Raw genomic sequence first — 44,906 nt, 5'->3', positions numbered from 1 at the left:
AGCTGAAAAACGTGAAGGGCATCGGTGATGCGGTGCTGAACAAGTTAAAGGCGGAGGCGACGGTTTCTTCTGCCGCGCCTAAGGCCGCACAGCCTGCCGTGAAAAAATAAGCCTGACGGACGTTTGTGCCGTATATGCCGCCCAGAGGCTGAACCGTTTGCCGGTTCGGGTTGATGGGCGGCTTTGTATGGGCAGTGGCAATGAAGACTTGGAGCAATGGGGGCTTTTATTGGGCAATAACTGAAAATACCGAATCCCTGTGCTTGGGTTTCAGCTGTGGAGTACCGAGGGTTATTTTGCAAAGGTATCAGGCCGTCTGAAAACTTGAAAGAATCTGAAAACTTGAAAGAAGCAGCCGTCTGTTAAATATGCGATAATGCGGAAGATTTCATGGGTGTGGTAGGAACATGGTTGTGATTGTCCGACGGGGATGATGTCGGGTAATGATGGAATCGGTTTGCTTGAAACGCCCGCCTATTGCGGGCTTTTTTATGGGAAGGAATGGTCATGCCTAATCCGCTTTATCGGCAACATATTATTTCAATTTCAGATTTGACGACAGAGCAGCTCGAATTGCTGCTTCAGACGGCCTTGAAGTTGAAAAAGCAGCCTCGTGAAGATTTGCTTGAAGGCAAATTGATTGGTTCGTGCTTTTTTGAACCGTCCACCCGTACTCGTTTGTCTTTTGAAACGGCGGTACAGCGTTTGGGTGGGAAAGTTATCGGTTTTTCCGATGGTGCAAATACCAGCGCGAAAAAGGGTGAAACGCTCGCAGATACTGCGAGGATTATTTCCAGCTATACGGATGCGATTATTCAGCGACACCCGAAAGACGGTGCGGCCCGTGTGGTGGCCGAGTTTTCGAGCGTACCTGTGATTAATGCCGGCGATGGTACCAACCAACATCCGAGCCAGACTCTTTTGGATTTGGTAACGATTTATGAAACACAAGGTAGTTTGAGCAATTTGAAGATTGCGATGGCCGGCGATTTGAAATATGGCCGTACGGTACATTCATTATGTCAGGCGCTGAAGCGTTGGGGTTGTGAGTTTGCATTTGTTTCCCCTCCCAGCTTGGCAATGCCGGACTATATCACTGAAGAGCTGGAAGAGGCCGGTTGCCCTTATCAAATTTTGTCCGGCTTGGAAGAAGCGGTCGAATGGGCGGATATTTTGTACATGACCCGCGTTCAGCGCGAACGTTTTGATGAGCAGGAATTTGCCAAAATCCAGGGTAAATTCAATCTTGATGCGTCAATGCTGGCAAATGCCAAACCCAATTTGCGCGTCTTGCATCCTTTACCGAGGGTAGATGAAATTCATCCGAATGTGGATAAAACACCTCATGCCTATTATTTTGAACAGGCAACCAACGGTGTGTATGCACGGATGGCAATTTTGTCTTTGGTATTGAACGAAGAAGTTTAAGGAGCGAAAGATGGAAAACTCAAAACTCAGCGTTGAAGCGATCGAACAAGGTACGGTGATTGACCATATTCCTGCCGGTAAAGGCTTGGCCATTTTAAGACAATTTAAGCTGCTGCATTATGGCAGCGCGGTTACGGTCGGTTTTAATTTGCCCAGCAAAACGCAGGGCAGCAAAGATATTATCAAAATCAGCGGTGTGTGGTTGGATGCCAATGCAGCCAACCGTTTGGCTTTATTTGCCCCTGAAGCAGTGGTAAACAAAATCGATCGGTTTAAGGTGGTTGAGAAACAGCATTTGTCATTGCCGGACGAGATTTCGGAAGTGTTCCGCTGCCCGAATACTAATTGTGCCAGTCATGGCGAGCCGGTCATCAGTCGCTTTTATGTCCGTTCACATAATGGTCAGACGCGTTTGAAATGCCATTATTGCGAAAAAACCTTCTCGCGTGATTCGGTTGCCGAAGCCTGATAAAAATCTCAGGCCGTCTGAAAATACGGCTATACGGTTTGAGTTGTCTGCTTGATACATTAGTTTCATAAAAAGCAAGATATTAAGCAAATTGCGTTAAAATTACGTTAAAATAATGCCTTCCGGGTTGATGACATTATTCGCCCGAAAGGCATTATTTTTTAATAACATGATACGAAATGTAGGAAAACTCATGCACTCATCCATACAAAGCCGGTTTGCCCCAATTTTATACGTTTTGATTTTCTTTGCCGGATTTTTAGCCGCACAAGTTTGGTTTAATCAGCAAGCCTATTTGACCAACCTTCCCCTTTTGGTCACTGCCATTTCTGCCGTTGCATTGGTTTGGTTGATTTGGGCTGTTGTCTCTGCGCAATCCAAAGCAAAAAGCAAAATGTTGCACCGTGAGCAGCTGATTCAAAAAGAGAGCATTCATCCTGTTTTGCATGCGACATTGCAACGTTCTGATGGACAAACGGATTTATTGGTTTTGGTTGTCCGCAATAGCGGTAAGGGCTTGGCGAAGAATGTGCATTTTGAAGTAGAGCCTTTGCCTGATCACTTGCCGAGCAAGCTGGTTGCCGATGCAGTTATGCAGTTGGAAATGTTTTCCGGCGGTGTAGATATGCTGGCATCGGGCGAATTGTATGGTAGCGTGTTTGCAAGTATGTTGGCGCTGGCTGCCGAATTGCCAGATCAGACATTTGGTGGCGTGTTGAAACTGAAGGCCACTTATGAAAATGCCTTTGGCGATCAATGCACTTCTGAAAGTGTCTTGGATTTGGGCATACTGAATTTCAATTTGTTAGAAATTAAATCCAGTGGCGAGCAAAAGCCCCGCAAGAAATTGTTGTATTGATATTCAAAATATGCAGGCCGTCTGAAACCGAAATACTTGGTTTCAGACGGCCTGTTGTTATTTTTCAAATGATTTTTGAAGAAAAAGAGGCGTATCGGGTATAATAATCAAAGAATTCGAAACGGATTGTCAGGATCGGCAAGCCGTCTCATCATTGTCGTATTTCAAAACCTTACTGATATTTTTTCAATAATCTGTTGCTATGTATCGGAACTTTTTCTGATGTTGGCACTGGCGAAATATTCCTTCAGCCATTTACTCTCAGGAAGCTGCTTATGTTAGTGTGTAATCCTTATGAAGTTGTGATCCATGGTACGACCAGCAAAGGCAAGATTTTCCGACCAAGCGACTGGGCGGAGCGCCTGTGCGGTATTTTGTCTTCCTTTACTAAAGACAACCGCCTTTCCTATTCGAATTGGGTGCGCCCTATTTTGGTGGATAATGTCCGTTGTGTAGCGGTCGATAAAAAGTTGGAAGAAGACAATCCGCAAATGTTCCGTTTCTTGATGGACTTTGCGGCGGATAATGATTTACGCGTGATTGACTGCAAAGCCTTGCTTAAAGAGCAAGAGAGCAAACAGCAGGGCGAAGTGCCGGTCGAGCGCGTTTTGTTGGCGCAGGCGATTGAAGAAAAACATGCCGCCGAGCGTGCGGAAACGGCCAATGCGCAGCCTGAGCCTCAAGCTGCCGCGCTAGTGGTCGGCGTATTGCGTGAAATTCCGCCGGAAGAAACTGCAACCGCTTTTGCGGCACTGAGTATTTTGCGTTCTTCTTTGACCGATATTCACCGTTTCGTCGAACAAATCAACGAGCATCAACGCAAAACCGGCTACCGTCTGCTGGGTATTTTTGAAGAAGGCAAACAAAATGCCGTAGCCGTATGCGGTTTCCATACTGCACATAACTTGGCCAGTGGTTACCATATCCATATTGATGATCTCGTAACCATGCCGCAATGCCGCCAAAAAGGTTATGCTTCACGCTTGTTGGAAGAAGTACGTAAAATCGGTGCGGAAACGGGTGCGACCAAAATCCATCTGAATGTCCATGTGAACCATGACCGAGCAGATGCTCATCGTCTCTACTTCAAAAACGGATTTGAAATTTGTGCGTACCATTTCCGTTGCGATCCGAAATAATTTTTGTGGAAAGAAGGAATCCAATGCTGAAGATTTTAACTGTGGTTGTTTTGACACTGAGCTTGGCGGCCTGCGCATCAGGCAGCGGAGGCAGCTCGCAAATGTTGAGATTAAGGCCGGTGTAGAAACCAGCCATCAACGTTGAGATATATAATGACAAGGCCGTCTGAAATAGGTTTTCCTGTTTCAGACGGCCTTTTTGCAGCTTGATTAGAGGGTCGTGGAGGTGTCGTCAGCGGCAACAGTCCGATGCAGGCGATACCAATTGTACAGGCGCAAGATGCACAAGAAAGCGATGATGGGCATGCAGGCTGCGGTAACCAGATAACGCGGGTTGCTGAAGTTTAAAACATTGCGACCGGAAAGCAGCGACAAAGCGGCATGCAACCATTCCCACAAAGACGAAATGCTGAATGCCAAAACAGCCAACAGGCCGAGGGTTCGGAAAATGCCGATGGGCAGAATTTGTTGGCGCAATACGGCGCGGTTGAGTTGGAACAAGACAATCAAGCCGAAGCCGATAATGCAGACCATGCCGCCGTTGGCGACGATTTGCAGGCTGTTGAAGGCAATGTCGGGCGTAACGGAAATGGTACCGGACTGGTTGGCGGCGGTTTGTTGCAAATTTAAGCCTTGCATGACATTGAGTACGAAACCGTAAATCAGGTCAGCCAAAACGATGCCGATGGGTAGCGGAGTCAAAAAACGTTTCATGGATCAGTTGAGTATTCTATTAGTATGAGGGAGGCCGTCTGAAAATTAAAAATGACGACGTGAGAGTGTATTGTATCCGATAGAAAAGTAGGTTAATGCAAAAATAAATTTAGTTTAAGTCAGAGAATGATGTAATTTTACGCCAACATTATTGCATTAAGAGTACAATCTTCTTCATTATCAAACGTGAAATCAACAGGAAAGGACGTTTACATGAGCCAATTGCAACGTGATTTAACCCGTATCAGCCACAATACCAAAATTGTCGCCACATTGGGTCCGGGCAGCAACAATGTACAATTGTTGGAAGACATGATCCGTGTCGGCGGCCTTAATGTCGTCCGTTTCAATTTCAGCCACGGTACTCCGGAGTTTCATGAAGAAAATGCCCGTATCGTACGCGAAGCCGCGAAACGTGCGGGTCAGGAAATCGCCATTCTTGCCGACTTGCAAGGGCCTAAAATCCGCGTGGGCAAAATTGCAGGCGGCAGCATCGAGCTGAATAAGGGTGAAACCTTGATTTTGGATGCCACACTTGAAGGCGAAGGCACACGTGAAGCGGTGGGTTTGGACTACCGTGATTTGCCGAATGACGTCGCTGCCGGCGATGTTTTGTGGCTGGACGACGGCCTGTTGACGTTGACCGTTGAAGCGGTTGAAGGAGGTAAGATTATTACAAGGGTAGAAAACAGCCATGTGCTGAAAAGTAACAAAGGTATCAATAAACGCGGCGGCGGCCTGTCTGCCGGTGCATTGACCGAGAAAGACTTCCGCGACCTGAAAACCGCGATTGCTATTGGTTGTGACTACCTCGCCATCAGCTTTGTAAAATCCGCCGAAGATTTGCACATTGCACGCGCCAAAGTCGAAGAAGAAATGAAAGGCAGTACAGCCGTACGCCCCGGGTTGGTTTCCAAAATTGAGCGCGTAGAAGCCATTGAAAATCTGGACGAAATCATCCTTGCCAGCGACGGTATTATGGTTGCCCGCGGCGACTTGGCAGTGGAAGTCGGCCATGCCGCCGTACCTGCCCTACAAAAACGCATGATCCGCCGCGCCCGTGAGTTGCGCCGCTTCAGTATTACGGCAACTCAAATGATGGAATCGATGATTACCAACCCCGTACCGACCCGCGCGGAAGTCAGCGACGTGGCCAACGCGGTATTGGACGGTACCGATGCGGTGATGTGTTCCGCCGAAACCGCCGTCGGCGCGTATCCGTTTGAAACCGTCAGCCAAATGGCGATTATTTGTGCGGCTGCGGAAAAAGAACAAGATTCGCTCAACGGCGTTGCCGAACAGGTCGAGTATCCCGAAGCCGTCAGCACCAACTTGGCGATTGCCGGCGGTGCGGTCAGCGTGGCGCGAGCAGTTCACGCCAAAGCCATCGTTGCCCTGACTGAAAGCGGTTCGACCGCCTTCGAAGTCAGCCGCCACAACATCACCCTGCCGATTTTTGCCCTGACGCCGAGTGTTTCAGCGCAACGCCGCATGGCGATGTACCGCGGTGTACGTCCGTTGATTTTGGCAACCAGTACCGATCACGATACCGCGCTGAACGAAGTGGAAGCCATGCTGGTAGAACACAAAATCCTCCAAAGCGGCGACCAATACATCATCACCAGCGGTTCGCAAATGCGCGAATCCGGTTCGACCAATACGCTGGAAGTGTTGCAGGTTAAATAATTGCAGTGATCCGATGATTGGAAAAGCAGGCTGTTTTAGCCTGCTTTTTTTGTGTAAAAAAAGAAAAGATTAGGCAAAAATAATGATGTAGTATAGAATTGAGTGCCTATACTAAATCAATAAAGGACGTTTCAGACGGCCTTTTTCTTTGTCCGCTACTTTCACGGTAAACCAAAATGATTCATTTCAATCTGAAAAAAACAGCATTTATTTTAAGCGCAGCACTGTTATCTACCGCCGTCCAAGCCTCCGGCTACCACTTCGGCACACAATCCGTTAACGCACAAGGCACGGCCAACGCCGCCGCCGCCGAAGCTGCCGATGCCTCAACCATTTTCTACAACCCGGCTGGTTTGAGCAAAATCGACAGCAGCCAAATTTCCGTCAACGCCAATATCGTTTTCCCAAGCATTCATTATGAGGCAGAATCTGCGAAACACTTCCGAACGGGTGCCGATGTCAGCGGCTCGACCAGCGGCAAAATTACCGAAACCACCGTTGCTCCGCACGTTTATGGCGCGTACAAAGCCAGCGACGATGTAACTTTGGGTTTGGGCGTGTACGTTCCTTTCGGATCGGCAACCGAATACGAAAAAGATTCCGTCTTGCGCCACAACATCAACAAACTGGGTTTGACCACCATCGCCATCGAGCCGGTAGTCGCGTGGAAACTGAATGAGCAGCACGCTGTTGGTGCCGGTTTGATTGCCCAATATTCCAAAGCCGAATTGCGTAAATACTCCGACTGGGATGCTTCCGGCGCCATCAGTCAGTTGGCCAGCGGCTTGGCTTCCCGTCAAGCAGGCCGTCCCGTTGCTGTCGATGCGACCGGCAAAGCTGACGGTCATGCCGATGTAAAAGGCCACGATTGGGGCTTCGGCTATCAACTGGCGTGGATGTGGGACATCAACGAGCGCGCACGCGTGGGTGTGAACTATCGTTCCAAAGTATCGCATACGCTGAAAGGCACTGCCGATTGGGAAGCTGACGGCGCATATGCAAAACGCGCTTGGGATTTGGGTGCAATGGCAGCACGCGGTTATGTGCCGAACGAAAAAGCCAGCGTAAAAATCGTCACGCCTGAGTCTTTGTCTGTTCACGGTATGTACCGCGCCACCGACAAAACCAACCTGTTCGGCGATGTGACTTGGACGCGCCACAGCCGCTTCAACAAAGCCGAGCTGGTGTTTGAAAACACCAAAAAAGTTGTCAACGGCCAATCTGACCGTACCGTCATCACGCCTAACTGGCGCAACACTTATAAAGTTGCATTCGGCGGCTCTTACCAAGTTACCGAACCATTGCAACTGCGTGCCGGTATCGCTTTCGACAAATCACCGGTTAAAAGCGCCGAAGACCGCATGAACAGCCTGCCTGACGGCAACCGTATCTGGTTCTCCGTCGGTGCCAAATATCAACTGGGTAAAAACCATGTTATCGATGCGGCGTATAGCCATATCCACATCAATGACACGGTTTACCGCACCGGCAAAGCCAGCGGCAACGACGTAGACAGCCGCGGTGCATCCTCTGCCCGCTTCAAAAATAAAGCGGACATCTTGGGCTTGCAATACACTTACAAATTCAAATAATCGGATTTGAGTTGTGGATAAAAAGGCCGTCTGAAGATTTCAGACGGCCTTTTTGTTGGCAGGAACAGATGGAGCAATCAACAGGTAAAAATAGTGTGTTGGGCTTTTCATATTTCTGCTTGGAATGGCAGAGCGGAAAAACGATAGAAAAGGGAATAGCCGATAAATAGCTGAAGACATGAGATATTGTTTGCGCTTTAAACAACGTGTTATAGATTTTATTTATTCTGATGGGCAGCAATCAAAAGGCCGTCTGAAAAACATGTTTTCAGACGGCCTTTATTTATCGAATCGCTGCTAAAAAAGCTCAATCAGCTGCGGACTTCCAGTTCGATTTCTCTTTCCTGTTCGTCTTCAGCCGGTTTGTCCATGGTTTTTTCATCGGCTATATTGTCCAAATCGCGGCCGGGTTCGGAGGCGGTATCGCCGATGGAAACGCTGTTCAGGCTTTCCAAAATAATGGCTGAGGCCAGATGGTCGGATGTGCGGTACACCATTGCCAAACCGATTTCTTCCGCCGGAATGGAAACCAATTCAACCGTATCTTTGTCTTTCGGCTTGCGAATCAGGTTGTTGGATAGATTGACACGGACTTGGCGGCCGCGTTTGTAGAGGCTGACCACAGTGCCTTTGTCCAAGCCGTCGAGTTCGCCTTTATCCAAAGTAATGGTTTGGAACTGGCCGGCTTCGCCCACGCCGTCGAAGATGGAAACGACTTTGGCCTGAATCGGACGGGCAGGGGCGTGTGGCATCACATTGAAGCTGTCGAGGCCTTCGGGCAGTTTCAGCAGATAGTTGTCTTTGCGGATTTCGGAAACGGCTTCTTCGATAACCAAAGGTTGCGCGGACTGGGTGCGCAGCTTCATGGCTTTGTTGACTTGGGTGTAATACTCGTTGCTTTTGAGTTTTTCGTCAGAAGCGCGGGTACGGTGTTCCAATGCGGAGTCGGTATAAGGCAGCGTGTTGGCGATGCCGCTGAACACGACTTCTTGGCCGAGGAATTTGCCGGTTTCCGGATCGGTAATGTTTTTATTGACGCGGTAGGTCAGGTAGCGGCCGGGTTCGGTCAGGCCGTATGCGTACACGCGGTTGCCTTGGGTGTAGAGGACGCGGTTGTCGGGGCCGGCAATCAGGCGCGGCGCGTTGGCGGTTTCTTCCGGAGCGATAATCTGCGGATGTTTCATGAACATGCGGTAGAGGTTGACGTTGACGGTCGGAATACCGTAGCCGGAAGTTTCGCGTACGCGCGGATGCAGTTTGATCACGGGAATGCCGTCTGAACGGGTTTGAGCGTGTTCAAAACCCAGTCGCGGCTGGCCGTTGACGTAGCGTAAAACCAACACCTGACCCGGATAGATTAGGTGCGGATTGCGGATGGCGTTGCGGTTGGCGCCCCAAAGGCGGTTCCATTGCCATGGGCTGTACAGATATTTACCGGAAATACTCCACAAGGTATCGCCGTTTTTAACGACGTAGCGTTGCGGCGCATTGGGGCGGATTTTTAAAGAAGCTGCCTGAGTGTGGGCAGAAATAGCCATGCCTGCTATGCAAAGCAGGGTTATAATACGTTGTTGCATAACCGTTCCCCTTGAAATCGATTCGGTTTGTCTTCAGATGATAAACAGAGAAGGCTGGAGTTTGCGAAACTGCCGCCCATTCATCAATACGATAACGAACGGCCTCCGTCGCGCTATCTTAACATTTTTCGGCGTTATTTTAGCATTAAATGTTGCTGTCATGACAGGAGATTGTGGCGGCGGAAACCGAATCTGTATGAAAATCACACATCAGTTTTATAAAACGAGAATATTATGGCTTTACTGAACATCCTCCAATACCCTGACGAGCGTTTGCACACGGTCGCCAAACCTGTTGAAAAAATCGACGAGCGCATCCAGACATTGGTTGCCGATATGTTTGAAACCATGTACGAAGCACGCGGTATCGGCTTGGCGGCCACTCAGGTCGACGTACACGAGCGCATTGTCGTGATGGATTTGACCGAAGACCGCAGCGAGCCGCGCGTGTTCATCAATCCCGTCATTGTCGAAAAAGACGGCGAGACGACTTACGAAGAAGGCTGTCTTTCCGTGCCGGGCATTTACGATACCGTGACCCGTGCCGAGCGCGTCAAAGTCGAGGCTTTGAACGAAAAAGGCGAGAAATTCACGCTGGAAGCAGACGGCCTGCTGGCAATCTGCGTGCAGCACGAATTGGACCACCTGATGGGCATCGTGTTTGTCGAACACTTGTCGCAGCTGAAACAAGGCCGAATCAAAACCAAACTGAAAAAACGTCAGAAACACACCATCTGACCTGCGCATCGCTTAAAGGCCGTCTGAAAAGACAAAACAGAAGGCAGACTTCGGTTTTCAATCTTTCAGACGGCCTTTTCAGCTGAAACAGTTTGCCCAACGCGCCCATTCAAACCATTTCCACAAGGACACAACATGAAAGTCATCTTTGCCGGTACGCCCGATTTTGCCGCCGCCGCCTTGAAAGCCATCGCCGCCGCAGGTTTTGAAATTCCGCTGGTGTTGACCCAGCCCGACCGCCCCAAAGGCCGCGGCATGCAGTTGACCGCATCGCCGGTCAAACAGGCTGCCTTGGAATTGGGTTTGACTGTGGCGCAGCCGGAAAAGTTGCGCAATAACGCCGAAGCCCTGCAAATGCTCAAAGATACGGGCGCGGATGTGATGGTGGTGGCCGCGTATGGTTTGATTTTGCCGCAGGATGTGTTGGATACGCCCAAACACGGCTGCCTCAATATCCACGCATCGCTGTTGCCCCGTTGGCGCGGCGCAGCACCGATTCAACGTGCGATTGAAGCCGGCGACGCCGAAACCGGCGTGTGCATCATGCAGATGGACATCGGCTTGGACACTGGCGATGTAGTCAGCGAACACCGCTACGCCATTCAACCTACGGATACCGCAAACGAAGTGCATGACGCGCTGATGGGTTTGGGTGCGAAAGCGATTGTTGCCGACTTGCAGCGTCTGCAGGCTGAAGGCCGTCTGAACTCGGTTAAGCAGCCTGAAGAAGGTGTTACCTACGCCCAAAAATTAAGCAAAGAAGAAGCGCGTATCGATTGGAATCAAAGCGCGCACATTATCGAACGCAAAATCCGCGCCTTTAACCCCGTACCTGCCGCATGGGTCGAGTATCAAGGCAAACCGATGAAAATCTGGCGAGCCGAAGTCGTGGCCAAACAGGGTAAGGCAGGCGAAGTATTGTCTTGCACTTCAGACGGCCTGCTGGTGGCGTGCGGTGAACACGCGCTGAACATTATTGAATTGCAGCCTTCCGGCAGCAAACGCATGAGCATACAGGCATTTGCGGCAGGCCGGACGATTGAAGTCGGAACGGTTTTGTAACAGGCTGGAAATCAACGTAGAGGAAAGAAAACAATGGCTGTTTTTGAAGTGGTCGAGGGCGATATTACCCGATTGGCAGTCGATGCGATTGTCAATGCCGCCAATTCATCGCTGTTGGGCGGTGGCGGCGTAGACGGTGCGATACACCGCGCCGCGGGCAAAGAGCTGCTGGACGAGTGCCGTACTTTGGGCGGTTGCCGCACAGGCGAAGCCAAAATAACCAAAGGCTATCGTTTGCCTGCGCGTTATGTCATCCATACGGTCGGGCCGGTATGGTTTGGCGGACAACAAAATGAAGAGGCAAAATTGGCACAATCCTACGCCAATTCCTTGCTGCTTGCCCAGAAACACAATCTCCACAGCATCGCCTTTCCGTGCATCAGCACTGGTGTGTACCGCTTCCCGGCCGAAGCCGCCGCGCGTATCGCTTTGGAGAGTTTGAAACAAACCCTGCCGCAATGTCCGGCAGTGGAAAAAATCATCTTTTGCTGTTTTTCCAAAACAGATGCCGAATATTATCGGGCATTGCTGGCAGCCGAACAGGCCGTCTGAAATCCTCCGAACACTTGAAATCAAATATGAATCAGAAAGCAAAAATATGAGTATGTCCCTCGCCCAAAAACTGGCCGCCGACAGCGTTGCCGCGGTTGCCGAAGGGCGCAATCTTCAGGATGTCTTGGCTGAAATCCGCGCAGCGCATCCGCAGCTGACGGCGCAGGAAAACGGCACGTTGCAGGATATTGCCTACGGTTGCCAACGTTATTTGGGCAGTTTGAAGCACATGCTTGGTCAGATGCTGAAGAAGCCGATTGACAATCCGCAGCTTGAAAGCCTGCTTTTGGCGGCGATGTACCAACTGCATTACACGCGCAATGCGCCTCATGCCGTGGTCAATGAGGCGGTGGAAAGTATTGCCAAAATCGGCCGCGGCCAGTTTCGCTCGTTTGCCAATGCGATTTTGCGCCGCTTTTTGCGTGAACGCGACAAACTCGCGGCTTCCTGCAAAAAAGACGATGTGGCGAAACACAACCTGCCGGTGTGGTGGGTGGCTTACTTGAGAAACCATTATCCAAAACATTGGCACAACATCACCACTGCGCTGCAATCGCATCCGCCGATGACTTTGCGCGTCAACCGCCGACACGGCAATGCCGAAAGCTATTTGGAAAAACTGGCTGCGGAAGGTATTCCGGCCAGGGCGTTGGACGAATACGCCGTGATGTTGGAAGAAGCCGTGCCGGTAAGCCGCCTGCCCGGTTTTTCAGACGGCCTGGTGTCGGTGCAGGATTTTGGTGCGCAACGTGCTGCCTATTTGTTGAACCCGAAAGACGGCGAACGTATTCTCGATGCCTGCGCGGCGCCGGGCGGTAAGACGGGCCATATCTTGGAACTGGCAGATTGTCATGTTACCGCTTTGGATATAGACGAAGGCCGTCTGAACAGGGTAAAGAGCAATCTTGACCGTTTAGGCTTTCAAACGGCCTCTTTGGCTTGTGCCGATGCGCAGGACTTGACAGCGTGGTATGATGGTAAGACCTTTGACGCTGTCTTGGCCGATGTGCCGTGTACCGCTTCGGGTGTGGCGCGCCGCAATCCCGACGTCAAATGGCTGCGCCGACCGACCGATGCCGTCAAAACCGCACGCCAACAGGAAGCATTATTAGACGCGCTGTGGCAGACCCTGACGAAAAACGGCAGGATGTTGCTGGCTACCTGCTCGGTCTTTGTCGAAGAAAACGACGGTCAGTTGCAAAAATTTCTTAACCGCCATGCCGATGCCGAGTTGATCGAGTCGCATGTGCTCTTACCGAACAAACATCAAGATGGCTTTTATTACGCGCTTATTAAAAAGCAGTAAAACGCTGATTGTACCGCTCTTGCTCGCCGTGTCGCTGAATGCGGCGGGCGAGGGCATCAGTGCGACCCGTGCCGAGGCAAAGCTGACTCATGCCGGACAGCTTTCCGTCAGCAGCCGTTTCCGCACCGACCTGCCCGACCAGCTTAAAGAAGCACTCAAACAGGGCGTCCCCCTACATTTCAATTTGAGTTGGCAGCTGTCAGCGCCGTCCATGTCGTCTTATAAATTCAAGTTCGACCAGCTGCTCAACAACGACAGCACGATTCAATATAAATTGTCCTTCCATCCGCTGACCAACCGCTATCGCGTTACCGTCGGTACGTTTTCTACCGAGTACGACACGCTTGAGACAGCTTTGCGCGCAGTGGGCGCGGTCGCGAATTGGAAGGTTTTGTCCAAGGGCGCGCTGAGTGATGTGGCCGCCAAAGACACGAAGGCTGAAATCCGCCTGCTGCTGACAACCGCCAAGCTGCCCAAACCGTTCCAAATCAATGCCCTGACGTCTAAAAACTGGCATTTGGATTCGGGTTGGAAATCCTTGTCGGTCGTGCAGGAGTAAACCATGCGCCGCTTTCTTCTGATTGCCGCCGTATTCGCCGTAGTTTTGTTGTACGGTCTGACTGTTGCAACGGGCAGCAGCAACGTGTTGTCCGATTATTTCTGGTGGATTGTCGCCTTGTGCGGCTTGCTGTTGCTGGTGTTGGCAGCGGTGTTGGTGCGCTATGTCGTGCTTTTGATGCGCGACAACAGCAAAAGCGTGTTCGGTTCGCAGATTGCGCGTCGGCTGTCGGGGATGTTTACCTTGGTTGCCGTATTGCCGGGCGTGTTTTTGTTCGGTATTTCCGCCCAGTTTATTAATGGTACGATTAATTCTTGGTTTGGCAACGATACCCATGAGGCTCTAGAGCGCAGCTTAAACTTGAGCAAATCCGCGCTGAACTTGGCGGTGGACAACGCTGTCAGCAACGCCACGCCGGTGCAAATCGACTTAATCAGCGCCGCTTCGCTGGACGGCAATTTGGGGCAAACGCTGACCCAATCCGCACTTACTGCCGACTTTGCCCAGCTGGCGCTTTATAACGCGACCACCCATAAAGCCGAGAAAAGCATCAATCCCTTGAAACTAAATCAACCCGAGCTTAACAAAGAAGGATGGGAGCAGCTGGAGCAGACCGGCTCGGTACGCAGCTTGGAAAACATCGGCGGCGTGCTGTATGCTCAAGGTTGGATGCTGATCGGTACGCATAAAAATCAGGATTATGCGTTGTTTTTCCGTCAGCCGATTCCGAAAGATGTTGCCCAAGATGCGACGCTGATTGAAGCGGCCCGCGCCAAATACGCCGAGCTGAGTTATACCAAAAAAGGCCTGCAAACCTTTTTCCTGTCCACGCTGTTGGTCGCGACATTGTTGGCCATCTTTTTGGCGCTGGTGATGGCTTTGTATTTTGCCCGCCGTTTTGTGGCGCCGGTGTTGTCGTTGGCAGAGGGCGCGCGGGCGGTGGCTCAGGGCGACTTCAGCCAGACCCGGCCGGTATTCCGCAATGACGAGTTCGGCCGTTTGACCCAATTGTTCAACCACATGACCGAGCAATTATCGATTGCCAAAGAGGCGGACGAGCGCAACCGTTTGCGTGAAGAAGCCGCCCGCCATTATTTGGAATGCGTGTTGGAAAGTTTGACCACAGGCGTGATTGCTTTGGATGCCAATGGCCGTCTGAAAACCTTTAACAAGGCTGCCGAACAGATTTTGGGCGTTTCGCTGGTGTCTTTGTGGGGCAGCAACTGGCATCAATGGCACGGCAAATCGCCGCAGCAAACCCTGTTGGCCGATGTGTTTGCCGCCATTAATGAAACCGCCGACAGCGACAAACCCGTCCAAGTCGAATATGCCGCGCCCGACGATGCCCGAATCTTATTGGGCAAAGCTACCATCCTGCCGGAGGATAACGATAACGGCGTGGTGATGGTGATTGATGACATTACCGTCTTAATGCGGGCGCAAAAAGAGGCCGCATGGGGTGAAGTGGCGAAACGTTTGGCGCACGAAATCCGCAATCCGCTCACGCCTATCCAGCTTTCCGCCGAGAGATTGGCATGGAAATTGCATGATAAACTTGATGAACAAGACGCCCAAATCCTCAGCCGTTCAACCGATACTATCGTCAAACAGGTTGCCGCGTTGAAAGAAATGGTCGAAGCGTTCCGCAACTATGCACGTGCGCCGTCGCTGAATTTAGAAAAACAAGATTTAAACGGTTTGGTGTCGGAAGTATTGGTATTATATGAGGCCGACGCGTGCAAGTTTAATGCACGGCTCAGCGCCGATGCCCTGCCGATTGTTGCCGATACGACGACGATGCGCCAAGTGTTGCATAACCTATTTAAGAATGCCGCAGAAGCGGCAGAGTCGGACGAAGCGCCTCAAGTAAACGTCGAAACAGGGCGCGAAGGCGGACAGGTTTTCCTGACCGTCTGCAACAACGGTAAAAGTTTCAGCAAAGAAATGCTGCACAATGCTTTTGAGCCGTACGTTACCGACAAACCGACAGGAACGGGGCTGGGTTTGCCCGTTGTGAAAAAAATTATCGAGGAGCATGGCGGCCGTATCAGCCTGAGCAATCAGAACAGCGGCGGCGCGTGTGTCAAAATAGCTTTACCGGAAATGGCAGAAACTTATGCGAAGCAGTGATATTTTGATTGTAGATGATGAAGTAGGCATCCGCGACCTGCTCTCCGAAATCCTTCAAGATGAAGGCTATACCGTCACTTTGGCTGAAAATGCCGAAGAAGCGCGCCAATTGCGTTATCAAACGCGTCCGGCCATGGTGTTGCTGGACATTTGGATGCCCGATTGCGACGGCATCACTTTGTTGAAAGAGTGGGCGAAAAACGGCCAACTCAATATGCCTGTGGTGATGATGAGCGGCCATGCCAGCATCGACACCGCGGTTGAGGCCACCAAAATCGGCGCGCTCGATTTTCTGGAAAAACCGATTGCCCTGCAAAAACTCTTGTCCGCAGTAGAACGCGCCTTGAAACATGGCGAAGTTCAGACGGCCTCCGGCATGACTTTGGATAAACTGGGCAACAGCCCCGTTATTCAAGAAATGAACGGCAGTATTGAAGCGGCCGCCAAACACAACCGCCCGCTGTTGTTGGCCGGTGAGGCTGGCTCGCCGTTTGAGATTGTCGCCCGCTATCTGCATAAAAGCGGTACGCCTTGGGTGGCAACCGACCGTGTCGAACACATTGTCGATACGCCGTTGGAGTTGTTGCAAAAAGCATCGGGCGGTATTTTGTATGTCGGCGATATTGCCCGTTACAGCAAAAATATCCAAAACGGCATTGCTTTCTTGCTTGAAAAAGCCGACCGCTACAATGTCCGTGTGATTGCTTCATGCGGCTTTAAACGCGGTGAGAGCGCTGATGACGTTGTTGCCGGCCGACTGGCGGAGCTGTTGAAAGAGTGCATCAATGTTCCTTCTTTGCGCAGCCAACCGGACGATATCGTCTTTTTAATCAACCGCATCATGACCGATTTGGCCGAAAGTCAAAAAATCCAGCCGGTAAAATTCAGCGATAGCGCGTTGGTGGTTTTGCGCCAATACGATTGGCCGGGCAATTACGACCAGCTTGCCGAAACAGTGAAAAACATCATGTTGGAATCGGACGGCAAAGAAGTGGACGATCAGGCTGTTGCCGTGGCTTTGGGTCAGAAGGAAAACGCGACGGCGACAGAAATCATCGGTGGCTTCAATTTCAATATGCCTTTGCGCGAATTGAGGGAAGAAGTCGAGCGCCGCTACTTTGAGTACCACATCGCCCAAGAAGGCCAAAATATGAGCCGCGTGGCGCAAAAGGTCGGTTTGGAGCGTACACACCTTTACCGCAAACTCAAACAACTCGGTATCAGCGTATCGCGCCGCAGCGCCGACAAATCCGAAGAATAAGCGCAATATCGGTTCAAACACAAAAGAGGCCGTCTGAAAGCCATCAGGTTTTTCAGACGGCATCGTCATTTGACGGTTTGCTTAGACAAGCAATACTTTATAAAAACAATGATATGGCTTGGCATTGTTATTTTGCCTTTTAAGCCGAAAGAATACGAAAGTCGGCAAAACTGCTCAGATTACAACTGAGTCGGAAAAACACTATACATTGATTATGTCTGAATCAATGCACCAAGAATTGAAAAAATATTGTGCTCAACATGGTATTTCTTTGAAAGATTTTGTCATTCAGGCGATTCAAAATGAAATGCAGCAGTAATGGCTAAAACATAAAGATATAAATATGCTTTAATGTAAAGATGTACTTTTGAAAAGGAGTTATCCAATGTTAGGACATTTTGATTATGAAGTAGCTTTAGAGATTTTAGGCCAAAGTCAGCAGTCTTTAGTTCAGGCTCGCTATGATGAATACAATAAAGAAAACCCAAATCCGGAGCTTTTGAAATTTCTACGTAGCCGTATGGCCGTTGTAGATGAGCTAATGGATAACTTAAAACCTGATGATGAATATCTGATTAATCGTATATTGGATAAAAATGATGTTCTGAGAAAGTTACTGTGATGGGTAACTAAAGCTTTATATTAATAAAATATTCAGACGGCCTTTATTTACTTCGGGCCGTCTGAAAAAACATTACGAAAAGGGAACAGATTGATGACGGAAAACGAGCGTTTTGCTTGGTTGCAACTGGCATTTACGCCCTATATCGGCGCAGAAAGTTTTTTGGTGTTGTTGCAGCAATTCGGTAGCGCACAAGCAGCCTTGAATGCGCCGGCAGACAAAATTGCCGCGTTGGTGCGCCATAAACAGGCGGCCGAGTCGTGGCGCAATGCGGATAAACGGGCTTTGGCGCAGCGGTCTGCCGAAGCTGCTTTAAAATGGGAAATGCAGGACGGTTGCCGTTTGTTGCTGCTGCAAGATGATGATTTCCCCGAAATGCTGACACAAGGCATTACCGCGCCACCGGTCTTGTTCTTACGCGGCAATGCAGAGCTGCTGCACACACCTTCTGCCGCGATTGTCGGCAGCCGCCATGCCACGCCGCAGGCAATGCGGATTGCCAAAGATTTCGGCAGGGCGTTGAGCGAAAAAGGCATTCCCGTCGTATCGGGTATGGCTTCGGGTATCGATACCGCCGCCCATCAGGGCGCATTGCAGGCAAATGGCGGTACCATTGCCGTCTGGGGAACCGGTATAGACCGCATTTATCCGCCGTCCAATAAAAACCTTGCTTATGAAATTGCCGAAAGGGGATTGATTGTCAGCGAGTTCCCTTTGGACACGCGTCCGTTTGCAGGCAATTTTCCGCGTCGCAACCGTCTGATTGCCGCATTATCGCAGCTGACATTGGTGGTTGAAGCGGCATTGGAATCCGGCTCATTGATTACCGCCAAGTTGGCGGCGGAGATGGGGCGCGAAGTGATGGCGGTGCCCGGTTCGATAGACAATCCGCATAGCAAAGGCTGTCACAAGCTGATTAAAGACGGGGCAAAACTGGTTGAATGTCTGGACGATATTCTCCATGAGTGTCCGCAGCTATTGCAAAATACGCCTGTTCCATCATATTCTATAAATAAGACGGTCAAACCGAAAAACGATCAAACTCAACGGCTGCAACCAAAAATAATAGCGGATGAACCGCAAAGGCCGTCTGAAAACCCACCTGCCGACCCATCGACAAGCGCTTTATTGGAAGCAATGGGTTACGACCCGATACATCCCGATATTTTGGCGCAACAAACCAATACGGCAGCGGCAGACGTGTACGCACAGCTTTTGGAATACGAACTTGACGGTATCGTTGCCGCCTTGCCGGGCGGCCGTTATCAGCGTGTCAAAGCATAAATTATCTATATTTAAGGAACCAGCATGACCGAAGTCATTGCCTATTTAATCGAACACTTCCAAGATTTCGACAATTGTCCGCCTCCGGAGGATTTGGGTCGCCTCTTGGAAGATGCGGGTTTTGATGCTACGGAAATCGGCAATACATTGATGATGATGGAAGTCTTGTTCAATACGTCCGAATTCTATGCCGAGCCGTTTAACAGCGACTCACTGCGCGTATTCTGCCGTGAAGAAGCTGAAAATCTGCCGCAGGAAGTCATGGGCTTGATGCAATATTTGGTTACCGAACACGCAATTACTTATGAGCAACGCGAAATCGTCATTCACGCCCTGATGCATATTCCATCGGACGAAATTACCCTCGATACCGCCAAAGTGTTGGTATTGCTGGTGTTGTGGATGCACAAGAGCGAGCTACCCGTCCTGATTGGCGACGACTTGATGAGTGCGTTGACCGGACAAAACGTGATGCACTAAACCTTTTTTCAGACGGCCTGAATAAAATGAGGCCGTCTGAAACATAAATCCAATACATCCAAAAGAGAACAACAATGGCGAAAAACCTATTAATCGTCGAATCCCCGTCCAAAGCCAAAACCCTGAAAAAATATTTGGGCGGTGATTTTGAAATCTTGGCGTCTTACGGCCACGTCCGCGATTTGGTTCCGAAAAGCGGAGCAGTCGATCCCGACAATGGCTTTGCCATGAAATACCAACTGATCAGCCGCAACAGCAAACACGTCGATGCCATCGTTGCCGGTGCCAAAGAAGCTGAAAACATCTACCTCGCAACCGACCCGGATAGGGAAGGCGAAGCCATTTCTTGGCATCTTTTGGAAATCCTCAAATCCAAACGCGGCCTGAAAAACATTAAGCCGCAGCGTGTCGTGTTCCACGAAATCACCAAAAACGCCGTGCTCGATGCCGTTGCCCATCCGCGCGAAATCGAAATGGATTTGGTCGATGCGCAACAAGCCCGCCGCGCTTTGGACTATCTTGTCGGTTTCAACCTCTCGCCGTTGTTGTGGAAAAAAATCCGCCGCGGTTTGAGTGCAGGCCGTGTACAAAGCCCTGCTTTGCGTTTGATTTGTGAGCGCGAAAACGAAATCCGCGCGTTTGAAGCGCAGGAATATTGGACGGTACATCTCGACAGCCACAAAGGCCGCAGCAAGTTTACCGCCAAACTCGCCCAATACAACGGCGCGAAACTCGAACAATTCGACCTGCCGAATGAAGCCGCGCAAGCCGACGTGTTGAAAGAACTCGAAGGCAAAGAGGCTGTCGTTACTGCCATTGAAAAGAAAAAGCGCAGCCGCAATCCCGCCGCGCCGTTCACCACTTCTACCATGCAGCAGGATGCCGTGCGCAAACTCGGCTTCACCACCGACCGCACCATGCGTACCGCCCAACAGCTTTATGAAGGTATAGACGTAGGGCAGGGTGCCATCGGTCTGATTACCTATATGCGTACTGACAGCGTGAATTTGGCCGATGAAGCGTTAACCGAAATCCGCCATTACATCGAAAACAAAATCGGCAAAGAATATCTGCCAAGTTCGGCCAAGCAGTACAAAACCAAATCCAAAAACGCCCAAGAAGCCCACGAAGCGATCCGTCCGACTTCCGTGTACCGCACGCCTGAAAGCGTCAAACCCTTCCTGAGTGCAGACCAGTTCAAACTCTATCAAATGATTTGGCAGCGTACTGTTGCCTGTCAGATGACGCCCGCCAAATTCGACCAAACCACCGTCGATATTACCGTCGGCAAAGGCGTATTCCGCGTAACCGGACAGGTGCAAACCTTCGCAGGCTTCCTCAGCGTTTACGAAGAAAGCAGCGACGATGAAGAAGGCGAAGACAGCAAAAAACTGCCTGAAATGAGCGAAGGCGACAAACTGCCTGTGGACAAACTCTACGGCGAACAACACTTTACCACCCCGCCGCCACGCTACAACGAAGCCACACTGGTTAAAGCCCTCGAAGAATACGGCATTGGCCGTCCCTCCACCTACGCCAGCATCATCTCCACGCTCAAAGACCGCGAATACGTTACCCTTGAGCAAAAACGCTTCATGCCCACCGACACAGGCGACATCGTCAACAAATTCCTGACCGAACACTTCGCCCAATACGTCGACTACCACTTCACCGCCAAACTCGAAGACCAGCTTGACGAAATTGCCAACGGCAAACGCCAATGGATTCCCGTGATGGACAAATTCTGGAAGCCGTTTATCAAGCAAGTGGAAGAAAAAGAGGGCATCGAACGCGCCAAATTTACCACGCAGGAACTTGACGAAACCTGCCCGAAATGCGGCGAACACAAGCTGCAAATCAAATTCGGCAAAATGGGTCGTTTTGTTGCGTGTGCCGGTTATCCCGAGTGCAGCTACACGCGCAATGTCAATGAAACTGCTGAAGAGGCTGCCGAACGCATCGCCAAAGCCGAGGCTGAACAAGCCGAACTCGATGGACGCGAGTGTCCGAAATGCGGCGGTCGCCTAGTGTACAAATACAGTCGCACTGGCAGCAAATTCATCGGCTGCGCCAACTACCCCAAATGCAAACACGTCGAGCCGCTGGAAAAACCGAAAGATACCGGCGTCCAATGCCCGCAATGCAAAAAAGGCAACCTCGTCGAGCGCAAATCCCGTTACGGCAAACTATTTTACAGTTGCAGCACTTATCCTGATTGCAACTACGCCACTTGGAACCCGCCCATTGCAGAAACCTGTCCAAAATGCGCGTGGCCGGTATTGACCATCAAAACCACCAAACGCTGGGGCGTGGAAAAAGTCTGCCCGCAAAAAGAATGCGGCTGGAAAGAACAGATTGAACCGCCTGCACCGAAAGAGTGAGATTAGGTCGGTTTAAAAGAGAAAAGGTCGTCTGAAAAATTTTCAGACGACCTTTGCTTTTCTGTGATTGGTTTATTTGAATCCGCGTGTCGTTTTAAAGTCCGATAAAATACGGTTCATTTTTGGTTCAAATAAGACAGAGAGCTTTGCAAGCATATAAGTTACTAAATTTTTAGCACATTTTTATACATCAAATTTCGTGAACAGGCTATTTTGCAAAGGTATCAAAATGTATTAGAGAAAAGGATAAAGAAGATAGTATAACCATCCTGTAGGAATTTCTGGTTGTTCATGTATTTCTGTACATTCTGAAGAGTTATAAATTTTGGTTAGCTTAAGTAGTTTCCAAAAATCAGAAGATTCACCATTCGATAAGCCTATTTCCTCTCTAGTTTCTTCTGCCATCATGGCTATATCTCGGGGAGTTAATAGTTGTAAATTGTTAAAACGATCTAATTTTTGTTGGATTTTATTCAGCCCTTTGAATTGTTCTAAATGTCTTGCTGCAATGCCACATTTTAAGTAAGTTTTGGCGTCATCATAATCGCTGCTGCAACCTATTAACGCTGTAAAAGAAAAGGCGAGTAATAAGATTTTAATTTTCATATTGATATCCCTTTATTAGACAAATGGAATAAAATTATAAGAGTTGGAATCTTGCCATTCTAGAAAGTAAAAGTTTAAAATCTATCCCAATAATACAACTATCTATACAGAAACTTTAATTTTATGGAAACTCACGAAAAGATCCGCTTGATACGCGAATTAAATAAATGGTCTCAGGAAGAAATGGCGGAAAAGTTAGCCATGTCTGCCGGTGGATACGCTAAGATTGAGCGAGGTGAGACACAATTGAATATTCCAAGACTAGAGCAGTTGGCGACTATCTTTAAAGTAGATATGTGGGATTTGTTGAAATCGGGTAATAACGGGATGGTTTTACAGATTAATGAAGGAGACAGTGGAGGCGATATCGCTTTATATGCTTCAAGTGATATGGCTATGAAATTGGAGTTGTTGAATCAGGAGTTAAAATATTGCCGGGAAATGCTGGAGCAGAAGGATAAGGAAATTGAGTTGTTGAGACAGCTGGCTGCTTCTGTGCAGAAGTAAAAGCCTAGGCCGTCTGAAAAATGATTTTCAGACGGCCTTGTTGTATCTAAAAGAATATGAAATACGGCTTGATAGCAGTTTCACTATATAATTGAGGCCGTCTGAAAAATCGGCATCTTTTAAGAATTATGGCAAATAACAAACATTCCAAACACAGCAATCAAGTACGTATCATTGGCGGACAATGCAGGGGGCGAAAGTTAACATTTTTATCTGCAGACGGTCTGCGCCCGACGCCTGACAGCGTGCGTGAAAAACTGTTTAACTGGTTGGGTCAGGATTTAACTGGAAAAACAATATTAGATTTATTCAGCGGCAGCGGTGCTTTGGGAATGGAGGCTGCTTCTCGTAATGCGGCAAAAGTGGTAATGGTCGATAACCACCGCCAAACAGTTCAAACGCTTCAGAAAAATATCCGTGAATTAGGTTTGAAACAGGTGGAAATCGAGTGTTCAGACGGCATGATTTATCTGACAAGGCCGTCTGAAAAATTTGATGTTGTGTTCCTTGATCCGCCATTTGCATGGGAAGATTGGCAAAATCTGTTTATCCGATTGCAAAGCCACTTGAAAAATGGGGCAATGGTCTATATTGAAGCAGGGAAGCTGCCTGAAAAACCGGATTGGCTGGAAGTTTATCGGGAAGGAAAGGCGGGAATGAGTAGGTTTGAATTGTTACTCTATTCGCAAGTTGCTGAATAGTATAGAATTTGAGAATCATTCCCAAGGTGTAAAACATTCTTTCAAACGGATTGTTCCGACGTCATTTGTGCTATAATCCGCGCCCAATCGGTTTTGATAATTTAAGAAAAAAGGAAATAGAAATGTCGCTCTTTATTACAGATGAGTGCATTAACTGCGACGTGTGCGAACCGGAATGTCCAAATGATGCCATTTCGCAAGGTGAAGAAATTTACGAAATCAATCCAAATTTGTGTACGCAATGTGTAGGCCATTACGATGAGCCTCAGTGTCAACAGGTATGCCCTGTCGATTGTATCTTGATCGATGAAGAGCATCCTGAAACGCACGAAGAACTGATGGCTAAGTACGAAAAAATCATTCAGTTTAAATAAATAGTGTTTAAAAGCAAAAGCTTGGATATTTTTAAAGAAATAAATGAAAAAAAATCTTGACGGAAATCTGAGTTGCCAATAAACTGACGTTCTCTTTTGGAGGGATTCCCGAGCGGTCAAAGGGGGCAGACTGTAAATCTGTTGCGTGAGCTTCGAAGGTTCGAATCCTTCTCCCTCCACCAAAAATTCTTACTTGGAGCAAAAAAGTGAGTATGCGGGTGTAGCTCAATGGTAGAGCAGAAGCCTTCCAAGCTTACGGTGAGGGTTCGATTCCCTTCACCCGCTCCAAACAATTTCGCCCATGTAGCTCAGGGGTAGAGCACTCCCTTGGTAAGGGAGAGGTCGGCAGTTCAAATCTGCCCATGGGCACCATCTCATTATTACCCTTTATTTTCAAAAAGCTTAGATTATAGGATATTGCCATGGCTAAGGAAAAATTTGAACGTAGCAAACCGCACGTAAACGTTGGCACCATCGGTCACGTTGACCATGGTAAAACCACTCTGACTGCTGCTTTGACTACTATTTTGGCTAAAAAATTCGGTGGCGCTGCAAAAGCTTACGACCAAATCGACAACGCTCCTGAAGAAAAAGCTCGTGGTATTACCATTAATACCTCACACGTAGAATACGAAACTGAAACCCGTCACTACGCACACGTAGACTGCCCGGGCCACGCCGACTACGTTAAAAACATGATTACCGGTGCTGCCCAAATGGACGGCGCGATCTTGGTATGTTCTGCCGCTGACGGTCCTATGCCTCAAACTCGCGAACACATCCTGTTGGCTCGCCAAGTAGGTGTACCTTACATCATCGTATTCATGAACAAATGCGACATGGTTGACGATGCCGAGCTGTTGGAACTGGTTGAAATGGAAATCCGTGACTTGTTGTCAAGCTACGACTTCCCTGGCGACGACTGCCCAATCGTACAAGGTTCTGCACTGAAAGCTTTGGAAGGTGACGCTGGTTACGAAGAAAAAATCTTCGAATTGGCTGCTGCCTTGGACAGCTACATCCCAACACCTGAGCGTGCTGTGGACAAACCTTTCTTGTTGCCTATCGAAGACGTATTCTCTATCTCTGGCCGTGGTACAGTAGTAACCGGTCGTGTAGAGCGCGGTATCATCCACGTTGGTGACGAGATCGAAATCGTAGGTTTGAAAGAAACCCAAAAAACCACTTGCACCGGCGTTGAAATGTTCCGCAAACTGCTGGACGAAGGTCAAGCGGGTGACAACGTAGGCGTATTGCTGCGTGGTACTAAACGTGAAGACGTAGAGCGTGGTCAAGTATTGGCTAAACCAGGTACTATCACTCCTCACACCAAGTTCAAAGCAGAAGTATACGTACTGAGCAAAGAAGAGGGTGGTCGTCACACTCCATTCTTCGCTAACTACCGTCCACAATTCTACTTCCGTACTACTGACGTAACTGGTGCAGTTACTTTGGAAGAAGGCGTAGAAATGGTAATGCCAGGTGAGAACGTGACCATTACTGTAGAACTGATTGCGCCAATCGCTATGGAAGAAGGTCTGCGCTTTGCGATTCGCGAAGGTGGTCGTACCGTAGGTGCGGGTGTGGTTTCTTCTGTAATTGCTTAATTGAGGGATATTGATAAATGGCAAACCAAAAAATCCGTATCCGCCTGAAAGCTTATGATTACAGTCTGATTGACCGTTCTGCGCAAGAAATTGTTGAAACTGCCAAACGTACTGGCGCTGTTGTTAAAGGTCCGATTCCTTTGCCAACTAAAATCGAACGTTTCAACATCTTGCGTTCTCCTCACGTGAACAAAACTTCTCGTGAACAATTGGAAATCCGTACCCACTTGCGTCTGATGGACATCGTGGATTGGACTGACAAAACTACTGATGCACTGATGAAACTGGATCTTCCAGCAGGTGTGGATGTAGAAATTAAAGTTCAATAAGAACTAAAAAACCGAACAGTTTGGCTGTTCGGTTTTTTATAGAATTCTTAGGCCGTCTGAAAATTTTCAGATATTTGGCAACACTTCATCCGAAAAAAATGATGGGTTTAAGAAGTAAAATTGAAATTTTTGTTGATATTTCTTTGATTTGTCAATTATAATGGCGGACTTGGTACATCCGTATCAAGTTTAACTTTGTCTGAAAGGCAGGCCAATCGTAGCCCGCCCCTTTACTTAAAAGGAAAATAATCATGACTTTAGGTCTGGTTGGACGCAAAGTTGGTATGACTCGCGTGTTCGACGAACAGGGTGTTTCTGTTCCGGTAACCGTTTTGGATATGTCTGCCAACCGCGTTACACAAGTGAAATCCAAAGATACTGACGGCTACACTGCTGTACAAGTTACCTTTGGTCAGAAAAAAGCTAATCGTGTCAACAAAACTGAAGCCGGTCACTTTGCTAAAGCAGGTGTTGAAGCTGGTCGCGGTTTGGTTGAGTTTGCTTTGACTGAAGAAAAACTGGCTGAATTGAAAGCCGGTGATGAAATTACCGTTTCTATGTTTGAAGTTGGTCAATTGGTAGATGTAACCGGTACCTCTAAAGGTAAAGGTTTCTCTGGTACGATCAAACGTCATAACTTCGGTGCTCAACGTACTTCCCACGGTAACTCCCGTTCTCACCGTGTTCCTGGTTCTATCGGTATGGCACAAGACCCTGGTCGCGTGTTCCCTGGTAAACGTATGGCAGGTCAATACGGTAACACTAAAGCAACTGTTCAAAAATTGGAAGTTGTACGTGTTGATGCTGAACGCCAACTCTTGTTGGTTAAAGGTGCTGTTCCGGGTTCGGTTAACAGCGACGTCGTGGTTCGTCCTAGCGTGAAAGTAGGTGCGTAATGGAATTGAAAGTAATTGACGCTAAAGGACAAGTATCTGGCAGCTTGGCTGTTTCTGATGCTTTGTTTGCTCGTGAATACAATGAAGCTTTGGTTCACCAACTGGTTACTGCTTACTTGGCAAATGCCCGTTCTGGTAATCGTGCTCAAAAAACTCGTGCCGAAGTAAACCACTCTACTAAAAAGCCATGGCGCCAAAAAGGTACCGGTCGTGCTCGTTCTGGTATGACTTCTTCTCCGCTGTGGCGTAAAGGTGGTCGTGCATTCCCAAACAAACCTGACGAAAACTTCACTCAAAAAGTGAACCGTAAAATGTATCGTGCCGGTATGGCGACTATTTTATCCCAACTGGCTCGTGATGAACGTTTATTTGCAATCGAAGCATTGACTGCTGAAACTCCTAAAACCAAAGTTTTTGCCGAACAAGTGAAAAACTTGGGTTTGGAGCAAGTTCTGTTTGTAACTAAACAGCTCGACGAGAATGTTTACTTGGCTTCACGCAACTTGCCTAACGTATTAGTTTTGGAAGCTCAACAAGTTGATCCTTACAGCTTGCTGCGTTACAAAAAAGTCGTTATCACTAAAGATGCAGTTGCACAATTAGAGGAGCAATGGGTATGAATCAACAACGTTTGACTCAAGTAATCTTGGCACCTATCGTTTCTGAAAAAAGCAACGTATTGGCTGAAAAACGTAACCAAATGACGTTTAAAGTTTTGGCAAATGCAACCAAACCTGAAATTAAAGCGGCTGTTGAGCTGCTGTTCGGCGTTCAAGTTGCAGACGTTACTACTGTTACCATTAAAGGTAAAGTTAAACGTTTTGGTCGTACTTTAGGTCGTCGCAGTGATGTTAAAAAGGCTTATGTAAGCCTGGCTGCCGGTCAAGAGTTGGATTTGGAAGCCGCTGCTGCAGCTGCAGATAAGGAATAAACAAAATGGCAATCGTTAAAATGAAGCCGACCTCTGCAGGCCGTCGCGGCATGGTTCGCGTGGTAACAGAAGGTTTGCACAAAGGTGCACCTTATGCACCTCTGCTGGAAAAGAAAAATTCTACTGCCGGTCGTAACAACAATGGTCATATCACTACCCGTCATAAAGGTGGTGGCCATAAACATCATTACCGCGTTGTAGATTTCAAACGTAACAAAGACGGTATCCCTGCGAAAGTAGAGCGTATCGAATATGACCCTAACCGTACTGCATTTATCGCACTGTTGTGCTATGCAGATGGTGAGCGTCGCTACATCATTGCTCCTCGTGGTATTCAAGCAGGTGCAGTATTGGTTTCCGGTGCTGAGGCTGCTATCAAAGTAGGTAACACTCTGCCGATCCGCAATATTCCTGTTGGTACAACTATTCACTGTATCGAAATGAAACCAGGTAAAGGTGCGCAAATTGCGCGTTCTGCTGGTGCTTCTGCGGTATTGCTTGCAAAAGAAGGTGCTTACGCACAAGTTCGTTTGCGTTCTGGTGAAGTACGCAAAATTAGCGTAAATTGCCGTGCAACTATCGGTGAAGTTGGTAACGAAGAACAAAGCCTGAAAAAAATCGGTAAAGCTGGTGCTAACCGCTGGCGTGGTATTCGTCCGACCGTTCGTGGTGTTGTAATGAACCCTGTTGATCACCCACATGGTGGTGGTGAAGGCCGTACTGGTGAGGCTCGCGAACCGGTTAGCCCATGGGGTACTCCTGCTAAGGGCTACCGCACTCGTAATAACAAACGCACGGATAACATGATTGTTCGTCGTCGTTACTCAAATAAAGGTTAATTAGTATGGCTCGTTCATTAAAAAAAGGCCCATATGTAGACCTGCATTTGCTGAAAAAAGTAGATGCTGCTCGTGCAAGCAACGACAAACGCCCAATTAAAACTTGGTCACGTCGTTCTACCATTTTGCCTGATTTTATCGGTCTAACTATCGCTGTTCACAACGGTCGCACTCACGTGCCTGTGTTCATCAGCGACAATATGGTTGGTCATAAATTGGGTGAGTTCTCATTGACCCGTACCTTTAAAGGCCACTTGGCTGATAAAAAGGCTAAAAAGAAATAAGGTGAATCATGAGAGTAAGTGCACAACATAAAAACGCCCGTATTTCAGCTCAAAAAGCTCGTTTGGTGGCTGATTTAATTCGTGGTAAAGACGTTGCCCAAGCTTTGAATATCTTGGCATTCAGCCCTAAAAAAGGTGCTGAGCTGATTAAAAAAGTATTGGAATCAGCAATCGCCAATGCCGAGCACAACAATGGTGCTGATATTGACGAATTGAAAGTGGTAACTATCTTTGTTGACAAAGGCCCAAGCTTGAAACGTTTCCAAGCTCGTGCCAAAGGTCGCGGTAACCGCATCGAGAAACAAACTTGTCATATTAATGTGACAGTGGGCAACTAAGGAAAAGCTATGGGACAAAAGATTAACCCTACAGGCTTTCGCCTGGCGGTAACTAAAGACTGGGCTTCAAAATGGTTTGCTAAAAGCACCGACTTTTCTACTGTTTTGAAACAAGATATTGATGTTCGTAACTACTTGCGTAAAAAACTGGCTAATGCTTCAGTTGGTCGCGTAGTGATCGAGCGTCCTGCTAAATCTGCACGTATTACCATTCACTCTGCTCGTCCAGGTGTGGTTATTGGTAAAAAAGGTGAGGATATTGAAATCTTGAAGCGTGACTTGCAAGCTCTGATGGGTGTGCCTGTTCATGTAAATATTGAAGAGATTCGTCGTCCTGAATTGGATGCACAAATCATTGCTGATGGTATTGCCCAGCAGCTTGAAAAACGTGTTCAATTCCGTCGCGCTATGAAACGTGCAATGCAAAATGCAATGCGTTCTGGTGCTAAAGGCATCAAGATCATGACTTCAGGCCGTCTGAATGGTGCAGATATCGCTCGTAGCGAATGGTACCGTGAAGGTCGTGTGCCTTTGCATACTTTGCGTGCGAACGTAGATTATGCAACTAGCGAAGCACACACCACTTATGGTGTGCTGGGTCTGAAAGTTTGGGTTTATACAGAAGGTAATATTAAATCTTCTAAACCTGAGCATGAGAAGAAACAAAGAAAGGCAGGTGGACGTAATGCTGCAGCCAACTAGACTGAAATATCGCAAGCAACAAAAAGGTCGTAATACCGGTATTGCTACTCGCGGTAACAAAGTAAGTTTCGGTGAGTTCGGTTTGAAAGCCGTAGGCCGTGGTCGTTTGACTGCCCGCCAAATCGAAGCTGCTCGTCGTACTATGACTCGTCATATTAAACGTGGCGGTCGTATTTGGATTCGTGTATTCCCTGATAAACCAATTACTGAGAAACCTATCCAAGTCCGTATGGGTGGCGGTAAAGGTAATGTGGAATATTACATTGCTGAAGTTAAACCAGGCAAAGTATTGTACGAAATGGACGGTGTTCCTGAGTCTTTGGCTCGTGAAGCATTTGAATTGGCCGCTGCCAAATTGCCTATTCCTACAACCTTTGTAGTAAGACAGGTGGGTCAATAATGAAAGCAAATGAATTGAAAGACAAATCTATTGAGCAATTAAACTCTGATTTGTTGGACTTGTTGAAAGCTCAGTTTGGCTTACGCATGCAAAATGCAACCGGTCAGTTGGGTAAATCTAGCGAGTTGAAACGTGTACGTCGCGATATTGCTCGTATTAAAACCATTTTAACTGAAAAAGGTGCTAAGTAATGAGCGAAGCTAAAAATGTTCGTACTTTGCAAGGCAAAGTGGTAAGCGACAAAATGGACAAAACTGTTACAGTATTGGTTGAACGTAAAGTTAAACACCCTCTGTACGGTAAAATTATTCGTTTATCAACTAAAATCCATGCTCATGATGAAAACAATCAATATGGCATTGGTGATGTAGTGGTAATCGAGGAATCTCGTCCTTTGTCAAAAACCAAGTCTTGGGTTGTAAAAGAATTGGTTGAGAAAGCGCGTACTGTTTGATTTAAAACACAGTAATGTAGCTTAATAAGAAACGAAGTCTTGCAGCAAAGTTAATTTGCGTGTAAACTTCGTTTCTTATCTTCCAGCTTCTTATGGAAGTTTCTCTCCCTTCGGGATCCAAGACTGGTTTACTAGAACCGTGATGGTTTCATTTAATAAGCAGCTTAAAGTAAGGTGCGAGTTATATGAAAGTGGTAAATTAAGTTGGTTAATTTAAAGGTACTAATATGATTCAAATGCAGACCATCTTAGATGTGGCTGATAACTCTGGTGCGCGTCGCGTAATGTGCATCAAAGTATTAGGCGGATCTAAGCGTCGCTACGCTTCTGTTGGCGATATTATTAAAGTTGCAGTTAAAGATGCAGCCCCACGTGGTCGTGTCAAAAAAGGTGATGTATACAATGCGGTAGTTGTTCGTACTGCTAAGGGTGTGCGTCGTCCTGATGGTGCGTTAATTAAATTCGATAACAATGCTGCTGTGTTGTTGAATAATAAACTTGAACCTCTGGGTACTCGTATTTTTGGTCCGGTAACCCGTGAATTGCGTACTGAGCGATTTATGAAAATCGTTTCATTGGCGCCTGAAGTATTATAAGGAATAGCGCGATGAATAAAATCATTAAAGGCGATCAGGTTGTAGTGATTACCGGTAAAGATAAAGGTAAGCAAGGTCAAGTAGTTCGAGTATTGGGTGATAAAGTTGTTGTTGAGGGTGTTAATGTTGTAAAACGCCATCAAAAACCTAATCCAATGCGCGGTATTGAGGGTGGCATTATTACTAAAGAAATGCCTTTGGATATTTCTAATGTTGCAATCCTGAATCCGGAAACTAATAAAGCAGACCGTGTTGGTATTAAGCTGATTGAAAATGAAGGCAAAGTTAAACGCGTTCGTTTCTTCAAATCAAATGGCTCTATCATTGGAGCATAAGGAGATAACATGGCTCGTTTGAGAGAGTTTTATAAAGATACAGTTGTTCCTGAATTGGTTAAACAATTTGGTTACAAATCAGTAATGGAAGTTCCACGTATTGAAAAAATCACCTTGAATATGGGTGTGGGTGAAGCTGTTGCTGATAAAAAAGTTATGGAACACGCTGTTTCTGATTTAGAGAAAATTGCTGGTCAAAAACCAGTTGTTACTGTTGCTCGTAAATCTATCGCGGGTTTTAAAATCCGTGATAACTATCCAGTTGGTTGCAAAGTAACTTTGCGTCGTGATCAAATGTTTGAATTCTTGGATCGTTTGATTACTATTGCGTTGCCTCGCGTACGTGACTTCCGTGGTGTAAGCGGTAAATCATTTGATGGTCGTGGCAATTACAATATGGGCGTTCGTGAGCAAATTATTTTCCCGGAAATTGAATACGATAAAATCGATGCTTTGCGTGGTTTGAATATTACTATTACAACTACTGCAAAAACTGATGAAGAAGCGAAAGCTTTGTTGTCACTGTTCAAGTTTCCGTTTAAAGGATAATCATGGCTAAGAAAGCACTTATTAATCGTGAGCTGAAACGTCAAGCATTGGCGAAAAAGTTTGCAGCTAAACGTGAGGCAATTTTCGCTGTTATTAATGATGCTAATGCGACTGAAGAAGAACGTTTTGAAGCACGTTTGAAATTTCAATCCATTCCTCGTAATGCAGCACCTGTACGTCAACGTCGTCGTTGTGCTTTAACAGGTCGTCCTCGTGGCACTTTCCGTAAATTTGGTTTGGGCCGTATTAAAATCCGTGAAATCGCTATGCGTGGCGAGATCCCTGGTGTTGTTAAAGCTAGCTGGTAATAGGAGTATAAATAATGAGTATGCATGATCCTATTTCCGATATGTTGACTCGTATTCGCAATGCGCAACGTGCTAATAAAGCAGCAGTTGCCATGCCTTCCTCTAAACTGAAATGTGCAATTGCAAAAGTTCTGAAAGAAGAAGGTTATATCGAGGATTTTGCGGTTTCTGCTGATGCAAAACCGGTATTGGAAATTCAATTGAAATACTATGCAGGTCGTCCTGTGATTGAGCAAATTAAACGTGTTTCACGTCCAGGTTTGCGTATTTACAAAGCATCAAGTGAGATCCCTAGCGTAATGAATGGCCTGGGTGTCGCTATTGTTAGTACTTCTAAAGGTGTAATGACTGATCGCAAAGCCCGTTCTGAGGGTGTGGGTGGTGAGTTGTTGTGCATCGTAGCCTAGTGGAGAAAAGTAAATGTCACGCGTCGCAAAAAACCCAGTGACTGTTCCTGCTGGTGTAGAAGTAAAATTCGGAACAGATGCATTGGTTATCAAAGGTAAAAACGGCGAATTGTCTTTTCCTTTGCATTCCGATGTTGCTATTGAACTGAACGATGGTAAATTGACTTTTGCTGCAAAAAATGACAGTAAACAGGCTAATGCTATGTCTGGTACTGCTCGTGCATTGGTTAATAACATGGTTAAGGGTGTTTCTGAAGGTTTTGAGAAAAAACTTCAATTGATTGGTGTGGGTTATCGTGCCCAAGCTCAAGGTAAAGTTTTGAACCTGTCTTTGGGTTTCTCTCATCCAATCGTATATGAAATGCCTGAAGGTGTTTCCGTTCAAACTCCTAGCCAAACAGAAATCGTTTTGACTGGTGCAGATAAACAAGTGGTTGGCCAAGTCGCTGCTGAAATTCGTGCATTCCGTTCTCCTGAGCCTTATAAAGGTAAAGGTATTCGTTATGTAGGTGAAGTAGTAGTGATGAAAGAAGCCAAGAAAAAATAATTGAGGTTCACTAATGGATAAACATACAACCCGACTCCGTCGTGCACGCAAAACCCGTGCGCGTATTGCGGACTTGAAAATGGTAAGATTATGTGTGTTCCGCAGCAATAATCATATTTATGCTCAAGTAATTAGTGCTGAAGGTGATAAAGTATTGGCTCAAGCCTCTACATTGGAAGCTGAAGTACGTAGTAGCCTGAAATCAGGTGGCAACGTTGAAGCAGCAGCTGTAGTTGGTAAGCGTATTGCTGAAAAAGCTAAAGCAGTGGGTGTTGAAAAAGTTGCTTTTGACCGTTCAGGTTTCCAATATCACGGTCGTGTGAAAGCTTTGGCTGAAGCTGCACGTGAAAATGGTTTAAGCTTCTAATATTTGGAGACTTTCAGATGGCAAAACATGAAATTGAAGAACGCGGTGACGGACTGATTGAAAAGATGGTCGCAGTTAATCGCGTGACTAAAGTAGTTAAAGGTGGCCGTATCATGGCTTTCTCTGCACTGACTGTTGTTGGTGATGGTGATGGTCGCATCGGTATGGGTAAAGGTAAATCAAAAGAAGTACCAGTTGCTGTTCAAAAAGCAATGGATCAAGCTCGACGCTCTATGATTAAAGTGCCTTTGAAAAACGGTACTATTCATCATGAAGTTATTGGTCGTCATGGTGCTACTAAGGTATTTATGCAACCTGCTAAAGAAGGTAGCGGTGTAAAAGCTGGTGGTCCAATGCGTTTAGTATTTGATGCTATGGGTATCCATAACATCTCAGCTAAAGTACATGGTTCTACTAACCCTTACAATATTGTACGTGCTACATTAGACGGTTTGTCTAAACTGTATACCCCTGCTGATATTGCTGCTAAACGTGGCTTGACAGTAGAAGATATTTTGGGAGCTAACCATGACTGAGCAAAAAAAGATTAAAGTTACATTGGTTAAGAGCCTGATCGGTACAATTGAATCTCATCGTGCATGTGCTCGTGGTTTAGGTTTACGCCGCCGTGAGCATACTGTGGAGGTTTTGGATACCCCTGAAAACCGTGGCATGATCAATAAAATCAGCTACTTGTTGAAAGTGGAGTCTTAATATGTTTTTGAATACTATTCAACCTGCTGAGGGTGCTACTCACGCTAGTCGTCGTGTAGGCCGTGGTATTGGTAGCGGCTTGGGTAAGACAGGTGGTCGTGGTCATAAAGGTCAAAAAAGCCGTTCTGGTGGCTTCCACAAGGTAGGTTTTGAAGGCGGTCAAATGCCTTTGCAACGCCGTCTGCCGAAGCGTGGTTTCAAATCTTTGACTGCTGCCGCTAATGCTGAAGTTCGTTTAAGTGAATTGGATCTGATTGCTGTGAACGAGATTGATGTCTTGGTTCTTAAACAAGCTGGTCTGATTCCTGCAACTGCTTCTAATGTAAAAGTTATTGCTTCTGGTGAAATCTCAAAAGCAGTTACCTTGAAAGGTGTAAAAGCTACTAAAGGTGCTAAAGCTGCTATTGAAGCTGCCGGTGGTAAAGTAGAAGAATAAGGCTCGCACTACAGTGGCTAATCAACAATCTTTATCAGGATTATCCAAATTTGGTGATCTGAAAAAACGTCTGGTGTTCCTTTTAGGTGCTTTAGTTGTTTTCCGTATTGGTGCTCATATACCGGTACCGGGCGTAGATGCTGTTGCATTAGCTAAGTTATACGAAGGCGCTGCAAACGGCATATTCGGAATGTTAAATATGTTCTCGGGTGGTTCGTTGGAGCGCTTTAGTATATTTGCAATTGGTATCATGCCTTATATTTCGGCATCGATTATTGTTCAGCTTGCTTCTGAAATTGTTCCTTCTTTAAAAGCTTTAAAGAAGGAAGGTGAGGCTGGTAGGAAAATAATTACGAAATATACTAGGTATGGGACGGTATTATTGGCTGTATTGCAAAGCTTTGGTGTTGCAACATTTGTTTATCAACAAGGTGTTGTTGTAACGAGTTCGCTTGAGTTTCATATTTCTACAGTAGTCTGTTTGGTTACAGGTACTATGTTTCTGATGTGGTTAGGGGAGCAAATTACCGAGCGTGGTATTGGTAATGGTATTTCTTTAATTATTACAGCAGGCATTGTATCGGGTATCCCATCCGGTATTGTTCGGTTATTAACTTTGACTGAACAAGGCTCTATGAGTATGTTGATGGCGGTATCAATTGTGATTGGTATTTTGCTGTTGATCTATGCTGTAGTTTATTTTGAGAGTGCTCAGCGTAAAGTTCCTGTGCATTATGCTAAAAGACAGTTTGGCTCTGGAATGATGCCGGGGCAAAGCATTCATATGCCGTTCAAGCTAAATATGGCAGGTGTTATTCCTCCTATTTTTGCTTCCAGTATCATTTTATTTCCATCTACACTTTTAGGTTGGTTTGGTTCAAATAGTACGAATTCTGTTCTTCATAAGGTTGCTGCAATGCTGCAACACGGACATCCTTTGTATATTGTATTATTTGCCACAACTATCATCTTTTTCTGCTATTTCTATACTGCTTTAGTATTTAGCCCTAAAGAGATGGCTGAAAATTTGAAGAAGAGTGGTGCATTTGTGCCGGGTATTCGCCCAGGTGAGCAAACCTCTAGATATTTGGAAAAAGTGGTACTAAGACTGACATTGTTTGGTGCTTTGTACATTACTACAATCTGTCTGATACCTGAATTTTTAACGACGGCATTGAAGGTTCCTTTCTATTTAGGTGGAACATCTTTGCTTATTTTGGTTGTCGTTACAATGGATTTTAGGACACAAATCAATTCATATCGAATGAGTAGTCAGTATGAAGACTTGATGAGTCGTCCAGATATGAAATCTTTGTCACGTAAGTAGGCTTATGGCTAAAGAAGATACCATACAGATGCAGGGCGAAATCCTTGAGACTTTGCCCAATGCAACATTTAAAGTAAAACTGGAAAATGATCATGTAGTACTTGGTCATATATCTGGAAAAATGCGAATGCACTATATTCGTATTTCTCCAGGTGATAAGGTAACAGTTGAATTAACTCCTTATGATTTAACCCGTGCTCGGATTGTTTTCCGAGCAAGATAAACGATAAAAGGAAATAAAATGCGTGTACAACCTTCTGTAAAGAAAATTTGTCGCAATTGCAAGATTATTCGTCGTAATCGTGTAGTTCGCGTAATTTGTACTGACCCACGTCACAAACAACGTCAAGGTTAAGAAGCTAGTTTTCTTAACTATTGATTTTGTGGTATAGTGACATACTTTGCCCTAAAAAGGAAAAAATATGGCTCGTATTGCAGGGGTAAATATCCCTAATAATGCCCATATCGTAATTGGCCTTCAGGCTATTTATGGTATTGGTGCGACTCGTGCTAAATTGATTTGTGAGGCAGCAAATATTGCTCCTACTACTAAAGCAAAAGATTTGGACGAGGCTCAATTAGACGCTTTGCGTGAGCAAGTTGCTAAATATGAAGTTGAAGGTGATTTGCGTCGTGAAGTAACGATGAGCATTAAACGACTGATGGATATGGGTTGCTATCGTGGCTTCCGTCATCGTCGTGGCTTGCCTTGTCGTGGTCAACGCACTCGCACAAATGCCCGTACCCGTAAAGGTCCGCGCAAAGCGATTGCCGGTAAGAAATAAATTTTAAGGAATTTGATTAATGGCTAAAGCAAACACAGCTTCGCGTGTACGTAAAAAAGTACGTAAAACCGTAAGCGAGGGTATTGTGCACGTTCATGCATCTTTCAACAATACCATCATTACAATCACTGACCGTCAAGGCAATGCATTGTCTTGGGCTACCTCTGGCGGCGCTGGTTTTAAAGGTTCTCGTAAAAGTACACCATTTGCAGCACAAGTTGCAGCAGAAGCAGCTGGTAAAGTTGCCCAAGAGTATGGCGTTAAAAATTTAGAAGTCCGCATTAAAGGCCCTGGCCCTGGTCGCGAATCTTCTGTACGTGCTTTAAACGCTCTTGGTTTCAAGATTACCAGCATTACTGACGTTACCCCGTTGCCTCATAACGGTTGCCGTCCGCCTAAAAAACGTCGTATTTAATATTGGAGTGATTTAAAACATGGCACGTTATATTGGCCCTAAATGTAAATTAGCACGTCGCGAAGGTACGGATCTGTTTTTGAAGAGTGCACGTCGCTCTTTAGATTCAAAATGTAAAATGGATTCTGCACCTGGTCAGCACGGTGCGAAAAAACCACGTTTGTCAGACTACGGTTTGCAATTGCGTGAAAAACAAAAAATCCGTCGTATTTATGGCGTGTTAGAACGCCAATTCCGTCGTTACTTTGCGGAAGCTGATCGTCGTAAAGGTTCTACCGGTGAATTGCTGTTGCAATTGCTGGAGTCCCGTTTGGACAATGTCGTTTATCGTATGGGTTTTGGCTCTACCCGCGCTGAAGCACGTCAATTGGTTTCTCATAAAGCTATCGTTGTAAACGGTCAGGTTGTTAATATCCCTTCTTTCCAAGTTAAAGCAGGCGATGTTGTAGCTGTTCGTGAAAAAGCTAAGAAACAAGTACGTATCCAAGAGGCATTGAGCTTGGCTACTCAAATTGGCTTGCCAAGCTGGGTATCTGTTGATGCCGACAAATTGGAAGGTGTATTCAAAAATATGCCGGATCGCTCAGAATTGTCTGGCGATATTAATGAACAGCTGGTGGTAGAGTTCTACTCTAAATAATGCTAGCTCAATGAGGGACAGTTAAATGCAAAATAGCACAACCGAATTTTTGAAACCTCGTCAAATCGATGTAGATACCTTGTCTTCTACTCGAGCTAAGGTGTCTATGCAGCCATTTGAGCGTGGTTTTGGTCATACTTTAGGTAATGCTTTGCGTCGTATCTTACTGTCATCCATGAATGGCTTTGCCCCAACTGAAGTAGTTATTTCTGGCGTATTGCACGAATACTCTACTATTGATGGTGTTCAGGAGGATGTTGTTGACGTTCTCTTGAACATCAAAGGTATCGTATTTAAGCTTCACGGTCGTAATCAAGTTCAGTTGACTTTGAAAAAAGCAGGTGCCGGTGCTGTTGTAGCTGGTGATATTGATTTGCCACACGATGTGGAAATCATCAATCCTGAACATGTTATTTGCCACTTGTCCGACAATGGTCAAATCGACATGGAAATTAAAGTAGAGCAAGGTCGTGGTTATCAATCTGTTTCAGGTCGTCGCGTATTGCGTGATGAGAATAAACAGATTGGTGCGATTCAGTTGGATGCGAGCTTTTCGCCCATCAGTCGTGTTAGCTTTGAAGTTGAACCTGCACGCGTAGAGCAACGCACGGATTTGGATAAATTGGTTTTGGATATTGAAACCAATGGTTCTATTGATCCAGAAGAAGCTGTACGTAGTGCCGCACGTATCTTAATTGACCAAATGTCTATTTTTGCAGATCTGCAAGGTACTCCGGTTGAAGAGGTTGAAGAAAAAGCGCCTCCTATCGATCCTATCTTGCTGCGTCCTGTAGATGATTTGGAATTAACCGTACGTTCAGCTAATTGTCTGAAAGCTGAAGATATTTACTATATTGGCGATTTGATTCAACGTACTGAAACCGAGCTTCTCAAGACCCCTAATTTGGGTCGTAAATCTTTGAATGAGATCAAAGAAGTGTTGGCCTCTAAAGGTCTGACATTAGGTTCCAAATTAGAAGCTTGGCCGCCTGTAGGCTTAGAAAAGCCGTAAGTTTGAAGATTAAAGGATAATGACATGCGTCATCGTAATGGCAACCGCAAATTAAACCGTACTAGCAGCCACCGTGCTGCGATGCTGCGCAATATGGCGAATTCCTTGTTGACTCACGAAACCATCGTGACAACTTTGCCTAAAGCAAAAGAATTGCGCCGCGTAGTTGAGCCCTTGATTACCTTGGGTAAAAAACCTTCTTTGGCAAACCGTCGTTTGGCTTTTGACCGCACTCGCGATCGTGATGTTGTAGTTAAATTGTTTGACGAATTGGGTCCACGCTTTGCTGCTCGTAACGGCGGCTATGTTCGTGTACTGAAATACGGTTTCCGTAAAGGCGACAATGCTCCTTTGGCATTGGTTGAATTGGTTGATAAAGCAGCTGATTCTGCTGAATAAGCACATTAATATGAAAGCACTACCTGTTTAGGTGGTGCTTTTTTATTTGGATGGCCCCTTTCTCATTTCGCAGTGCTACAATAAGACCGCCGAAACTGGGCTTTTTTCTTGTGTTGTAGCTCCCTTTCTCATTTCGCAGTGCTACAATACAATGTTCATGTGCTGCGTTTGCGATGGTGTTGTAGCTCCCTTTCTCATTTCGCAGTGCTACAATTGTAGCTTGGGTGCAGGTGGCTTAACTTGTGTTGTAGCTCCCTTTCTCATTTCGCAGTGCTACAATATGAAGCCGGAGATTGAGGCGGATTTGCAAGTTGTAGCTCCCTTTCTCATTTCGCAGTGCTACAATACTTCGATGGGAAATCCTTATTCTATAAGGGTTTCCCGTTTTATTTTGTCTAATAAAATGAGCTTAAAATAATAATAGTTGGTCGGAATTTACCCTTTTTTCTTGGGTTTTCAGCTCTCCCAACAGCAGTTTCATGGTGGCATATTGCTTTTCTGTTACTTCCAAACAGCGGATTGAGCCTTCTTGCGGTAGGTTTGCACATAGCCTATTGTGGTGTTTTTGCAACGAATCTCGACCTTTGACAATACGGCTGTATACAGAAAGTTGGAGCATTTGGTATCCATCTTTTAATAGAAACTGGCGGAATTGATTGGCAGCTTTGCGCTTGGCCGCTGTGGTAACCGGTAGGTCGAAGAAGACGATAATCCTCATAAATTTGGCCTCACTCATATTGGTATTCTTTTAATGGCAAGATTTCAGGCAGCTTCAGCTGTTTGGCATTTTTGTTAGTTACGCTGACTTGAAATGAAGAAATCATTTTGTCGATGGCAGCCAAGGTGCTGAAATGTTGCCGTTCGATGCAGATTTGACAGTGAAGGGTCTTGATAAGGTTTTGTTTGATGTTAGGGGTCAGATCAGTTTTCAGACAGCCTTGTTCATGCAAATGTATAACGACCAGGTCGGCCAATGGGCGTAAGGGCTCGATAAAGTCATCGGCAAGATTGAATGGATTCAATTCGCTTCTATGAAACAAGCCTAATGCAGGCAACCAGCCATATAAGGTCAGGGCGCGTGCAACTGCTGCACGGAGCACGGCGTAGGTGTAGTTCAATGCGGTATTGACGGCGTTGTTGTCATTACGGGTAAATTTTTCCCCAAAGAGGGCTTGGAAGTAGAGGGCGGCAGCTTGGGCTTCACGGTTTCCTGTATCGCCTGAACGGACTTCAGATGCCAAAGTGCGCAGCCGTTTGGCTGCAAGATCATTGCCTGTTTCGTCTGCGACAAATGCTTGATTCAGGATTTTTTGACGGACGATATGTTGCCAGAGTTGCTTTTTTAAGGGTTCGCTTATATTCAGCTGCAGCTTGAGGATTTTAAGTTGGCGGTGATATTGGGCATAAGGCAGCCATTGTCCGCAGGGGAGGAACTGCTCGTCGCAGGTCAGCAGGGTTGAGCCATGCTCGGCTAAGGCTGATAGGAGCGGGGCAGTAATCAGGGTTTCGCGGTTTTCGATGATGATAACGGCGATGTCTTCTAATGGTACGGTATGGGACTCGCCGTTTTGTTGAATCAGCAGTTGCCGGCATTGCAAGGATAGTTTGCCGCCATTTTGAATGAGCAGGCTGCGCCAAGTCATGTTTTTCCCCTTATTTTGATATAAAAAATCCCTGCTTCAGGCCGTCTGAAACAGGGATAGATTAATTTAGCGGACAGGCGGGCGTTTTTTCAGACGGCATGGTCTGATTTCTTTGCCCAGTTCATCGATTTGGTATTTTTGCATCAATACAAGATTTTGGGTACTAATACGGAATTGCTGTTCTTTAGAGCCTTTATCATGCCAAGCTAAATAGAATCGTCCATTAGAGCTATCACAGTTGATATAGTAGGCGAATTCTACTTTAGATTTTTCATCTTTCTGAAAAGCAATCAGATCATACTTATGCAAGCTAAAACAGAATGTATAGCTATCATCAATCCGGTATCCTTTACAATCAATATCGGGAAGAATGTTTTCAGCAACCTGCCAAGCATAGATGGGAACAATAAAATACTGATTTTTTCCTTTCTTATCCACTTTACAGAACACATCAACACGTACCATGTCTCCATTATCTGCAATGGTATAAGCATTTTTTTTGTTTAATAAGACTCCGCTCTCTTGGGTTTTTTCGACCCTCACAGCTTTAACCAGTTGTCCCCCCTTTTTATAAAACGGATTGTCCTTAGGGTCAAATGCTTGTTTAGCATTACCTCCATATGCCCCTAAACGTGCCTTAAGAGCCTCATATAATTCAATCTCCCTACCATTTTTATAATTAACCATATTTTCAAGGTCGGCCAACTTGATTTCGGTTAACCATACTCGTTTAACACTAATTTTTTCATTATGTTTAACAAATCGTTTAGCAGATCTCAAAGTATCTTTATGTGCACCGCTCATCTTCCGATTGGGCGCGCGTGAAACAAACAGTGGCGTAACGTATTCGTGTACGGCTTCGGGACGAGAGGATAATTTTTCTGCGAGCAGGGTACGCAGTTTTTCGGGGGTATCCGCTTCTTCAAATTCGGGTTTGCCGTCCGGTTTGCCGAAGACGCGAATCATGACTTCTTGTGCGAAAAATTCCCAAGGTTGCGGGAAATGTGCTTTTTGATGCAGCACTTCTCCTGTTTCTTTATCTATGGTTTTACCGTCAAACGCGTTCATCTCTTTATAGCGTACAAAACGGGTAATTTTCTGCTGCATGGCAACGGTCGAGCAAGCAACGACGACGGCGTCCAAGGCGTGATGGCGGTCGTTTCCCGCACGCACTTTGCGTAATCCCCAAAAGCCGCGCAACAGATTGGTAATTTGTCCATTGGATGCAAAGATACGTCTTTTACCTTTACCTGTCAGCCGCATACGGTCGGCAATAAATTGGCACAGGAAACGGTTGACGTAGCGCGTATCGTTCAGATTGCGTTTTTTAAAGCTGTCTTCGTCGAATTTTTGCAGCAGAATCCGTTGTTTTTTACTGCGAGGAAAACGGCTGGTTTCGACACGCGCTTTAAATTCCTGCCATTCGCGGCTGTTATCTTTGCCATTGAAGTATTCGTAAGGGGTTTGGTTGCCTTTGTTTTGGTTTTCGCTGCCCAATACCAGCACTTTATTGTTGAAACTGTCGTCCCATGTGCGCGAGAACGGCAGGGCATGGTCGATTTCGACATAGCCTATTTCGTTCAGACGGCCTAAGTTGATTTCTTTGCCCGAATACAGGCATTTGCCGTGTTGTTGCTTGTACAGGCGCAGTTTCAGAATATCTTTGGACTTGGGTTCGCCGATAAAATTGGGGAAATACTCTCGGAATTCAGTAGCGGATTTTTCACGGTCTTTACGGTTTTCTTCTTGGCGTTTTTCAATTTCTTTACGGTCTTTGAACGATTTACCCACTTCCCTTGCTGTTTCAATATGGATACGCGCAGGGGAGCCGTAACGCCGAACCACGCCGTTAATGACTTTTCTGGCTTGAGATAAGGCGCGCAAGACGACTGGGTTGCGGATTTCGTCGGCAGGGATGGGCGGCAGAACAGATTCTTTTTTAGTTGATTGCGGAGGATAAACTTTTCTCCAGGCAGTATCGTAGTCATCACCTTGTTCCATAAAAGGAAGGATATTTTTCAATGCTTCTAAAGATAAATTCACAGTGCATGTAAAATCAACATGATCACACAAAATATCAAGAATATCTTGATCTTCTTTTATCTTACCGGTCAAGAGGACTTTTCTTCTCTCATCATTTTTACAGATGGTAAAAACTGTTCCGATTTCATCTAGTAAATTATGATTGCTTGAAAGGCTCTGCCATTCTGTTTTTCTTCCATTCCCTTCTAAAGTTTCCTTAATTTTGTGCCAGAATTTCATTTCCATGAATTTCGTATCTTTTTCAATTTTATCTGATGATTTTATCTCCCCTTTTTTATCTTTTTTATGATATCCGATATTAAAAAGAGCATTGGGAGAAAGGGAGGTTAAGGCATTCCTTACTTGTTGATAGCTGACGGTCTTTAATTTATATGGAAGATCTATAAGTATTTGACGTTCTATTTCAGTTAATTTCCTAGTGCCAAATTCATCCGTTATCCTTAAATTAGCCAACTTGCTTAACCATATAAAACGTTCTGCGCTCCAACTATGTTTTGCTGCCCTAGATTTATTTTTTTCAAAAGTACATTTTCCTTGCATCCGCAGAATAGCACTTTCATCAGGAATGGAATCTCTTTGCGTCATCAGCAGGGTTTCAATACCTTCTTTAAGGCCGTCTGAAACATGAGGATTGCCAAATTCTTTTTGTTTTTCAAACAGTAAATTCAGCTCTGCCTGCAAATCTTTGCGGCTGAACGTATGCGAATAATCGCCGCGCTGGTTGCGGATATGGCCGCTTTCCTTTTCAAATTTATTTAAAGCCAATTCGGCCGGTGTGCGGAAATCGCCTGTCTGTAAGGCATGGGCATTGTCGGCTACGCCTTTAAGCAAAGCGCCAAGCTCCTTATCGGCAGTTTCGCCCTCGTTTTTTCTTTGCGACAAATAGCCGCGGTGTTTGATTAAATGCAACAAGACTGCCGACCACTCTAAAGGCGTCAGTTTGTGGTCTAATGCGGCTGCGCGAAGTTGCCACGGTGTATTCGGCAAGGATTTGATCAAGCTGTTTTCGTCAAAATCGGCGGCTTGTAATACGCCTTCGCGTTTCAATAGGCGGCGGGCCCGAAGCAGGCGATGGGCGCGACGGCGAGTCAGGCGGCGAACACTGCGTGCCAAGCGTCTTGCCGCTGCGAGAGAGTCACCTGTTTTCGGAACTTCTGCACACTCAAATACGCGCACGCCTAAATCAATCAGGCGGATGGGTTTTTCTTCTTCGTCAATTTCTACCATCGCCCAGCCGACGGATGCGATGCCGATATCGAGGCCGAGGATGTAGTTGATTGGGTTGGGTTTGAATGCAGCCATCAGTTTCTCCGTAATGTGATGTTTGGTAAGTATAAATATATCCTAGGTAAGTATTACTATGCAAATGAAATGCTTGACTGGGTGCCGATTTGGAATTAGAATTTGAATATATTGTTGCACTGCGAAATGAGAAACGTTGCTACAATAAGGCCGTCTGAAAAGATGTGCCGCAACGCTCTGCCCCTTAAGGCTTCTGCTTTAAGGGGCATCGTTTTGTCTAAATGGCAGGGATTAAAAAGGCCGAGACCTTTGCAAAAAAGCCCTTCCCCAACAG

General features: G+C 46.4%; 57 protein-coding genes, 3 tRNA genes and 1 CRISPR repeat array. Of the genes, 54 read left to right on the top strand and 6 right to left on the bottom strand.

Annotated features, from left to right (window positions below):
- Positions 1-507 precede the first annotated feature (507 nt).
- From pyrB to HMPREF2606_RS00275, 4 genes are all read left to right on the top strand, one after another.
- On the top strand, positions 508-1,428 hold the full coding sequence (pyrB, locus tag HMPREF2606_RS00290; protein WP_070583264.1) for an aspartate carbamoyltransferase: 921 nt from the start codon (positions 508-510) through the stop codon (positions 1,426-1,428).
- Positions 1,429-1,438: 10 nt separating this feature from the next.
- Positions 1,439-1,897 carry an aspartate carbamoyltransferase regulatory subunit gene (gene pyrI, locus HMPREF2606_RS00285; protein WP_004520167.1) on the top strand — a complete coding sequence of 153 codons (459 nt, stop codon included), beginning with the start codon at positions 1,439-1,441 and terminating at the stop codon, positions 1,895-1,897.
- 193 nt (positions 1,898-2,090) lie between these two features.
- Entirely contained in the window at positions 2,091-2,756 is a 666-nt protein-coding gene (locus HMPREF2606_RS00280) for a hypothetical protein (RefSeq protein ID WP_070583266.1), read from the top strand.
- Between the two features lie 275 nt (positions 2,757-3,031).
- A complete protein-coding gene (locus HMPREF2606_RS00275; RefSeq protein ID WP_070583268.1) occupies positions 3,032-3,895 on the top strand; it encodes a GNAT family N-acetyltransferase in 864 nt (287 codons plus the stop codon).
- 210 nt (positions 3,896-4,105) lie between these two features.
- Here HMPREF2606_RS00275 and HMPREF2606_RS00270 read toward each other — a convergent pair whose 3' ends face one another.
- Positions 4,106-4,609 carry a hypothetical protein gene (locus HMPREF2606_RS00270; RefSeq protein WP_070583270.1) on the bottom strand — a complete coding sequence of 168 codons (504 nt, stop codon included), beginning with the start codon at positions 4,607-4,609 and terminating at the stop codon, positions 4,106-4,108.
- A 213-nt stretch (positions 4,610-4,822) separates the two neighbouring features.
- Here HMPREF2606_RS00270 and pyk point away from each other — a divergent pair, with 213 nt between their 5' ends.
- Both pyk and HMPREF2606_RS00260 read left to right on the top strand, forming a co-directional pair.
- The gene (gene pyk, locus HMPREF2606_RS00265) at positions 4,823-6,295 is read left to right on the top strand and encodes a pyruvate kinase (RefSeq protein WP_070843106.1); all 1,473 of its coding nucleotides are present in this window, start codon (positions 4,823-4,825) and stop codon (positions 6,293-6,295) included.
- 176 nt (positions 6,296-6,471) lie between these two features.
- Complete coding sequence (locus HMPREF2606_RS00260; protein ID WP_070583274.1) at positions 6,472-7,887, top strand: OmpP1/FadL family transporter; 1,416 nt, start codon at positions 6,472-6,474, stop codon at positions 7,885-7,887.
- Between the two features lie 311 nt (positions 7,888-8,198).
- On the opposite strand, the gene HMPREF2606_RS00255 is transcribed toward HMPREF2606_RS00260, so the two are convergent.
- Entirely contained in the window at positions 8,199-9,464 is a 1,266-nt protein-coding gene (locus HMPREF2606_RS00255) for a LysM peptidoglycan-binding domain-containing protein (RefSeq protein WP_070711726.1), read from the bottom strand.
- A gap of 234 nt (positions 9,465-9,698) precedes the next feature.
- Here HMPREF2606_RS00255 and def point away from each other — a divergent pair, with 234 nt between their 5' ends.
- The 12 genes from def (at position 9,699) to topA (ending at position 21,839) form a co-directional block, all read left to right on the top strand.
- Positions 9,699-10,202: a peptide deformylase gene (gene def, locus HMPREF2606_RS00250; protein ID WP_003678675.1), complete on the top strand. Its 504-nt coding sequence runs from the start codon at positions 9,699-9,701 to the stop codon at positions 10,200-10,202.
- Between the two features lie 135 nt (positions 10,203-10,337).
- Entirely contained in the window at positions 10,338-11,264 is a 927-nt protein-coding gene (fmt, locus tag HMPREF2606_RS00245) for a methionyl-tRNA formyltransferase (RefSeq protein ID WP_070711729.1), read from the top strand.
- Between the two features lie 33 nt (positions 11,265-11,297).
- On the top strand, positions 11,298-11,816 hold the full coding sequence (locus HMPREF2606_RS00240; RefSeq protein WP_070843105.1) for an O-acetyl-ADP-ribose deacetylase: 519 nt from the start codon (positions 11,298-11,300) through the stop codon (positions 11,814-11,816).
- Positions 11,817-11,862: 46 nt separating this feature from the next.
- Positions 11,863-13,122 carry a 16S rRNA (cytosine(967)-C(5))-methyltransferase RsmB gene (gene rsmB, locus HMPREF2606_RS00235; protein ID WP_070843104.1) on the top strand — a complete coding sequence of 420 codons (1,260 nt, stop codon included), beginning with the start codon at positions 11,863-11,865 and terminating at the stop codon, positions 13,120-13,122.
- The gene (locus HMPREF2606_RS00230; RefSeq protein WP_004520180.1) at positions 13,088-13,681 is read left to right on the top strand and encodes a DUF4390 domain-containing protein; all 594 of its coding nucleotides are present in this window, start codon (positions 13,088-13,090) and stop codon (positions 13,679-13,681) included. The genes rsmB and HMPREF2606_RS00230 overlap by 35 nt, the downstream gene beginning before the upstream one ends.
- 3 nt (positions 13,682-13,684) lie before the next feature.
- A complete protein-coding gene (locus tag HMPREF2606_RS00225; protein WP_070843103.1) occupies positions 13,685-15,811 on the top strand; it encodes a sensor histidine kinase in 2,127 nt (708 codons plus the stop codon).
- Positions 15,798-17,072: a sigma-54-dependent transcriptional regulator gene (locus HMPREF2606_RS00220; RefSeq protein WP_049331243.1), complete on the top strand. Its 1,275-nt coding sequence runs from the start codon at positions 15,798-15,800 to the stop codon at positions 17,070-17,072. Before HMPREF2606_RS00225 ends, HMPREF2606_RS00220 begins: the two co-directional genes overlap by 14 nt.
- A 118-nt stretch (positions 17,073-17,190) precedes the next feature.
- Positions 17,191-17,391: a hypothetical protein gene (locus HMPREF2606_RS10850; RefSeq protein WP_141756533.1), complete on the top strand. Its 201-nt coding sequence runs from the start codon at positions 17,191-17,193 to the stop codon at positions 17,389-17,391.
- A gap of 66 nt (positions 17,392-17,457) precedes the next feature.
- Entirely contained in the window at positions 17,458-17,694 is a 237-nt protein-coding gene (locus tag HMPREF2606_RS00215; RefSeq protein ID WP_070461203.1) for a hypothetical protein, read from the top strand.
- A gap of 93 nt (positions 17,695-17,787) precedes the next feature.
- The gene (dprA, locus tag HMPREF2606_RS00210) at positions 17,788-18,978 is read left to right on the top strand and encodes a DNA-processing protein DprA (RefSeq protein ID WP_070711744.1); all 1,191 of its coding nucleotides are present in this window, start codon (positions 17,788-17,790) and stop codon (positions 18,976-18,978) included.
- A 24-nt stretch (positions 18,979-19,002) separates the two neighbouring features.
- Positions 19,003-19,458 carry a Smg family protein gene (locus HMPREF2606_RS00205; protein ID WP_003679497.1) on the top strand — a complete coding sequence of 152 codons (456 nt, stop codon included), beginning with the start codon at positions 19,003-19,005 and terminating at the stop codon, positions 19,456-19,458.
- A 74-nt stretch (positions 19,459-19,532) separates the two neighbouring features.
- Positions 19,533-21,839: a type I DNA topoisomerase gene (gene topA / locus HMPREF2606_RS00200; RefSeq protein ID WP_070711747.1), complete on the top strand. Its 2,307-nt coding sequence runs from the start codon at positions 19,533-19,535 to the stop codon at positions 21,837-21,839.
- A gap of 234 nt (positions 21,840-22,073) precedes the next feature.
- Here the strand turns inward: topA and HMPREF2606_RS00195 are convergent, their stop codons facing one another.
- A complete protein-coding gene (locus HMPREF2606_RS00195; RefSeq protein WP_070711750.1) occupies positions 22,074-22,445 on the bottom strand; it encodes a hypothetical protein in 372 nt (123 codons plus the stop codon).
- Between the two features lie 123 nt (positions 22,446-22,568).
- On the opposite strand from HMPREF2606_RS00195, the gene HMPREF2606_RS00190 reads away from it, so the two are divergent.
- The 36 genes from HMPREF2606_RS00190 (at position 22,569) to rplQ (ending at position 39,644) form a co-directional block, all read left to right on the top strand.
- Complete coding sequence (locus HMPREF2606_RS00190; RefSeq protein WP_070711752.1) at positions 22,569-22,952, top strand: helix-turn-helix domain-containing protein; 384 nt, start codon at positions 22,569-22,571, stop codon at positions 22,950-22,952.
- Positions 22,953-23,080: 128 nt separating this feature from the next.
- The gene (gene rsmD, locus HMPREF2606_RS00185) at positions 23,081-23,653 is read left to right on the top strand and encodes a 16S rRNA (guanine(966)-N(2))-methyltransferase RsmD (protein WP_070711756.1); all 573 of its coding nucleotides are present in this window, start codon (positions 23,081-23,083) and stop codon (positions 23,651-23,653) included.
- A 122-nt stretch (positions 23,654-23,775) separates the two neighbouring features.
- Positions 23,776-24,027, top strand: a complete 252-nt coding sequence (locus tag HMPREF2606_RS00180; RefSeq protein ID WP_003679513.1) for a YfhL family 4Fe-4S dicluster ferredoxin — start codon at positions 23,776-23,778, stop codon at positions 24,025-24,027.
- Between the two features lie 98 nt (positions 24,028-24,125).
- Positions 24,126-24,209 (top strand) — tRNA-Tyr (locus HMPREF2606_RS00175).
- A 32-nt stretch (positions 24,210-24,241) separates the two neighbouring features.
- Positions 24,242-24,315 (top strand) — tRNA-Gly (locus HMPREF2606_RS00170).
- Between the two features lie 9 nt (positions 24,316-24,324).
- A tRNA-Thr gene (locus tag HMPREF2606_RS00165) sits at positions 24,325-24,399 on the top strand.
- Positions 24,400-24,449: 50 nt separating this feature from the next.
- Entirely contained in the window at positions 24,450-25,634 is a 1,185-nt protein-coding gene (tuf, locus tag HMPREF2606_RS00160) for an elongation factor Tu (protein WP_004520187.1), read from the top strand.
- A 17-nt stretch (positions 25,635-25,651) separates the two neighbouring features.
- Positions 25,652-25,963 carry a 30S ribosomal protein S10 gene (rpsJ, locus tag HMPREF2606_RS00155; protein ID WP_002642322.1) on the top strand — a complete coding sequence of 104 codons (312 nt, stop codon included), beginning with the start codon at positions 25,652-25,654 and terminating at the stop codon, positions 25,961-25,963.
- Positions 25,964-26,214: 251 nt separating this feature from the next.
- Positions 26,215-26,859 (top strand): 50S ribosomal protein L3, encoded by a 645-nt coding sequence (gene rplC, locus HMPREF2606_RS00150; RefSeq protein ID WP_004464584.1) that lies wholly within the window; start codon positions 26,215-26,217, stop codon positions 26,857-26,859.
- Complete coding sequence (gene rplD / locus HMPREF2606_RS00145; RefSeq protein ID WP_003684798.1) at positions 26,859-27,479, top strand: 50S ribosomal protein L4; 621 nt, start codon at positions 26,859-26,861, stop codon at positions 27,477-27,479. The genes rplC and rplD overlap by 1 nt, the downstream gene beginning before the upstream one ends.
- Positions 27,476-27,790: a 50S ribosomal protein L23 gene (gene rplW, locus HMPREF2606_RS00140; RefSeq protein ID WP_002243944.1), complete on the top strand. Its 315-nt coding sequence runs from the start codon at positions 27,476-27,478 to the stop codon at positions 27,788-27,790. Before rplD ends, rplW begins: the two co-directional genes overlap by 4 nt.
- Positions 27,791-27,795: 5 nt before the next feature.
- The gene (gene rplB, locus HMPREF2606_RS00135) at positions 27,796-28,629 is read left to right on the top strand and encodes a 50S ribosomal protein L2 (protein WP_003684813.1); all 834 of its coding nucleotides are present in this window, start codon (positions 27,796-27,798) and stop codon (positions 28,627-28,629) included.
- 5 nt (positions 28,630-28,634) lie between these two features.
- Positions 28,635-28,913, top strand: a complete 279-nt coding sequence (gene rpsS, locus HMPREF2606_RS00130; protein ID WP_002215422.1) for a 30S ribosomal protein S19 — start codon at positions 28,635-28,637, stop codon at positions 28,911-28,913.
- 8 nt (positions 28,914-28,921) lie between these two features.
- Entirely contained in the window at positions 28,922-29,251 is a 330-nt protein-coding gene (gene rplV / locus HMPREF2606_RS00125) for a 50S ribosomal protein L22 (RefSeq protein ID WP_003749277.1), read from the top strand.
- Positions 29,252-29,260: 9 nt separating this feature from the next.
- A complete protein-coding gene (gene rpsC, locus HMPREF2606_RS00120) occupies positions 29,261-29,953 on the top strand; it encodes a 30S ribosomal protein S3 (RefSeq protein ID WP_003684753.1) in 693 nt (230 codons plus the stop codon).
- Positions 29,937-30,353: a 50S ribosomal protein L16 gene (gene rplP / locus HMPREF2606_RS00115; RefSeq protein ID WP_003684741.1), complete on the top strand. Its 417-nt coding sequence runs from the start codon at positions 29,937-29,939 to the stop codon at positions 30,351-30,353. Before rpsC ends, rplP begins: the two co-directional genes overlap by 17 nt.
- Complete coding sequence (gene rpmC, locus HMPREF2606_RS00110) at positions 30,353-30,544, top strand: 50S ribosomal protein L29 (protein ID WP_003684705.1); 192 nt, start codon at positions 30,353-30,355, stop codon at positions 30,542-30,544. The genes rplP and rpmC overlap by 1 nt, the downstream gene beginning before the upstream one ends.
- Complete coding sequence (gene rpsQ, locus HMPREF2606_RS00105; RefSeq protein ID WP_003684766.1) at positions 30,544-30,807, top strand: 30S ribosomal protein S17; 264 nt, start codon at positions 30,544-30,546, stop codon at positions 30,805-30,807. Before rpmC ends, rpsQ begins: the two co-directional genes overlap by 1 nt.
- 227 nt (positions 30,808-31,034) lie before the next feature.
- Positions 31,035-31,403 (top strand): 50S ribosomal protein L14, encoded by a 369-nt coding sequence (gene rplN / locus HMPREF2606_RS00100; RefSeq protein ID WP_002215434.1) that lies wholly within the window; start codon positions 31,035-31,037, stop codon positions 31,401-31,403.
- Positions 31,404-31,414: 11 nt separating this feature from the next.
- Positions 31,415-31,738, top strand: a complete 324-nt coding sequence (gene rplX, locus HMPREF2606_RS00095; RefSeq protein ID WP_036493506.1) for a 50S ribosomal protein L24 — start codon at positions 31,415-31,417, stop codon at positions 31,736-31,738.
- Between the two features lie 9 nt (positions 31,739-31,747).
- A complete protein-coding gene (gene rplE, locus HMPREF2606_RS00090; protein WP_003684750.1) occupies positions 31,748-32,287 on the top strand; it encodes a 50S ribosomal protein L5 in 540 nt (179 codons plus the stop codon).
- Between the two features lie 2 nt (positions 32,288-32,289).
- Positions 32,290-32,595, top strand: a complete 306-nt coding sequence (gene rpsN / locus HMPREF2606_RS00085; RefSeq protein WP_003684736.1) for a 30S ribosomal protein S14 — start codon at positions 32,290-32,292, stop codon at positions 32,593-32,595.
- 14 nt (positions 32,596-32,609) lie between these two features.
- The gene (gene rpsH / locus HMPREF2606_RS00080; RefSeq protein ID WP_003684738.1) at positions 32,610-33,002 is read left to right on the top strand and encodes a 30S ribosomal protein S8; all 393 of its coding nucleotides are present in this window, start codon (positions 32,610-32,612) and stop codon (positions 33,000-33,002) included.
- A 13-nt stretch (positions 33,003-33,015) separates the two neighbouring features.
- Positions 33,016-33,549, top strand: a complete 534-nt coding sequence (rplF, locus tag HMPREF2606_RS00075) for a 50S ribosomal protein L6 (protein ID WP_070583496.1) — start codon at positions 33,016-33,018, stop codon at positions 33,547-33,549.
- A 13-nt stretch (positions 33,550-33,562) separates the two neighbouring features.
- Positions 33,563-33,916: a 50S ribosomal protein L18 gene (rplR, locus tag HMPREF2606_RS00070; protein WP_070583498.1), complete on the top strand. Its 354-nt coding sequence runs from the start codon at positions 33,563-33,565 to the stop codon at positions 33,914-33,916.
- Positions 33,917-33,933: 17 nt separating this feature from the next.
- Complete coding sequence (rpsE, locus tag HMPREF2606_RS00065) at positions 33,934-34,452, top strand: 30S ribosomal protein S5 (protein ID WP_003684704.1); 519 nt, start codon at positions 33,934-33,936, stop codon at positions 34,450-34,452.
- Positions 34,445-34,630: a 50S ribosomal protein L30 gene (rpmD, locus tag HMPREF2606_RS00060; RefSeq protein WP_003684808.1), complete on the top strand. Its 186-nt coding sequence runs from the start codon at positions 34,445-34,447 to the stop codon at positions 34,628-34,630. The genes rpsE and rpmD overlap by 8 nt, the downstream gene beginning before the upstream one ends.
- Before the next feature lies 1 nt (position 34,631).
- Positions 34,632-35,066 (top strand): 50S ribosomal protein L15, encoded by a 435-nt coding sequence (gene rplO, locus HMPREF2606_RS00055; RefSeq protein ID WP_070712764.1) that lies wholly within the window; start codon positions 34,632-34,634, stop codon positions 35,064-35,066.
- Positions 35,067-35,079: 13 nt separating this feature from the next.
- The gene (gene secY, locus HMPREF2606_RS00050) at positions 35,080-36,393 is read left to right on the top strand and encodes a preprotein translocase subunit SecY (RefSeq protein ID WP_070583503.1); all 1,314 of its coding nucleotides are present in this window, start codon (positions 35,080-35,082) and stop codon (positions 36,391-36,393) included.
- A 4-nt stretch (positions 36,394-36,397) separates the two neighbouring features.
- Positions 36,398-36,616 carry a translation initiation factor IF-1 gene (gene infA, locus HMPREF2606_RS00045; protein ID WP_003684714.1) on the top strand — a complete coding sequence of 73 codons (219 nt, stop codon included), beginning with the start codon at positions 36,398-36,400 and terminating at the stop codon, positions 36,614-36,616.
- Between the two features lie 18 nt (positions 36,617-36,634).
- Positions 36,635-36,748 carry a 50S ribosomal protein L36 gene (gene rpmJ, locus HMPREF2606_RS10460; RefSeq protein WP_003697674.1) on the top strand — a complete coding sequence of 38 codons (114 nt, stop codon included), beginning with the start codon at positions 36,635-36,637 and terminating at the stop codon, positions 36,746-36,748.
- Between the two features lie 67 nt (positions 36,749-36,815).
- Positions 36,816-37,178 carry a 30S ribosomal protein S13 gene (gene rpsM / locus HMPREF2606_RS00040; protein ID WP_003749295.1) on the top strand — a complete coding sequence of 121 codons (363 nt, stop codon included), beginning with the start codon at positions 36,816-36,818 and terminating at the stop codon, positions 37,176-37,178.
- 19 nt (positions 37,179-37,197) lie between these two features.
- Positions 37,198-37,593 (top strand): 30S ribosomal protein S11, encoded by a 396-nt coding sequence (rpsK, locus tag HMPREF2606_RS00035; RefSeq protein ID WP_002216249.1) that lies wholly within the window; start codon positions 37,198-37,200, stop codon positions 37,591-37,593.
- A gap of 19 nt (positions 37,594-37,612) precedes the next feature.
- The gene (rpsD, locus tag HMPREF2606_RS00030) at positions 37,613-38,233 is read left to right on the top strand and encodes a 30S ribosomal protein S4 (RefSeq protein ID WP_003749296.1); all 621 of its coding nucleotides are present in this window, start codon (positions 37,613-37,615) and stop codon (positions 38,231-38,233) included.
- Positions 38,234-38,258: 25 nt separating this feature from the next.
- On the top strand, positions 38,259-39,245 hold the full coding sequence (rpoA, locus tag HMPREF2606_RS00025; protein WP_003749298.1) for a DNA-directed RNA polymerase subunit alpha: 987 nt from the start codon (positions 38,259-38,261) through the stop codon (positions 39,243-39,245).
- 24 nt (positions 39,246-39,269) lie between these two features.
- Positions 39,270-39,644, top strand: coding sequence for a 50S ribosomal protein L17 (gene rplQ / locus HMPREF2606_RS00020; RefSeq protein WP_003684792.1), 375 nt, complete (start codon positions 39,270-39,272; stop codon positions 39,642-39,644).
- A gap of 45 nt (positions 39,645-39,689) precedes the next feature.
- Positions 39,690-39,991: direct repeats of the CRISPR family, unit length 38 nt; unit sequence TGTTGTAGCTCCCTTTCTCATTTCGCAGTGCTACAATA.
- A gap of 62 nt (positions 39,992-40,053) precedes the next feature.
- Here the strand turns inward: rplQ and cas2 are convergent.
- The 3 genes from cas2 to cas9 all read right to left on the bottom strand — a co-directional run bounded on the left by cas2 (position 40,054) and on the right by cas9 (position 44,632).
- Positions 40,054-40,380, bottom strand: coding sequence for a CRISPR-associated endonuclease Cas2 (cas2, locus tag HMPREF2606_RS00015; RefSeq protein WP_033912916.1), 327 nt, complete (start codon positions 40,378-40,380; stop codon positions 40,054-40,056).
- On the bottom strand, positions 40,373-41,287 hold the full coding sequence (gene cas1, locus HMPREF2606_RS00010) for a type II CRISPR-associated endonuclease Cas1 (protein WP_070843102.1): 915 nt from the start codon (positions 41,285-41,287) through the stop codon (positions 40,373-40,375). The genes cas2 and cas1 overlap by 8 nt, the downstream gene beginning before the upstream one ends.
- A gap of 66 nt (positions 41,288-41,353) precedes the next feature.
- A complete protein-coding gene (gene cas9, locus HMPREF2606_RS00005) occupies positions 41,354-44,632 on the bottom strand; it encodes a type II CRISPR RNA-guided endonuclease Cas9 (RefSeq protein WP_070843101.1) in 3,279 nt (1,092 codons plus the stop codon).
- Between the last annotated feature and the right edge of the window lie 274 nt (positions 44,633-44,906).

The sequence above is a fragment of the Neisseria sp. HMSC070H10 genome (genome assembly GCF_001837635.1).
Classification (GTDB): domain Bacteria; phylum Pseudomonadota; class Gammaproteobacteria; order Burkholderiales; family Neisseriaceae; genus Neisseria; species Neisseria subflava_A.
Note: the sequence above shows the minus strand (reverse complement) of the source record. Positions and strands in the feature narration are given on the sequence as shown.

What these genes read in the sequence shown, in the direction of transcription:
- pyrB (WP_070583264.1), top strand. Translation starts at nt 508, where the DNA reads ATGCCTAATCCGCTTTATCGGCAACATATTATTTCAATTTCAGATTTG.
- pyrI (WP_004520167.1), top strand. Translation starts at nt 1,439, where the DNA reads ATGGAAAACTCAAAACTCAGCGTTGAAGCGATCGAACAAGGTACGGTG.
- HMPREF2606_RS00280 (WP_070583266.1), top strand. Translation starts at nt 2,091, where the DNA reads ATGCACTCATCCATACAAAGCCGGTTTGCCCCAATTTTATACGTTTTG.
- HMPREF2606_RS00275 (WP_070583268.1), top strand. Translation starts at nt 3,032, where the DNA reads ATGTTAGTGTGTAATCCTTATGAAGTTGTGATCCATGGTACGACCAGC.
- HMPREF2606_RS00270 (WP_070583270.1), bottom strand. Translation starts at nt 4,609, where the DNA reads ATGAAACGTTTTTTGACTCCGCTACCCATCGGCATCGTTTTGGCTGAC.
- pyk (WP_070843106.1), top strand. Translation starts at nt 4,823, where the DNA reads ATGAGCCAATTGCAACGTGATTTAACCCGTATCAGCCACAATACCAAA.
- HMPREF2606_RS00260 (WP_070583274.1), top strand. Translation starts at nt 6,472, where the DNA reads ATGATTCATTTCAATCTGAAAAAAACAGCATTTATTTTAAGCGCAGCA.
- HMPREF2606_RS00255 (WP_070711726.1), bottom strand. Translation starts at nt 9,464, where the DNA reads ATGCAACAACGTATTATAACCCTGCTTTGCATAGCAGGCATGGCTATT.
- def (WP_003678675.1), top strand. Translation starts at nt 9,699, where the DNA reads ATGGCTTTACTGAACATCCTCCAATACCCTGACGAGCGTTTGCACACG.
- fmt (WP_070711729.1), top strand. Translation starts at nt 10,338, where the DNA reads ATGAAAGTCATCTTTGCCGGTACGCCCGATTTTGCCGCCGCCGCCTTG.
- HMPREF2606_RS00240 (WP_070843105.1), top strand. Translation starts at nt 11,298, where the DNA reads ATGGCTGTTTTTGAAGTGGTCGAGGGCGATATTACCCGATTGGCAGTC.
- rsmB (WP_070843104.1), top strand. Translation starts at nt 11,863, where the DNA reads ATGAGTATGTCCCTCGCCCAAAAACTGGCCGCCGACAGCGTTGCCGCG.
- HMPREF2606_RS00230 (WP_004520180.1), top strand. Translation starts at nt 13,088, where the DNA reads ATGGCTTTTATTACGCGCTTATTAAAAAGCAGTAAAACGCTGATTGTA.
- HMPREF2606_RS00225 (WP_070843103.1), top strand. Translation starts at nt 13,685, where the DNA reads ATGCGCCGCTTTCTTCTGATTGCCGCCGTATTCGCCGTAGTTTTGTTG.
- HMPREF2606_RS00220 (WP_049331243.1), top strand. Translation starts at nt 15,798, where the DNA reads ATGCGAAGCAGTGATATTTTGATTGTAGATGATGAAGTAGGCATCCGC.
- HMPREF2606_RS00215 (WP_070461203.1), top strand. Translation starts at nt 17,458, where the DNA reads ATGTTAGGACATTTTGATTATGAAGTAGCTTTAGAGATTTTAGGCCAA.
- dprA (WP_070711744.1), top strand. Translation starts at nt 17,788, where the DNA reads ATGACGGAAAACGAGCGTTTTGCTTGGTTGCAACTGGCATTTACGCCC.
- HMPREF2606_RS00205 (WP_003679497.1), top strand. Translation starts at nt 19,003, where the DNA reads ATGACCGAAGTCATTGCCTATTTAATCGAACACTTCCAAGATTTCGAC.
- topA (WP_070711747.1), top strand. Translation starts at nt 19,533, where the DNA reads ATGGCGAAAAACCTATTAATCGTCGAATCCCCGTCCAAAGCCAAAACC.
- HMPREF2606_RS00195 (WP_070711750.1), bottom strand. Translation starts at nt 22,445, where the DNA reads ATGAAAATTAAAATCTTATTACTCGCCTTTTCTTTTACAGCGTTAATA.
- HMPREF2606_RS00190 (WP_070711752.1), top strand. Translation starts at nt 22,569, where the DNA reads ATGGAAACTCACGAAAAGATCCGCTTGATACGCGAATTAAATAAATGG.
- rsmD (WP_070711756.1), top strand. Translation starts at nt 23,081, where the DNA reads ATGGCAAATAACAAACATTCCAAACACAGCAATCAAGTACGTATCATT.
- HMPREF2606_RS00180 (WP_003679513.1), top strand. Translation starts at nt 23,776, where the DNA reads ATGTCGCTCTTTATTACAGATGAGTGCATTAACTGCGACGTGTGCGAA.
- tuf (WP_004520187.1), top strand. Translation starts at nt 24,450, where the DNA reads ATGGCTAAGGAAAAATTTGAACGTAGCAAACCGCACGTAAACGTTGGC.
- rpsJ (WP_002642322.1), top strand. Translation starts at nt 25,652, where the DNA reads ATGGCAAACCAAAAAATCCGTATCCGCCTGAAAGCTTATGATTACAGT.
- rplC (WP_004464584.1), top strand. Translation starts at nt 26,215, where the DNA reads ATGACTTTAGGTCTGGTTGGACGCAAAGTTGGTATGACTCGCGTGTTC.
- rplD (WP_003684798.1), top strand. Translation starts at nt 26,859, where the DNA reads ATGGAATTGAAAGTAATTGACGCTAAAGGACAAGTATCTGGCAGCTTG.
- rplW (WP_002243944.1), top strand. Translation starts at nt 27,476, where the DNA reads ATGAATCAACAACGTTTGACTCAAGTAATCTTGGCACCTATCGTTTCT.
- rplB (WP_003684813.1), top strand. Translation starts at nt 27,796, where the DNA reads ATGGCAATCGTTAAAATGAAGCCGACCTCTGCAGGCCGTCGCGGCATG.
- rpsS (WP_002215422.1), top strand. Translation starts at nt 28,635, where the DNA reads ATGGCTCGTTCATTAAAAAAAGGCCCATATGTAGACCTGCATTTGCTG.
- rplV (WP_003749277.1), top strand. Translation starts at nt 28,922, where the DNA reads ATGAGAGTAAGTGCACAACATAAAAACGCCCGTATTTCAGCTCAAAAA.
- rpsC (WP_003684753.1), top strand. Translation starts at nt 29,261, where the DNA reads ATGGGACAAAAGATTAACCCTACAGGCTTTCGCCTGGCGGTAACTAAA.
- rplP (WP_003684741.1), top strand. Translation starts at nt 29,937, where the DNA reads ATGCTGCAGCCAACTAGACTGAAATATCGCAAGCAACAAAAAGGTCGT.
- rpmC (WP_003684705.1), top strand. Translation starts at nt 30,353, where the DNA reads ATGAAAGCAAATGAATTGAAAGACAAATCTATTGAGCAATTAAACTCT.
- rpsQ (WP_003684766.1), top strand. Translation starts at nt 30,544, where the DNA reads ATGAGCGAAGCTAAAAATGTTCGTACTTTGCAAGGCAAAGTGGTAAGC.
- rplN (WP_002215434.1), top strand. Translation starts at nt 31,035, where the DNA reads ATGATTCAAATGCAGACCATCTTAGATGTGGCTGATAACTCTGGTGCG.
- rplX (WP_036493506.1), top strand. Translation starts at nt 31,415, where the DNA reads ATGAATAAAATCATTAAAGGCGATCAGGTTGTAGTGATTACCGGTAAA.
- rplE (WP_003684750.1), top strand. Translation starts at nt 31,748, where the DNA reads ATGGCTCGTTTGAGAGAGTTTTATAAAGATACAGTTGTTCCTGAATTG.
- rpsN (WP_003684736.1), top strand. Translation starts at nt 32,290, where the DNA reads ATGGCTAAGAAAGCACTTATTAATCGTGAGCTGAAACGTCAAGCATTG.
- rpsH (WP_003684738.1), top strand. Translation starts at nt 32,610, where the DNA reads ATGAGTATGCATGATCCTATTTCCGATATGTTGACTCGTATTCGCAAT.
- rplF (WP_070583496.1), top strand. Translation starts at nt 33,016, where the DNA reads ATGTCACGCGTCGCAAAAAACCCAGTGACTGTTCCTGCTGGTGTAGAA.
- rplR (WP_070583498.1), top strand. Translation starts at nt 33,563, where the DNA reads ATGGATAAACATACAACCCGACTCCGTCGTGCACGCAAAACCCGTGCG.
- rpsE (WP_003684704.1), top strand. Translation starts at nt 33,934, where the DNA reads ATGGCAAAACATGAAATTGAAGAACGCGGTGACGGACTGATTGAAAAG.
- rpmD (WP_003684808.1), top strand. Translation starts at nt 34,445, where the DNA reads ATGACTGAGCAAAAAAAGATTAAAGTTACATTGGTTAAGAGCCTGATC.
- rplO (WP_070712764.1), top strand. Translation starts at nt 34,632, where the DNA reads ATGTTTTTGAATACTATTCAACCTGCTGAGGGTGCTACTCACGCTAGT.
- infA (WP_003684714.1), top strand. Translation starts at nt 36,398, where the DNA reads ATGGCTAAAGAAGATACCATACAGATGCAGGGCGAAATCCTTGAGACT.
- rpmJ (WP_003697674.1), top strand. Translation starts at nt 36,635, where the DNA reads ATGCGTGTACAACCTTCTGTAAAGAAAATTTGTCGCAATTGCAAGATT.
- rpsM (WP_003749295.1), top strand. Translation starts at nt 36,816, where the DNA reads ATGGCTCGTATTGCAGGGGTAAATATCCCTAATAATGCCCATATCGTA.
- rpsK (WP_002216249.1), top strand. Translation starts at nt 37,198, where the DNA reads ATGGCTAAAGCAAACACAGCTTCGCGTGTACGTAAAAAAGTACGTAAA.
- rpsD (WP_003749296.1), top strand. Translation starts at nt 37,613, where the DNA reads ATGGCACGTTATATTGGCCCTAAATGTAAATTAGCACGTCGCGAAGGT.
- rpoA (WP_003749298.1), top strand. Translation starts at nt 38,259, where the DNA reads ATGCAAAATAGCACAACCGAATTTTTGAAACCTCGTCAAATCGATGTA.
- rplQ (WP_003684792.1), top strand. Translation starts at nt 39,270, where the DNA reads ATGCGTCATCGTAATGGCAACCGCAAATTAAACCGTACTAGCAGCCAC.
- cas2 (WP_033912916.1), bottom strand. Translation starts at nt 40,380, where the DNA reads ATGAGTGAGGCCAAATTTATGAGGATTATCGTCTTCTTCGACCTACCG.
- cas1 (WP_070843102.1), bottom strand. Translation starts at nt 41,287, where the DNA reads ATGACTTGGCGCAGCCTGCTCATTCAAAATGGCGGCAAACTATCCTTG.
- cas9 (WP_070843101.1), bottom strand. Translation starts at nt 44,632, where the DNA reads ATGGCTGCATTCAAACCCAACCCAATCAACTACATCCTCGGCCTCGAT.